This is a genomic window from Rhodanobacter umsongensis (assembly GCF_042654965.1).
Classification (GTDB): Bacteria; Pseudomonadota; Gammaproteobacteria; order Xanthomonadales; family Rhodanobacteraceae; genus Rhodanobacter; species Rhodanobacter umsongensis.
Map to the genome: position 1 here is coordinate 115,344 of NZ_JBHSMK010000003.1, position 57,671 is coordinate 173,014.

Below are 57,671 nucleotides of genomic sequence, written 5' to 3' on the forward strand. Positions count from 1 at the left end.
AGGTCACCGCGCAGGAGCCGGCGCGCAAGAAGAACCTGCGCTACACCGTCGCCAGCGACACCGCGCCGCTGCCGGCGGTGGCGATCACCTGGCTGATCCCGCCCGCCTCGGACAGCGCCGACAGCATCGCGCTGAAGGTAGCCGCCGCGCTGCTGTCGCAAGGCGATTCCTCGCGGTTGTATCAGTCGCTGGTCTATCGCCATCAGGTCGCCCAGCAGGCGGGCGCCGACGCCGACGGCCGCGTCGGGCCGGGCCTGTTCACCGCCTATGCGATTCTCGCCAGCGGCCATCGGCCGGCCGAAGCGGAGAAGCTGCTGCACGAGGAAATCATCTGGCTGGCGACGCAGCCGATTCCGGTGGCGGAACTGGACAAGGTAAAGACCCAGCTGCTGACCGGGGAGCTGAAGCAGCGCCAGACCGCGCAGGGTCTCGCGTTCGCGCTCGGCCAGGCAAGCCTGGTCGACGGTAATCCGGAGCGCGTCAACACCGATCTGGTCGCCCTGCAGAAGGTCACCGAACGGGATATTCACCGGGCCATGCAGAAGTACATCACCGGCGCGCACAGCGCCACCATCGACTACCTGCCGCAGGCCGGCAGGACGGCGCCGGCGGCCGACATGGGAGCAGCGAAATGAGGCGTCGGATGAAGGCATTGCGTTTGGCCGTCTTTACGGCTGCCATGGTGGCCGCCAGCACCGTGCTGGCGGCGACTTCCTCCCCTGACTTCCCGGCTGCGCCGCCGGCGCCCGGCCCGGCGCCACAGCTGACCGTGCCGACACCGTCCGCGCTGACCCTGGCCAATGGCCTGCAGGTGATCAGCGTGCGCCGCGCGGGCCTGCCCCTGGTCACCGCGCACCTGGTGGTGCGCAGCGGTGGCGAGATGGATCCACCGCAGCTGGCTGGGCTGGCCGACCTCACCGCGAACCTGCTGGGCAAGGGCGCCGCCGGCAAGACGGCGCCGCAGATCGCCGCGGCGGCGGAGACGCTGGGCGGCTCGCTGGACGCCGCCGCGGGCTGGGACGAAAGCGCGGTGGGCATCACCGTGACCACGCCGAAACTGCCGCAGGCGCTGGGCCTGCTGGCCGAGGTCGTGCGCCAGCCGGATTTCAGCGCGGCCGAACTGAAGCGGGCACAGGCGCAGGCGATCGACGACCTGCATCTGGCGCTGAGCCGCCCCACCGCGCTGGCTTCGCTGGCGGCCAGCCGCGGCGTCTTCGGCAAGGGTGCATACGGCCACTCGCGCGGCGGCACGCCGGCGTCGATCGCGCGGATCAGCCGCGCCGACGTGCAGCGGCTGCACGCCGGGCTGTACCGGCCGGACAACGCGATCCTGGTCCTCGCCGGCGACATCACGCCGGCGCAGGCGCAGCAGCTGGCCCAGGCCAGCTTTGGCAACTGGGCCCGGCCGCCTGCACCGCTGCCGGCCAAGCCGGCCGGCAGGGCTGCCAGCGCGTTGCCGCCGATCGTGTTGATCGACCAGCAAGGCGCCGGTCAGGCCGGCGTCGTTGCGGCGCATGCCGCGCCGCCGCGCAACAATGATGACTACTACATCGGCACGGTCGCCAACGCGGTGCTCGGTGGTTCGTACTCGGCGCGTCTGAATGAGGAGATCCGCATCAAGCGTGGCCTCTCCTACGGCGCCAGCAGCCGGTTGCAGCCGTTGCGCGACGCCGGCCTGTGGCTGGCCTCGGCGCAGACCAAGAACCCGTCGGCGGCGCAGGTGGTCGAGCTGATGCTGGGCGAGTTCAAGCGGCTGGGCGGCACGCGGGTTTCCGCCGACGAGCTGGCCGCGCGCAAGGCCACCCTGATCGGCAGCTACGGCCGCAGCCTGGAAACCACCGCGGGGCTGGCCGAACAGGTCGGCGAGCTGGCCGTGTACGGCGTGCCGCTGGACGAGATCGGCCGGTACGTCGCGCAGGTGCAGGCGGTGACGCCAAGGCAGATCGAGAAGTACGCAGGCAAGCACCTGGATGCCGGCGCCGGCACGGTGGTGGTGGTCGGCGACGCCGCGCAGTTCGCCGCCGACATCCGCAAGACGCATCCGCAGGCCGCGCTGCTGGAATCGACCGCGCTGGATCTGGACAGCCCGACGCTGCAGTCGGCCGGCGGGCGAAAATAACGTCTTCGACCGTGCTTTCACCCGACCCCGGCCAACATGCCGGGGTCTTCGTATCACCAGGCGCAACAATCTGTTGCCGGAATCGACCCGAAAAGGGCTCCTCGCGGCGGCGGTTATTTCATAAACTACGCAGTACAAGAATAACCGCACCCTGCGAGGCTTCCCTCATGTCTTTCCGCTCCTTTTCCCGCAGTGCCATCGTGCTGACGCTGATGGCAGCCAGTTTGCCGGCTGCCGCCGCGCGGTTCGAGGTGCAGGCCGGCCGCAGCTACATGGACAGCCACGGCGCGAACGCCGCCTTCGTCGAAGCGGTGTTCGCGCCGCGCCAGCTCGGCCATACCCGCTTCACCTGGTCGCCGGATGTCTCGCTCGGCTGGATCGATGGCCGCCACCGGGCGGGCTACGACGACGGCCGCTACGGCGTGCGCCATGCCGTCGCGCTGGCCGCCGGTGGCGTGCGCCTGCACCTCGGCGAGCCCGGTGCGTGGTACCAGCCGCTGTACTTCAGCGAACAGGTCGCCGCCATCGACCACACCACCCATGCGCTTTCCAGCCACTACCAGTTCGTCAGCACGCTGGGCTGGCAGGCGAAGCACTTCAGCGTGGCGATCCGGCACATTTCCAATGGCGGGCTGCACCGTCCGAATACCGGCGAGACCATGGCGCTGGTCGGCTTCGCCTTCGAGATCTGACGCATGCGCAACCGCGGACAAGACAACGGCCCCGTCGGGGCCGTTGTCTTGTCCGATGCCTGCCGGCCGCTTCAATGGCCGCCGGCGGCAGGCCCGGCCTTGGCGGTGAACGGCGGTCGCGCCAGCCAGATCACGAACACCAGGGCGATGAAGATCCAGCCCAGCGCGTGGAACACCTCGTTGAAGGAGATCTGGTAACCCTGCTGGGTGATCATGTCGTTGATCACGCTGGCACCGGCCTGGGTATCGCCGTGGCCGATCTGGCCGAGGGCAGTCTGCGCGGTCGGGCTGTACGCGGTGATGCGCTCGGCCAGCTGCTCGTGATGGCTCACTGCCCGGCGCTCCCACAGCAACGTGGTCAGCGAGGCCGAGAAACTGCCGCCCAGCGTACGCAGGAAGGTGGCCAGGCCGGAGCCGGCGGCGATCTCGTTCTGCTGCAAGTCCGACAGCAGGATGGTCAGGATCGGCATGAAGAAAAGGGCCACGCCTAGTCCCTGCCACAGCTGCACCATCGCCACGTGGTAGAAGTCGATGCCGATGAAGAAGTCCGAACGCATGAAGCAGGTCAGGCCCATGACCACGAACGCCGCCGCCGCCAGCAATCGCAGATCCATGCGAGGCCCGTACTTGCCGACGACGAAGGTCAGCAGCACCGGGATGATGCCCAGCGGTGCGCTGGCGTAGCCGGCCCAGATCGAGGTGTAGCCGAGGTTGCGCTGCAACCACAGCGGCACCATCAGTGCGATCGCGAAGAACGCCGCGTAGCCAAGGACCAGCGCAATCGTGCCAACGGTGAAGTTGCGGTGGCGGAACAGCTTGAGGTTGACGATTGGGTCCTTGTCGGTCAGTTCCCAGATCAGGAAGATCGCGATGCCGATCGCCGAGACGATGCTGGTGACGATGATGAAGGTGGAGTTGAACCAGTCCTCGTCGTTGCCCTTGTCCAGCACGATCTGCAGCGCCCCCACGCCGATGATCAAGGTGATCAGGCCGACGTAGTCGATCTTCGGCCGCTCGGTCTTCTCCACTTTCCCGCGCAGCTGGTTCGCCACCACCATGCTGGCGAAGATGCCGATCGGCACGTTGATGAAGAAGATCCACGGCCATGAATAGTTGTCGGTGATCCAGCCGCCGAGGATCGGGCCGGCGATCGGTGCCACCACCGTCACCATCGCCAGCAACGCCAGCGCCATGCCGCGTTTGGCCGGCGGGTAGATGCCGATCAGCAGGCTCTGCGTGATCGGGTACATCGGCCCGGCCACCGCGCCCTGCAGCGCGCGGAACAGGATCAGCATGCCCATGCTCTGCGAGATGCCGCACAGGAACGACGTCATCGCGAACAGCAGCGTGCAGGCGGTGAACAGCTTCACTTCGCCGAAGCGGCGCGTGAGGAAGCCGGTCAGCGGCAGCGAGATCGCCATGCTCACCGCGAACGAGGTGATTACCCAGGTGCTCTGGTTGTTGCTGACGCCGAGGTTGCCGGCGATCGTCGGCAACGACACGTTGGCGATCGTGGTGTCCAGCACCTGCATGAAGGTGGCCAGTGACAGACCGATCGTGCTCAGTGCCAGATTGGGCGGACGGAATGGGGTGGTCATCGGTGCCGATCGTCTAGTCTGGAATGGGTAGGAGCCCGCTCGCGGGCGATGCTTTTTCTCCGAAACCTCAAAGCAACAGCATCGCCCGCGAGAGGGGCTCCTGCAGGGGGCGCTATTTGCTGCCAGCCATATTGGCGTGGACGATCTCGGCGATCGCCGCGTCGGCCTTGGCCAACTGCTGCTTGTACACGTCGGTGCTGAAGGCGGCCTGGGTGGGCGATTTCTGCGCCAGGGTCGCGCCGCTCTGGTCGTGCAGGTTCACGTCGACAGTCAGCGACATGCCCAGCCGCAGCGGGTGCTTGTCCAGCTGGGTCGGATCGTCGAACACGATCCGCACCGGAATGCGCTGCACGATCTTGATCCAGTTGCCGGTGGCGTTCTGCGCCGGCAGCAGCGAGAACGCGCTACCGGTGCCGACGCCCAGGCTCTGCACCTTGCCCTTGTAGGCCACCTTGCCGCCGTAGACGTCGGACTCGATCGTCACCGGCTGGCCGATGCGCATGTCGGTGAGCTGGGTTTCCTTGAAGTTGGCATCCACCCACACGCCATGCAACGGCACCACCGCCATCAGCGCGGCGCCCGGCTGCACGCGCTGGCCGACCTGCACCGAGCGTTTGGCCACATAGCCGTCCACCGGCGCGACCAGGGTGGCGCGCGCGTCATCCAGGAAGGCGGCGCGCAACTGTGCCGCCGCGGCCTGCACGTCGGGATGCGAGGCGACCACCGTATCGTCGACCAGCACCTTGCTGGTCTGGTATTGCTGCTGCGCGGTGATCAGCGCGCTCTCGGCCGTGGTCAGGGCATCGCTGGCGTGCGCCAGCTCTTCGGCCGAGATCGCCCCCGACTTCGCCAGCGTCACGCGCCGGTTGTAATCGGCGCGCGCCTTGTCCACCGCGGTCTTGCGCGCGGCCACGTCAGCCTGTGCCCCATTGACGCTGGAATACAGGCCGCGCACCTTGCGCACGGTGTTGGCGAGGCGGGCCTTGGCCCCGGCCAGTGCCACCTCGGCGTCGCTGGGATCGAGCTGCACCAGTACGTCGCCGGCGTGCACCAGGTCGCCGTCATCGGCGCCGATGCTGACCACGGTGCCCGGCACCTGCGGGGTGATCTGCACCACGTTGCCGTTGACGTAGGCGTCGTCGGTGCCCTCGTACCAGCGGCCGTCGAGGAAGTACCACAGCGCCCAGCCGATGGCGGCGAGCAGCACCACGACGGCAAGCACACGCAGCATGAAGCCGCGCGGGTTCTTCCTGGGTGCGGCGGTGCTCGATGGCGCGCCGGCCGCAGTCTCGGTAGTGGCGGGAGTCTGGCTGGACATGGGACGACCTCAGGAACGCGAAGAGTGGGAAGACGGGGAGGGCGTGGGCACCCCGGCCTGCGGCCGGAAACCGCCGCCGAGGGCCTGGATCAATTGCACCGAAAGATCGACCTGTTGCGCCTGCAGCGCGGCCATGCCGCGATTGGCGGCCAGCAACTGCTGGCGCACGACCAGCGCCTCGAGATAGCTGCCGATGCCGGCCTGGTAACGCTGCAACGCCAGCTGCCAGGCCTGCTGGGCCGCGTCCTGGGCGCGCTGCTGCGCGGTGAGCTGTTCCTGCACCGATTGCAGCGCGGACAGCTCGTCGGCGACCTGGTTCAGCGCACCGACCAGGGTCTGGTTGTACTGCGCCACGGCGAGGTCGTACTGCGCATCCTTGCCGGACAGGTTGGCGCGCAGCTTGCCGCCGTCGAAAATCGGCAGGCTGAGCGACGGTCCGAACTGGTAGAACCGCCCCGCCAGGCTGAGCGGGTTGCCGCCGCCCATGCTGATCACGCCGGCCATCGCGCCGATGCTGATGTTCGGCAGGAAGTCGGTCTTCGCCGCCGCGATGTCCCTGCTCGCCGCCTCGACGCGCCAACGTGCGGCGACCAGGTCGGCACGGTGGCCAAGCAGCTCCAGCGGCAGATTGGTCGGCACCGCCAGCGCGGCCGGTCGCAGCGGCTGCGGGCGGGCGATCTCCAGTCCGCGATCCGGCCCCTTGCCCAGCAGCACCGACAGCGACGAGCGCGCGGCATCGACGGCGCGCCTGGACAGTGCGGTGTCCTGCTCGGCGCTGGCCACTTCGGCGTCGCTCTGCCTGAGCTGGATCTGGTTGTCGATGCCGGCGGCGACGCGCTGGCGGGTCAGCTCGAGCGACTGAGTCGCACGCTTCAGCTCGCCTGCGGCCAGATCCTGCTGGGTGAACGCGTAGCCAAGTTGCGCATAGGCGCGGGCAACGTCGCCGGAAAGTGCGATGCGTGCGGCGCGGGCATCGACCTCGGCGGCGCGCGCCTGGCCCACCGCAGCTTCCCAGGCGGCGCGCTTGCCGCCCCAAAGGTCCAGATCCCACTTGAAGCTCGCATAGCCGTACTTGGCCACGGCAAAATGCGCCTTGTCGCCAAGCAGCGCGGCCGGCGGACGGGCACCGGCGACCGCGGCGCCGCCATTTAAGCTGGGGCCGCGCGCGGCATCGGCGATGCCCGCCTCGGCCTGCGCTGCGCGGGCACGGGCATCGGCTACGCCGAGGCCCGGGTTGTTCTGCAGTGCTTCGGTGATCAGGGTATTGAGTTGCGCGTCACCCAGCCCGGTCCACCAGTCGGTGGTCGGCCACGCGGCGGCGGACAGGTTGGCCAGGCTGCGATCAGCCTTCAGCGAGGATGGATCGATCGGCGTGCCGTCCGGGTGCACGCCGCCGCTGCTGACGCAGCCGGCCAGCGCGAAGGTCAGTGCCGTGGCAGCCGCAAGTAGATGCAGACGCATGGGATGAAGTCCAGGGGGAAGGGGTCAGTTCTTGTCGCGCAGCGCGTGCAGCACGCGCTCGAGGTAATCGTGCAATTGCTCCCGTTCGGCCTCGTCCAGCGAGCGCTGCGCGGCGGCCAGCACGCGTTCGTTGCAGTCGGTCAGCTGCTGCCACATGGCGTCGCCGGCGGCGGTCAATTCGATGCGCAGGGCGCGGCGATCCTGCTCATGCGGGCAGCGGCGCAGGTAGCCCTTGCGCTCCAGCTGGTCGAGCTGGCGGGTCATCGCGCCACCATCCAGTTCCACCGAACGGGCCAGCTCGCTGGCCGACATCGGACCGAGCCGGGCCAACCGTTTGAGGATCAGGAACTGGGTAAAACGCAGGTCCACATTCTGCGCCGCCAGCTCTGCCTCCATCGCGCGCACCACCTCGGCGCGCACCAGGCCGAGCAGGATGCCGAGGTTTTCTTTGGGGGTGGCGAAGGCCATCGAATCGGTATTCATGGCCGCGCATTCTATTGCCTCAAGTATATTTGTCAAGGCAAATATGTGCCGATATACCTTTGTCTCGGCAAATGGTGTCAGGCGGCGCGCATCCGATGGGCCTGCAGTTCGTCGTGCACCAGCGCCTGCAGCGCCGGATCGCGGATCACGAAGAGGTCGAACACGCCCAGCGCCAGCAGGGTCGGCAATTGCGCCAGCAGGCGTGGCTCGGCTTCGAGCCGCATCGATTCCGGAGTGGCCGGGTCCAGCATCAACTGGGCGTTCACCACGAAATCGGTGAGCGCGTCGGTGCGCGACGCATGGACAGGGGTGGGGATGGGGAGCAACGACATGTCGATCTCCTGTAGGGATTGATGCAAGGACGTCAGCGCACGGCGCGCTGTGACAGACAGTTGCGGTACGGCCGCTGGGAGATGCGCCGCGGATGGCCTGGACCGCATGGCTGGCGTCACGGTCACGGGCGGACGCATGACTTGGGGGACAGGCAACAATAGGTGGGTCCCGCTAGCATGGGAAGGCAGTCCCCACTGCTGGTACTCCCACTACCACCCGGCCATGTCCATGAGCACCTCCATGCAACGCACCGAGCTGAAGGCCTTTCTGCGCGCGCGCCGCGCCGCGCTCGCGCCAGAGGCGGCGGGCCTGCCGCGCGGACCGCGCCGGCTGACGCCGGGCCTGCGTCGCGAAGAAGTCGCGGCGCTGGCCCGGGTCGGCGTCACCTGGTACACGTGGCTGGAGCAGGGCCGCGCGATCAACGTGTCGGCCGCGGCGCTGACCCGGATCGCGCGTGCGCTGGCGCTGTCGCCGACCGACGAGGCCTACCTGTTCGCCTTGATGGGGCTGACCCGCACCGACGTACCGGAGCAGCACTTCAATCTGCCGCCGGTGATGCACGAGGTGCTGCGGCTGTACCAGGCCCCGGCCTTCGTGCTGGACACGGTGTTCAACGTGCTGGCCTGGAACCGCATGGCCGAACGCCTGTACGACTTCGGCGATTTCGGTGGGCCGTTCGCCGACAACCACCTGTGGAATGCCTTCATGAACCCGGCGCGGCGGCAGCTCTATCCGGATTTCGAGAACGGCGCGCTGAACCTGCTCGGCATATTCCGCATGAACCAGGCGGCGCATCCGGAAGACCCGCGCTTCCAGCTGCTGATCGAGGCGCTGAACACGGCCAGCCCCGAGTTCGTGGAGCTGTGGCAGCGCTGCCATACCGCGCCATTGAGTGCGGTCACGGTGCCGTTCTTCCACCCCGAATTCGGCGACCTCAGCATCCATTCGATGCGCCTGCCGATCCGCGACAGCGACCATGTCGACCGCGCCACCGCGTTCTTCTTCGCACCGGCGAACGCCGCCACCGCCGCAAGCTTCGCGCGCGTCGCCCGTCGCCTTGCCGCGGAGCGGTCGGCGCAGTCGGCATGACGCAGCCGGTGGACGCAGGGGCGATAATCAGCGTTCGAACGTGCAGAACCGAAACCACGGACTCCCGCGCAGGTGCCTTGTACGGGGTGGTCAAGCGGCGCTTCGGCGCTGATGGCTGCGTTCCTTCCTCGATCGGCGGAGAACCATGACGATGCAACACCCCGAGGTGCAGGCGTTCTTCGACGAGGTCAGCCACACCTTCAGCTATGTGGCATGGGATCCGGCCACCAGCAAGGCGGCGGTGCTGGACAGCGTGCTCGATTATGACGCCGCCTCCGGGCGCACCCGTCACAGCTCGGCCGATGCGCTGATCGCGTTCGTGCGCGCGCGGGGCCTTGGCGTGGATTGGGTGATCGACACCCACGTGCACGCCGACCACCTGTCGGCGGCGCCGTACGTGCAGGCGCAAGTCGGCGGCCGGCTCGGTATCGGCGAACACATCCGCGAGGTGCAGGATACGTTCGGCCGGCTGTTCAACGCCGGTGAGGACTTCCGCCGCGACGGCAGCCAGTTCGACCACCTGTTCCAGGACGGCGAGCGCTACATGATCGGCGGCATCGAAGCCGTGGCGATGCACACGCCCGGCCACACGCCGGCGTGCATGACCCATCTCATCGGCGACGCGGCCTTCGTCGGCGATACCTTGTTCATGCCTGACTACGGCACCGCGCGTTGCGACTTTCCCGGCGGCGATGCGCGCATGTTGTACCGCTCGATCCAGCGCATCTTTGCATTGCCCGAGCAAACCCGGATATTCCTCTGCCACGACTACAAGACGGCGGATCGCCACGAATTCCTGCACGAAACCTCGGTCGCTGCCGAGCGCCGCGACAACATCCACCTGCGCGGCGGCGTCGGCGAGGACGAGTTCGTGCGCATGCGCAACGCGCGCGATGCCACCCTGGCGATGCCGGCGCTGATCCTGCCGGCGGTGCAGGTGAACATGCGCGCGGGCCAGTTGCCGCCAGCCGAGGACAACGGCGTGCGCTACCTGAAGATTCCGCTGGATGCATTTTGAGGGGGCCGCTTCGCCGCGACCGCGTCACGGCCTGCCGCCGGCGGAGTGATCGATGATCTACGTGCTGCTCAGCGTGGTGTGCAGCGTGCTGCTATCGGTGCTGCTGAAGCTGGCGCGCCGTTTCGAGATCGACGTGGGCCAGGCGATCGCCTGGAACTACGTGGCGACCAGTGCGCTGACCGCCTTGCTGCTGCAGCCCACGCCGGCGGGCCTGAGCGAACCTGGCGTGCCATGGCTGGCGCTGGCCGCGCTGGGCATCCTGCTGCCGACGATCTTCCTGGCGCTGGCCGCGTCGGTGCGCCATGCCGGCATCGTGCGCAGCGATGCGGCGCAACGATTGTCGCTGCTGCTGTCGCTGTTGGCCGCGTTCGCCCTGTTCGGCGAGCAGCTCAGCGCATTCAAGGCGGTCGGCATCACGCTCGGCCTGCTCGCCCTGCCGTGCATGGTCTGGCGCAGCGGACAGCCAACGGCGGCCCGCGGCGCGGCCGGCTGGCTGTACCCGCTGCTGGTGTTCGGCGGCTTTGGCATGATCGACATCCTGTTCAAGCGCGTGGCGCTGGCCGGCGTGCCGCTGGGCGCCTCGCTGCAGGCGATGTTCGCGCTGGCCCTGCTGGTGGCGTTCGCACTGCAGCTGTGGCGGCGCCTGCAGGGGCGAACCCGCTTCACCGCGCGCAGCGCGCTGGGCGGCGTGCTGCTGGGCCTGGTCAACTTCGGCAACATCCTGTTCTACCTGCGCGCCCATCGCGCGCTGCCGCAGCATCCGGCGCTGGTGTTCGCCAGCATGAACCTCGGCGTGGTGGCGCTGGGCGCGCTGGTCGGCATGCTGCTGTTCCGCGAGCGGCTGAGTCGACTGAATCTTGGCGGCGTGCTGCTGGCGCTGCTGGCGATCGCGGTGATTGGCTGGAAGTAAGGGCGAAAGCACTGTTCAGCGAAGTCCACCCTTGAAAGACTGCCTACTGGTCGCTGGAAACTCCGAACACCGTTGTCTCGAGGCCGGAGATCGAAATCTATAGCAGCAGGCAGCACGCGCTGCCGCAACCCGTGCGGCTTTTGCCAGCCGTACCCTGATCGAAGTATTACTGCCTCGCTGGCGTTTGAATGAGCGAAGATCCCGCCGGATCGCTTCCGACTTTCGGCAATGTGACGAACTGTCCGTAGACGCATCGTCTACGAAATATTCGAATCGAGGGCTATGCCGAAGTCACTACTTCCTCTTGGCAGGGCTATAAAGCAACGCAGGGATGCTCTTGGCTTATCGCAAGAATCGCTCGCCGAGCAATGTGGCTTTGACCGCACGTACATCAGCATGCTTGAGAGAGGGCGGCGTAATCCGTCGTTTCTGAATCTCCTGAGATTGGCTGATGGACTGAAGACTTCGGTGGCCCAACTCACCGAGGTTTACGATGGCCCTTCCACCGATTAACGAAGCGCACGCGCTGCAGATCCAGGCTGGAGCAACGGGACGCCATAGCGGCCATGCTTTCGAGAACGCCCTGGTCGGGGCCATCAACGGCTTCCGGTATCCGATCCAGGTCGTCGGTTCGGCGGTTCCCCACCTGTCGACCGGTGATCCTGCGCTTTCGTTGCTGAAATACATCGCGAACCGATTGCACCTCACATCCATTCAGCGAGCGTCTGCGGTTTCCACAGGCTCCCTCGCTACCTCGGAGATGGGCAAGCGATGGCTCGTCGTGAATGGTGTGACAGTGTCGCGCTGCAAGAGCGATCTGATCGTCACGTTGCACCCGGTGCATGGAGCTCCGATCACCGTGGGGGTATCGATCAAGCAGTGCAACAACCGCGCACCTACCAATGCCCAGCTCTACTTCACTACCGCGCGGGGCTTCGTGAACCTTCTGAGGAACAACCAGGTACCCATTTCCGACCAGGCGCTCCATGCCCTGCGCCAGTTCTGCGGTGACGACGGGTTCAGGCCGTCGAACAATGCCTTGCTGAGCGCGGTAAGAAAGGTAGACCCACGGCGGTACTTCTGGGAAGAAACCGATGACGTCGGGCTAAAGGAATGGAGCCGCATCTTCACGACGCACCAGGACAAAATCACCAGATTGTTGCTGCAGAAAGCCTACATGGACGATCCATTCGTTCCCGACTTTCTCCTGCACAAAACGAAGTCGGCGCCCTCATGGAATACCACCGAGACGGCCATCTATTCCATGGAAGAACTCATTGTGTTGAGCAGGCGCTACCAAGGCTTCGCGACCCGATCGTACTCGGTGCGGAAAGGGTCATATCGAGACCCTGCGGGCGTCGAGCATCTGGCGCCGCGGTTCGGCATCGTCCAGATGCAGCGCGGTGGCCAGACACAGCATCCCGAACAGCTCCAATTCAATCTTGAGGCGGGGTATTTCTACAAGATCCAGGGACGCTCCGAATAGACCAGGACGTAGTCAAAGCATGCGCCGGACATGCATGGCGATGGCCCGTGCAAGCAGTGGCGGAACGGCGTTGCCGATGCCGGTGCGAATGCAGCCCAGGGTTCCGCCAAACCGATAGGTGTCCGGAAAAGACTGGAGTCTTGCCGCCTCGCGAATGGTAAGCGCCCTGGTGGCGACGGGGTGCACATTCCGGCATCCGGAGATCATGCCGAAGGTCGTTTGTACCGTCGCGGCCGGTTCGTTCCAGACTTGCCGCTTGTAAGTGGTGTTGTAGCCGGAGGGCGGGCGCATCTGCGGGTCGCTGTTGTCGTGCGCGCTCGATCCCTCGGGCACATCCCACAGCCACTCGATGACATGCGAGGGATGGCTGACCGCCTCGTGCAGCGAGTCGCTGGATCTGCCGCCGGATTCAAGGTACGCCAGATCGGAACAGGCATCGGCAAATGTCCGCCATGCCAGCTTGCCGGGAAACAGGCCTCCGCCAGAACCATGCGTGGCCGCAGGCATCGACGGATGGCCGGGCAGATCATTGCGCACGGCGACGAACAGCACGCGTTCGCGATGTTGCGGAACGCCGTAGTCCTTGGCATTCACCTCGAAGAAATCCACCTTGTAGCCGTGTCTGCCGAACTCGGCGCGGATGTCGTCGCGCACCAATCCCCCGGCGGCGTTCCTCATCGAGGTAAGCACGCGGACATTCTCCAGCACGGCCATCTTCGGTCGGAACATGTCGACGAACCGCAGGTAGTGCCTGAACAGCTGGTTCCTGGGGTCGTCCACCTTCCGCTTGCCGGAGAGGCTGAAACCCTGGCAGGGAGGGCCGCCGATGATCACGTCTATGGGGCCGATCTCCGCCGCTCGTGCGGCGAGATCCCCATCACTTATCGCGGTGATGTCCGCGCCGATCTCCACGCCATCGGAAAAATTCTGCCTGTAGATGGCACGCAGCGGTTCTTCACGTTCTACGAAGCCCTTTATCGAGAACCCGGCGGCGGAGAACCCAAGGCTGAAGCCGCCGCATCCTGAAAACAAGCTCAAGGCGGACAGGTCGGCCGTCTTGGGTGCGCAATGCGCGGCATGCAGCTCGCGCAATAAAGCGACATAGCCCGGGTTGCCGCGGGTCGGCTTCGCCTTGGCGACGCGCGCGGCCAGCATGGGCGGTTCGCTGTAGCAGCGCTCGCGGTAGCGCTTGGTGCGCGTGGATACCGCCATCACCTGATCGCTATCGCGTATCGCGTCGAGCGTCACCGCCAGGTCCGGTGCCGCCAGCGCGACCTTGCCCAGTTCGAAGGCCGACAGCAGATGCTGGGAGACGCCGGAAATCTCCGCCAGCTTCGCCTGGGAGAGGCCGAGTCGTTCACGCCGTTGGCGGAGCTGTGCACCCGTAGTCATGCGGTCGATTGTCACTGGTGTCTGGATCGAGTCAAGGCGGATCCCGGCGCCAACCCGCGAATCCGCTACCTGGCGAGTAGGTGCGCAATACGGAGCCGATCAGCGTTTCGATGGCGTTTTATGTCGCGGCGCGGTCGAGCCGCGCACCACCAGTTCCGGGCTGAAGCCTTCGTTGATGCTGCTCACCGGCTCGCCATTGGCGACGCGCTGCAGGTCGCCGATCAGTCGCTGCGCGGCGTGCTGGGCGATCTCCTCGGTGGCCTGGCGCGCAGTGGTCAGCGCAGGCCAGGACTGCTTGGAGAACGGGCTGTCCTCGAAGCCGGCGATCGACAATTCGTACGGCACGTTGATGCCGTCCGAATGCGCGGCGGCCAGCACGCCGGCGGCGATCTCGTCGTTCGAGCCGAAGATCGCGCTGGGCCGGTCCTTCAACGCCAGCAGCTTGCGGGCGCCGCGGAAGCCGTCGTCGAAGGTGTAGTCGCCGGGAACGATCAGCTTGCGATCAAGGGCGATGCCGTAGTCCTTCAGCGCGTCCTCATAACCCTGATACCGCTCCAGACTGGAGCGGTGCTCGCGTCCGCCCCACAGGAACCCGATGCGCTGGTGGCCGAGCTGGATCAGGTGTTCGGTGATCGCGTAGGCGGCGTCGCGGTCGTCCACGTAGACGCACGGCGAACCGTCCTGCGGATCCTTGCGCGCCGAGATGATCCGGATGAACGGGATCTTCGCCTCGCTCAGCGCGCGGATCAGCGCCGGCTGTTCGGACATCGGCGGCGCCAGCACCAGCCCGGCCACGCGCGAGCGGCGCACCAGTTCGCGCAGTTCGTCGGCCAGTGTCGGCGAGGACGAATCGCACGGGTGGATCTGCAGGCCGAAGCCGCTGCTGCGGCACGCCGCCAGCACGCCACGCTGCAGGTTGATGATGTAGTGCGCGTTGGGATTGTCGTAGACCAGGCCGATCGCATAGGCGCGGGTGCTGCGCAGGCTGCGTGCGGAAGGGTCGGGCTGGTAGCCGAGCGCATCGATCTCGCGCTGCACCTTCGCGCGCGTGCGCGCATGCACCGACGGCTCGTTGTTGATCACGCGCGATACCGTCTTCAGCGAAACGCCGGCCCGTTCTGCAACATCTTTGATGGTGGCGCTGCGCAACCGCTGAACCTCGGGCATCGTGATCGTGGCACCGCGCGGAAACGCGCGGCGGGTTGCGCATCGTAACTTATGGGGTGCTCGCCGCGGCGCGGCCGCGTGGGACCTGGCCGGTGCGGTGGCCGGCCAGGCCGTAGTAAAGGATGTACAGGTAGCACGGCACCGTCACGCACAGGAAGGCCAGCTGGAAGTCGACCGCCTGCTTCAGGTGCACGAACACCTGCGGGATCAGCGCGCCGCCCACGATGCCCATGATCAGCAGCGCCGACGCGGCCTCCGTATGCCGGCCCAGACCCTTGATCGCCAGCGGGAAGATGGCCGGCCACATCATCGCGTTGGCGAACCCGAGCGCAGCCACGAAGGCCACCGACGCATAGCCATGCGTGACGAACGCGCCGCCGGCGAACAGTACGCCGAGCACCGCCGACACGGCCAGGTAGTGCTGCTGCGAGATGAAACGCGGGATCACCAGCAGGCCCGCCACGTAGCCCAGCAGCATCCCCAGCATGGTGTACGAAGTGAAATGCCTGGTCGCTTCCAGCGGCAGGCCGAAACCCTGGCCGTAGATGCCGATGGCATCGCCCGCCATCACCTCCACGCCCACGTACACGAACAGGCACAGCACGCCCAGCCACAGGTGCGGAAACGTGAAGATGCTGCGGCCGGTGTGACCGATCGCGTGCTCGTCATTCGCCCCGGCCGGCTTGATTTCCGGCAGCGACGAGCGCACGACCCAGATCGCCAGCAGCACGAGCAGGGCGGCCATCACCATGTAAGGCCAGTACACGCGTGCGGCGAAGCTGTTGAGCAGCACGTCGCGCGCCGCCGCGGTAGGCGCCGCCTTCACCTGCTGATCGAGCGTGTCGATGCCGTTCAACACCAGTGCGCCGAACACGAACGGCGCCAGTGCGCCGGCCACCTTGTTGCAGATGCCCATGAAAGCGATGCGCTGCGCCGCGCTGTCGATCGGTCCGAGAATGCTGATGTAGGGATTCGAGGCGGTCTGCAGCAGCGACAGGCCGGCGCCGATCACGAACAGGCCGACCAGCGCCCCATGGTAGATGCGGATATTGATGAACTCGCCGAACACGACCGCGCCGACCGCCATCACGAACAGGCCCAGCGCCATGCCCTTCTTCATGCCGGTGCGCCGCAGCACCATCGACGATGGCAGCGCCAGCACGAAGTACGACACATAGAACGCGACCGGTATCAGAAACGCGCTGACGTCATCGAGATTGAAGGCCAGCTTGACGAAGATCGTCAGCGGCCCGTTGAGCCAGGTGACGAAGCCGAAGATGAAGAACAGCAGGCCGATGATCAGCATCGGGCCAAGGTTGGTGCGTTCGGACGGCGCTGCCGCCAGCGTGGTTGCCATGGTCTCTTCTCCCCGGAGTCCGACCGTACCGCACCGGCCGAATGACCGGGACAGACAGGAATGTCTCTTTATTCGCCGGAAAGTGCAACCGTTGTCATTTCCCTTCCCAGAAAGCCGTGATGAGGCTGACTGCCGCAGCCGTCCGGATGGCCAAACAAGGCCCCCGTTTGCGCACTGCGGCAAGCGCCACGGCCACCGCGCAAATGGGCGCGAGAGCCAAACTACAGGCTGTTCAATGCGAGATGTCCGGCCATTTGTCGGTTTGTCCTGGCAACTATGTTGCAACGCCATATCCGACTCCCCGGAAGCCGTTCCATTCGATTTGACAACGATGTCATTTTGAACGCAGACTCCGCCGGAATCAGGCCGCCCGGCCAGCAGCGAATGCTGCCGCGCGGCACGGGTGATGCCGGCCACGGGAGAACGGAGTGGGGGAAGCCGCCAACCAGCGTCATGCAGCGGAGCCGTCGACGATGGCTCTGGCCGCGGCGTCGATGTCGACCGGGTCGACCGGGCCGGGGCGGGATCAGCCGTTCCTGGCGGCCGACGTGGGCGGCACGCATGCGCGCATCGGGCTGGTCGTCGGCAGCACTGCCGGCAGGCGTCCGGTCAGCGTACTGCACTACCACCGCTACGGCTGCGCGGACTGGTCCAGCCTCACCGCGATGCTGCAGGATTTCGTCGGTCAACTGGAGCACACGCCGCATGCGGCGATGCGCGGCCAGTTGCGCCATTGCGCGGTGGCCTGCGCCGGCTACGTGCTGGACGACGCGATCATCAACGAGAACCTGCCCTGGCCGGTGTCGATCCGCGATATTCGCGACGGCCTCGGCATCCAGCGGCTGGCGGTGATCAACGATTTCGAAGCGGTGGCCTACGCGACCCAGTTCATCGACACCGGCGAGACCCGCCCGGTCATCGAGGCCACCGCGCCGGCTGCGCCCGGGCCGGTGCTGGTGATGGGGCCGGGCACCGGGCTGGGTTCGGCGGTGTTGCTGCCCGGCCAGCCGCGCGCGCAGGTGCTGGCTACCGAAGCCGGGCAGATTTCGCTGGCGCCGGGCAACGAGCGCGAGATCGAGATCCTGCGGCTGTTCCGCCGCGATCGCCCGCACGTGTCGTTCGAGGATGCGTTGTCCGGGCCCGGCCTGCTGAAGCTCTATCGCGCGCTGTGCGAATTGCGCGGCGGCCCGGCGCGACTGCTGACGCCGGCCGAAATCACCGGCGCCGCACTGGCCGCCAGCGAGGTGGCGGCCGTCGAGGCGCTACACGTGTTCTGCGGTTTGCTCGGCAGCTTCGTCGGCGATCTGGTGCTGCTGTACGGCGCCCGCGGCGGCGTCTATCTGGCCGGCGGCATCCTGCCGCGGATCCAGCCGTTCCTGCTGGCCAGCAGCTTCGCCGAGCGCTACTTCAACAAGGGCGTGATGCGCGCCTATCTGCAACAGGTTCCGGTACGACTGATCGAGCACGGCCAGCTTGGTGTCATTGGCGCCGCAGGCTGGTTTCTGGATGAGCGGCAGGGAGAGTGAGATGACCGCCATCCAGTGACACGGCGCCAAGCCAGCCACAACACAAGTCCACGGCCGTCGCCATGACGGTCCTGATTCGAGCCAGCCTCTGAGGGGAGGACATCATGAACTACCGCAAGACACTATTAGCCGCCAGCATCATCACCAGCCTGTGCGTTTCCGGCGCGCTGTATGCGCAGGACACGACGCAGTCCGGTTCGACCGGCCAGGCCGGCCAGCCGGCCAGGAAAGATGTCAAGCAGCTGGGCACGGTCATGGTCACCGGCATCCGCGACAGCGAGGCGGAATCGCTAGCGCTGAAGAAGGATGCCGCCTCGCACATCGAGGTCGTCACCGCCGAAGACATCGGCAAGCTGCCGGCCAAGAACGTGGCCGACACGCTGCAGCGGTTGCCGGGCGTCAACATCAGCTCCGCCAGCGCCAGCGAGGGCGGTTTCGACGAAAGCGACCGCGTGAGCCTGCGCGGCACCAATCCCAGCATGACCCAGACCCTGGTCAACGGGCATACCGTGGGCACCGGCGACTGGTTCGTGCTGAGCCAGGTCACCACGGTCGGCCGCAGCGTCAGCTACAGCCTGTTGCCGGCGGAGATCGTCAGCGAAGTCGTGGTGCACAAGACCTCCGAGGCCAAGATCCAGGAAGGCGGCGCGGCCGGTTCGGTGGACATCATCACGCGCAAGCCGCTGGAGTTTGCCAAGAACATCACCGCCGAAGGTTCGGTGGGCGGCGTCTACGCGGATCTGCCGGGCAACACCAAGCCGCAGTTCAGCGGCCTGTTCAACTGGAAGAACGACGCCAACAACTTCGGCGTGATGGTGCAGGCCTTCTACGAGAAGCGCAGCCTGCAGCGCAATGGCCAGGAGCTGGTGGGCGGCTACGTGCCGATTGCCGCCACCGATGCAGTGGCGGTGGCGCACCCCGACCTGGCCGGCGTCTATTACCCGCAGGAAATCGGCGCCACGCTGTTCACGCAGACGCGCACACGCAAGGGCGGTGCGGTCGATGTGGAGTTCAAGCCCACCGACAACCTGACCCTGAACCTCAACGCCTTCTATACCAAGCTCAAGGCCGACAACTACAACCGCAACTACATGTTGTGGACCAGCCAGTTCATCAACCAGGGCGGGCTGCAGCCGGGCTACACCGTGAAGAACGGCGTGCTCACCAACGCCTCGTTCGGCCAGGTGGCCGGCAACACCAATCCATCCATCGTCTACGACCAGATCTCGCGTCCGGGCGCGGCCTCCAGCTCCGGCTACGTGAGCCTCGACGCCGACTGGCGTGTCACCGACCAGCTCTCCTTCAGAGGCCAGGTCGGCACCACCGAGGGCAAGGGTTCCAGCCCGGAACAGAACGTGCTCGAACTCGGCGCCAACGCCGGTGCCCCCGCCAGCTGGAACATCAACGGCAGCGGCAAGCCCACCGACTGGTCCGTGGGCGGGTCGAACAGCACGCCTTCGGGCATTCTGCCGTCGTTCGGCTGGATCTTCGGCGGCCAGGGCATCAAGACGAAGGACAAGGAAAACTGGGGCCAGCTCGATGGCGAGCTGGACTTCGATGGCGGTTCGCTCTCGTCGCTGGAGTTCGGTGTGCGCTACGCCGACCACACGCGCGAAAATCCGTTCGAGGTTGCCCAGGGCCCGTCCGGCGACTGGACCAACCTGGCCAACTATCCGGCGACTTACGGCAACTACCCGGGCGATTTCGGAAGCAGCCTGGGAGGCTCGTTCCCTGGCAACATCTGGTACTACTCGCCGGCCCAGCTGGCCGCGTTCGATGCGCGATTCACCAACCGCGATCCGGTGAGCCGCTTCTATTTCAACGACGTCTACAAGGTCAACGAGAAGGACAGCGCCGCGTACATGCAGCTGAACTTCGCCGGTGAAGGCTGGAGCGGCAACCTGGGCGTGCGCTACGTCCAGACCAAGCAGAACATCGGCTACACCAGCACCAATCCCGATCCGGGTGCGACCACCTCCACCGGTCCGATCGTGGGCTCGGCCTTCGGCAACTACTACTGGAACACGTACAAGAACAAGTACTCCAAGTTCCTGCCCAGCGGCAACCTGAAGTTCGACATCACCGATCAGCTGGTGGCCCGCATCGCCGCCTCGCAGACGATGACCCGGCCGGACTATTCCGCGCTGGCCGGCTTCGTGTCCCTCAACGATCTGACGCTGGCCGGCAGCGGCGGCAACCCGAAGCTCAAGCCGCTGATCTCCAGCAACTTCGACGCGGCGCTGGAATGGTACTTCGCCCCACGCGGTCTGCTGTCCGCCGGCGTGTACAAGATGACCCTGAAGGACTACGTCAACTTCAGCAACGAGTTCCAGACCTACAAGAACATCCAGGCCAGCACCAATGCCGGCACGGACGTCTTCAGTACCTATACGGTGAGCGTGCCATCCAACACCAATGGCCAGGTGAAGGGCGTGGAGCTCAACTACATCCAGCCGATCGGCAAGAACTTCGGCGTGTCCGCGAACTACACCTACGCCAGCGGCAGCGCGACCGGCGACAAGCCGCTGCAGGGCACCTCGAAGACGACCGCCAACGCGTCCGCCTTCTTCGAGAACGACCGCTTCAACGCGCGCGTGAGCTATACCTACCGCTCGTCGTTCTATGCCGGCGTGGCCCGTGCGGACACGTTCTACCAGGCGGGCGTAGGCAACCTCGCGGCATCGTTCGGCTACAACATCAACGAGTGGATGGCGGTGTCGTTCGACGCGATGAACCTCAACAACCCTAAGCTGAAGTACTACACAAAGACCGACGCGATCGGCAAGCAGCCGTACTACTTCTACGACAACGGTCGCCAGTACTACGTCAACCTCCGCTTCAAGTTCTGACCCGTTTCATCCCGACGCAGCCATGGACGGCTGCGCACTCTCCCCTTCCGGGCCCGAGCAACCGTTTTCGGGCCCGATTTTTTTGAAGGCGCCATGATCTTGCCGCGTGGCATCCTGCGACGCTTGCGACGGAGATTGCCGATGACACGCCGTTTGTTCTGCCTGTTCTGCGGATGCCTGTTTGCCGGTGTCGCCCTGGCCGCGGTGCCGGCTAGCGGCCAACACGCTGCCGCGGAAAATGCGATTTCGCTGATCCCGTTGCCGGCCCAGCTCACGGTTGCCGGCGGCATGTTCAATGTCGACGCGCGCATGACCATCGTGGTCGCCGACCATGCCGCGTCGACCCGGCGCACGGCGCGCTACCTGGCCGGGCTGATCGCCCGCACCCGCGGCCTGCATTTGCCGGTGAAGAAAGGCCCCGCAACGGTGCCTGCGATCGTGTTGCTGCGTGATCCGCGCGCGCCGGTGGCGAACCGTGAAGGCTATGCGCTGGATGTCACGCCGCAAGGCATCCGCGTCAGCGCACGCAATGATGCCGGCCTGTTCTATGGCGCGGTGACCCTGTGGCAACTGCTTACGCCGGATGCGCAACGCGGCGCGGTACGGGTGCCGGCCGTGCATATCCGCGACCAGCCGCGCTTTACATGGCGCGGCCTGATGCTGGATTCCGCGCGGCACTTCCAGAGCGTGGCGGAGATCGAGCGGCTGCTGGACCAGCTGGCCGAGCACAAGCTCAACGTATTCCACTGGCACCTCACCGACGACCAGGGCTGGCGCATCCAGATCAAACGCTACCCCGAGCTCACCCGCATCGGCGCGTGGCGCACGCCGCCAGATGCCGGGCACGACGGCGAGCCGGCGCGTTACGGTGGTTTCTATACGCAGGACGAGATCCGCCACGTTGTCGCCTACGCCACCGCGCGGCACATCACCGTCGTGCCGGAGATCGACATGCCCGGCCATGCGCAGGCCGTGGTGGCGGCGTACCCGCAGTTCGGCGTCACCGGCCGGCGTCCGCCGGTGTCGGTCGACTGGGGCGTCAACCCGTACCTGTACAACATCGACGACGCCACATTCCGGTTCATCACCAACGTACTCGACGAGGTGATGGCGCTGTTCCCGTCGAAGTACATCCACGTCGGCGGCGACGAGGCGGTCAAGGACCAGTGGCAGGCTTCCCCCGCGGTGCAGGCGAAGATCCATGCGCTCAGCCTGAAGGACGAGGACGCGTTGCAGGGCTGGCTGATCGATCGCGTCGGCCGCTACCTCGACGCGCACGGTCGCCGGCTGATCGGCTGGGACGAGGTCCTCGACGGCGGCGTGCCGGCCGATGCCACGGTGATGTCGTGGCGCGGCACCAAAGGCGCGATCAAGGCGGCGCAGGCCGGCCACGACGTGGTGCTGTCGCCCGCACCGGACCTGTATCTCGACCAGCTGCAGAGCGACCGCGCCGACGAGACCGCCGGACGCATCCCGGTGCGCGACCTGGCCAGCGTGTACGCGTTCGAGCCAGTGCCGAAGGAACTCGACGCGGCGCAGGCGCAGCACGTGCTGGGCGCGCAGGCGAATGCATGGACCGAGCACATGCCGACGATGAAGCATGTCGAGCACGCGGCGTTCCCGCGCCTCGCGGCGCTGAGCGAGGTCGACTGGTCGCCGGTGGCGGCGCGCGACTGGAGCAGCTTCACCCGCCGGCTGCCGGCGCAGTTCGCACGCTACCGCGCGCAGGGCATCGGCTATGCCGACAGCGCATTCGCGCCGGACATCACGCTGGATCGCAACGCCGCGCTGGCGAGCGGCACGGCGCAGATCAGCCTGTCCACCCAGGCCGGCGCCGGCATCCTGCGCTACACGCGGGACGGCAGCGCACCGGACCAGCACGCAGCGGTCTATGCAGCGCCGTTCGCGGTGAAGCTGCCGGCGACCGTGCAGGCCATGACCTTCGCGGCGGACGGCAGCGTGCTGTCCTCACCGCGCCAACGCGTGCTGTCGCAGGCCAGCCTGCTGAGCCTGCGCGGCAACGAGATGCCGAACTGTCCCGGCAGCGATTTCCGCCTGCGCGTGCAGCCGCTGCCCGACGCCACCTCGCTGGCGCCGGTGTACAGCATCAACGTGTTCAACACCTGCCAGCTGTATCCAGCCACGCCGATGGATGGGCGGGCGTCGATCCACGTCGACGCAGTACGCCTGCCGCGCAACTACGCGCTGGCGCACGAGGCGAAGCTGGTGGTGTCGCGGCCGCATGCCACGCCGTTCGGCGAACTGGTAGTGCACCTGGATCAATGCGGCGGACCGGTACTGGCCAGCATGCCGCTGCCCGATCCGAAGCATGGCGCGCAACGCTTCGTGCTGGATGCGACGTTGCCGGTGCAGCACGGCGAGCACGCGCTGTGCCTGATCTACACCGCGCCGACCGACGGGCCGCTGTACGCGCTGGATCGGGTTGCACTGATGCCGGCTGGAACGAAGCAGTGAACGCATTGCCACGCCGGCTTGCCTCGCTCGACGCGCTGCTCGGCTGCACCGTGGCGCCGATGCTGCTGCTCAACGATCCGGGCGACTGGGATCACGTCTACGCGCCGCGGGAGCATTCGGCGGGAACGGCTGCACGCCGACCGACCTGGTGTTTCCGTTCTTCCTGTTCGTGGTTGGCGTGTCGGTGGCGCTGGCGATCCTGCCGCGGCGGGACAGGGCGCTGCTGATCGGCGCCGTGCTCTCGTTGTCGCTGGGTGCGCTGTGATCGCTGTGGCTGCCGTTCAACAAGAACCTGTGGACGCCATCGGTCGTCGTGTGGACGGCGGGATGGGTCGCGCTGGCGCGCGCCCCACAGCCCGCCGGTCGCGCCCGCCAGCAGGTAACCGATGCCGAAACCCAGTGGAAACAACGGCAGCAGCGGCAAGCATCCCATCGGTCGATTCTTCAGCGCGCCGCCGCCAGTGCATCCGGCAGCGATGGTGTATGGCGCAGCAGGGCATGCTTCGCCAGCTGGGTATCGGCGGTGGACAGCTCGATCAGCGCGATGGGCTTGCCGCCGATCAGCGCGGCGATCGTCACGCCGTCGCGGTACAGCACGCGCGAGCCGGCCAGCGCGGGCACCTTGTCGCCGACCAGCACGGTGCCGACCAGGTTCAGCGGATCGCAGCCGCTGAGGCAGACCAGTTCGCCGTCGTCCGCGCGTGAGCGCACCGCGCGCAGCGGTGCGATCGCCTCGGGCAGGGCGAACTGCTCGCCGACCAGACCTTCGACGAAACGTCCGCCGCGGATTTCGCCGCGCGCCTCCAGCCGGTGGTATACGCGCAGCAGCTCGCGCCACGACGGCAGCCACGGCGCCTCGCGTTCCAGCAGCTTCCAGAACACCACGCCGTAACGGCGCAGCAGGGTGCGGGCGATGTGCTCGATCGCCTCGGGTTCGGGCTTGTCCCTGGCTGTCGCCGTGCCGCGTGCCAACGCCCAGCGCCCCGCATCCTCGATGCCGCCGAACTGGTGCCGGCGCAGCCGTCGATGCCGCCCGCCGTCGCGCTTCGCCGCTGGCAGCAGCAGGGCGCGCAGGCCGACGAAGCTGTCGGCGCTGACCCGACCGGCGGCCACCAGCTCGCCCAGCGCATCCTCCAGTTCAGTGCGCAGAAGGTGGGCGGTATCCAGCAGTTCGTCGAAGAACAGCGCGCCGTGTTCGCGCAGCGCGTCGGCCACCGCCTGCGCGCGCGACGACAACACGATTTCCTGCGTAGTGTCGCCGGAAGCAACGGACGTCCAGACGGCCATGTCGCGTCGCGGCAGCAGCACGATCGGCGTGCTGCGCACCGGGCCGCCGCCGCCGCTGCCGGTGCGCAGGCGCGCCCAGCTGATTCGGCCGGCGCGGCACAATTCATCCAGCCAGCTGATCGAATAGTCCTCGATGCGCGCCGGCAGAAGTTCCGATTCCCAGGCGCCGGCCGCCGCCTCGTAGCCTTCCAGTTGTGCCAGCGTGGCGACCAGCGCGTCGGGTCCGCTCAGCCGGGTCGCCGCCGACACATGCTGCCAGTCGAACAGGAAGCGCATCAGCGCGCGCCGGCTGACCGGCTCGATCTCGCGGCGCAGGCGACCGATGGTGTAGCGGTGGATGCGCGCCAGCAGGTGCCGCTCGCACCACTCGGTGTCCCTGGCATCGGCGGTGAAGCGGCCCTGCATCACGTAGCCTTCGGACTGCAGCCGCAGCAGCGCCTGCTCGACGTCACCGGCGTCGACGTGGATGGATTGCGCCAGTCCGTTCACGGTGACCGGGCCGAGTCCGCCGAGGCGGTGGCGTACCAGTTCCAGCAAGGCGTCCTCGCACGTCCAGGACTGCGCGGCGTATTCGGCGGGCGCGGCGATCGGCGGTTGCATGGGGGCGGCAGGATGCAGTGCCTGCCACAGCGGCAATTGCTCGGCGGACGTCCAGACGTTGCTGAGCCGGGTGGCGCGTCTCGCCTTCGCCAGCGCCTGCAGCCGCTCGTTCCAGCCGGGGTTGGTGGCGACCTCATCGTCGGTGACGAAACCCAGCAGGGTCAGTGCCTCGTGCATCTCGTCGGCATCGCGCACCTGCGGCCAGGCCTCTTCGCGTACCGCGGCGATCGCGTCGGGGTCGAGCCGGCCCAGATCGTCGGCGCCGTCGGCATTCCAGCGACGGGTCTGCACGGCCTGGGTGCGGCGTTCCTCCAGCGGCGCGTCGTCGAGGAAGGCGTACGGCGCCGCGTTCAGCACTTCGGCGGCGAGCGGGCTGGGCGCGGTGAGGTCGCGCGCCACGACGGCAATCTCGCCGCCTTCGAGCTTGCGCAGGATCGCCAGCAGCCCGTCCACGTCCATCGCCTCGCGCAGGCAGTCATGCAGGGTCTGGTTGACCAGCGGGTGATCCGGCACCTCGCGCTCGCCCACGATGTTCTCCAGGCAGGCGACCTGGTCGGGGAAGACCGCGGCGAGCAGGTCCTCGCTCTTCATCCGCTGCAATGGTGGCGGCGTCCTCTTGCCGCCGGTGAAGCGCGGCAGCGCCAGTGCGGTCACCGCGTTCCAGCGCCAGCGCGCCGGGAACAGCGGCGCATCGAGCAGGGCCTGCGTCAGCACGTGCTCGGCGGTGTTCGAGTGCAGGTAGTGCGCCACTTCCTCCAGCGGAAAGCTGTGGCTGGTCGACAGCGACAGCACGATCGCGTCCTCGGTCGCCGCCGCCTGCAGTTCGAAGTTGAACTGGCGGCAGAAGCGCTTGCGCAGCGCCAGCCCCCAGGCGCGGTTGACGCGGCTGCCCCACGGCGTGTGGATCACCAGCTGGGTGCCGCCGGATTCATCGAAGAAGCGCTCCAGCACCAGCGTGTGCTGGCTCGGCAGCACGCCGAGCGCGGCCTTCGCGCGGGCGAGGTAATCGGCCAGTTGCTGCGCGGCGGCTTCATCGAGGCCGAGCTGTTCGCGCAGCCAGGTCATGGCGGCCGGGACGCCGCCGGCGTCGAGTTGTGCGGAGATTTCCTCGCGCAGGCGCGACACGCCGAGCGACAGCTCGTCGCTGCGCCCCGGCGCCTCGCCCAGCCAGAACGGGATGCTAGGTGGCGCGCCGTGCGCGTCCTCCACCCGCAACCGGTCGCGCTCGACGCGCTGGATGCGGTAGCTGGTGTTGCCGAGCTGGAAGATGTCGCCGGCCATGCTCTCGACCGCGAAATCCTCGTTCACCGTGCCCACGATGATCGCCTGCGGTTCCAGTACCACCTTGTAGTCGGCGGTGTCGGGAATGGTGCCGCCGGAAGTCAGCGCGGTGAGCCGCGCGCTGCGCCGCGGGCGCAGCTGCCGGTTCACCGCGTCGCGATGGATGTAGGCCGCGCGCGGCCCCTGGCGGGTGGTGAAGCCTTCGGCAAGCATGCGCACCACTGCGTCGAAATCGGCGCGTGCGAGATCGCGGTACGGGTACGCGCGGCGCACCAGTGCGTACAGCGCATCCTCGTCCCATTCGGCGCAGGCGACCTCGGCGACGATCTGCTGCGCCAGCACGTCGAGCGGCTGCGGCGGCATGACCAGCGCGTCGAGTTCGCCGCGGCGCACGCAGTCGAGCAGGGCGGTGCATTCGATCAGGTCGTCGCGGGTCGCCGGGAACAGCCGCGCCTTCGGCGTGCCGTCGATGCTGTGGCCGGAGCGGCCGGCGCGCTGCAGGAACGCGGCGATCGAGCGCGGCGAGCCGAGCTGGCAGACCAGGTCGACCTCGCCGATGTCGATGCCCAGCTCCAGCGACGCGGTGGCCACCAGCACCTTGAGTTCGCCGCGCTTGAGTCGCTGCTCCGCATCCAGCCGCAGTTCCTTCGCCAGGCTGCCGTGATGCGCCGCCACGTGCTCCTTGCCCAGCCGTTCGGACAGGTGCCGCGCGGCGCGTTCGGCCATGCGCCGCGTGTTGACGAAGACCAGCGTGGTGCGATGCGCCTGCACCAGCTGGGCGAGGCGGTCGTAGACCAGCTCCCAGCTGTCGTTCGACATTACCGCTTCGAGCGGTACCGGCGGCACTTCGATGGCGAGGTCGCGCGGGCGGCTGTGGCCGACGTCGATGATGGTTGCCTTGGTTCCCCCGCTGCTTGCGCCCAAGGGACTTCCTTCGGTCGCCGAGGGGGGCGTCAGGCCAGCAAGCGCGGCGTTCTCGCCGGCGCCGACCAGAAAGTCGGCGACCATTTCGATGGGTTTCTGCGTCGCCGACAAGCCGATCCGCAGCAGCGATCGCTGGCACAGCGACTCCAGCCGCTCCAGCGACAGCGCCAGGTGCGAGCCGCGCTTGCTGCCGGCGATGGCGTGGATCTCGTCGACGATCACCGTGCGCGTTCCCGACAGCATCGCGCGACCGGAGGCCGAGCCGAGCAGCACGTACAGCGACTCCGGCGTGGTCACCAGGATGTGCGGCGGCTGTTTGCGCAGCAGGTTGCGCTCGACCTGCGGGGTGTCGCCGGTGCGCACGGCGGTGCGGATCGCCACATCGGGCAGGCCGAGCTTTTCGAGCTCGGCGCGGATGCCTTCCAGCGGCGCTTCCAGGTTGATGTGGATGTCGTTCGACAAGGCCTTCAGCGGCGACACGTAGACCACGCTGGTGGCGTCGGCCAGTACGCCGCCGTGCGCCACGCCTTCGCGCACCAGCGCGTCGATCGCGGCGAGGAAAGCGGTGAGCGTCTTGCCCGAGCCGGTCGGCGCGGCCACCAGCGTGTGCCGGCCGGCGCGGATCGACGGCCACGCGGCTGCCTGCGCCGCGGTGGGCGCAGGGAAACTGGCGCGGAACCAGTTCGCGACGGCTGGATGGAAGTCTTGCAGTGGCATGGATTCGGGCCCGCTGGGGCAGGGGGCGGGGGTAGATCCTAGATGGGGGCGGATCCGGCCACCGCAAAGGGCGCCGCTCCGTCGCTTCCGCCGCCGCTGCCTGTGTATGACAATACGGATACGTATCGTTGCCTGTCCATTGGGGATAACCATGTCCGTTGCCTGCCCGTCACGTTCCGCCGTGCTTGCCTTGTCGATCGCGCTCGCCCTTGCCCTGCCGATGTCCGCCGCAGTGGCGCAGGAAGCGGCCGCACCGGTCAAGCAGGCCACCAAGACCACCGAGCTGCAGACGGTGAACGTCACCGCCTCGAAACGGGTAGAGAACATGCAGAAGGTGCCGATGGCGCTGACCGTGCTGACGCCGGACAAGCTGGAGGCGTTCGGCCAGGCCGGCGACGGCGTGCTGCAACTGGCTTCGCGCGCGCCCAGCGTGTATGCCGAGACCTCGTACGGGCGCATCTTCCCGCGCTTCTATATCCGCGGCCTGGGCAACAGCGACTTTGACCTCAACGCCTCGCAGCCGGTGTCGATGGTGTACGACGACATCGTGCAGGAGAATCCCATCCTCAAAGGTTTCCCGCTGTTCGATCTGGAGCAGGTCGAAGTGCTGCGTGGCCCGCAGGGCACACTGTTCGGGCGCAACTCGCCGGCGGGCGTGATCAAGTTCGAATCGCGCCGCCCCAGCCAGGAAACCAGCGGCTATGCCCGCGTTTCGTACGGTTCACTCGGCACCGCGAACGCCGAGGCTGCGCTGGGCGGCGCGCTGGGCCAGCACTGGTCCGGCCGCATCTCGGCGCTGGCGCAGCACCGCGACAACTGGATCGACAACACCTATACCGGCAAGAAGGATGCGCTGGGCGGCTACAACGATCGCGCCGTGCGCCTGCAGGCGCTGTACGAGAACGGCGGCTTCAACGCGCTGGTCAGCGCGCATGCGCGCTGGCTGGATGGCACCGCCGAGGTCAACCGGGCCAATGCGATCTCGCTGGGCGGCGATGTCTTCGTGCCGGGCTTCGATCGCGACAAGGTGGCGCAGGACGGACTCAACAAGCAGCACCTGTTCGCCTGGGGCAGCAACCTGCATCTGAACTGGAACGTGGGCGATTACACCTTCACCTCGATCACCGGCCTGGAACGCGCCACCACCTTCAGCCACGGCGACGTCGACGGCGGCTACGGCGCGAGCTTCCATCCGCCGATGGGCCCGGGCTTCATTCCGTTTCCGTCGGAGACCGCGGACGCGCTGCCGCACGATCGCCAGATCACCCAGGAATTCCGCCTCGCCAGCAACCAGCATGACAAGCTCAACTGGCAGGTCGGCACCTACTATTTCGACGAAGACATCGCGATCAGCAATTTCGACTACGCCACGTTCGACAACCACGCGCTGGACGGCTACGCCGTGCAGACCCAGCGCACCAAGGCGTGGGCGGTGTTCGGTTCGGCCAATTACCAGCTCGCCGACGACTTCGAACTGCGCGCCGGTGCGCGCTGGTCGCACGACTCGCGCGACTTCGCGGTGGACCGGTTGTTGTCGCCATTCGGCGCCGGCCCGCTGAAGCTCGCCGCGCAACCGCATGATTCGCGCTGGAGCGGCGACCTCACCGGTACCTGGGCACTGAATCCGAACGTCAACGTCTACGCACGCATCGCCAACGGCTTCCGCGCGCCCAGCGTGCAGGGCCGCGTGCTGTTCGCCGACTTCATCTCGCAGGCCAGGCCGGAGACGATCACCAGCTACGAGCTGGGCGTCAAGACCACCGGCATGGACAACCACGTGCGCTTCAACGCGGACGTCTATAGCTACAACATGCACAACCAGCAGCTCACCGCGGTGGGCGGCGACATCAACGTCACGCGCCTGCTCAATGCCAGCAAGACCCAGGGCTACGGTGCCGAGTTCGACCTGGAGGCGTACCTCACGCCCAACTTCGTGCTCACCGCCGGCGGCAGCTACAACCACACCGAGCTGAAGGACCCGAACCTGGCGGTGGCCGTATGCGGTTCCGGCTGCACCATCCTCGACCCGCTCAGTGCCAACGGCAATGCGCTGGTCTATGGCAATACCCTGCCGAATGCGCCGCTGTGGATCGGCACGCTCACCGCGCGCTACGGCATTCCCTACGGCGACAGTGGCGAGTTCTTCGTCTACACCGACTGGAACTACCGCAGCGAGGTGAACTTCTTCCTGTACGACTCGGCCGAGTTCAAGGGCAAGCCGCTGCTCGAAGGCGGCCTGCGGCTGGGCTACAACTGGGACTACGGTCGCCGCGAAGTCGCCCTGTACGCGCGCAACGTCACCGACAAGCGGGCGATCACCGGTGCCATCGATTTCAACAATCGCACCGCCTTCGTCAACGATCCGCGCGTCGTCGGCGTGGAGTTTCGCGTCGAGCTATAAGGGCCTGCAGACTCACCGCGCCATCATCCGGCGCGCTGAGGCAGAATCGTCTCTTTGCCCGCAAGCGAGCGCGATGTGGATCACCCCGGTCAGCCTGTCGAAACCCACCTGATGTTGACGATGGCCGATGGCCAGCCGCTGTTCCTGCGCGACTGGCCGTTGCCGCAGGCGCGCGGCGCGCTGCTGATCGTGCACGGGCTGGGCGAGCACAGCGGCCGCTATCAGCGGCTGGCGCAATGGTTCAACCAGCGCGGCTATGCGGTGCGCAGCTACGACCAGCGCGGTCACGGGCAGACGCCGGGCCAGCGCGGTGCGCTGCGCCACGGCGATGACTTGCTGGAGGATCTGGCCAGCGTCTACAACGACTACAGCAGCGGGCTGCCGCATGCACCACTGTTGCTCGGCCACAGCATGGGCGGTCTGGTGGCGGCGCGCGCCGTGCTGGATGGTCGGATCACGCCGCCGGCACTGCTGCTGTCGTCGCCGGCGCTGCGCAGCTGGGAGCCGCCATGGCGGGTCAAGCTGGCGCAGGTGCTGAACCGCGTCGCGCCGAACCTGCCGCTGCGCAACGGACTGGATTCCGGCAAGCTCTCGCATGATCCGAACGTGGCGGCCGGCTATCGCAGCGACCCGTTGCGGCATGGCTGGATCACCCCGCGGCTGGCCGACTTCATCTTCCGCGCGGGCGCGAGCTGTATCGCCGATGCCGCCCGTCTGGCGCAGCCGACCTTGCTGCTGGTTGCCGACGGCGACGAGCTGGTCGATCCGTCCGGCAGCCGTGCGTTCGCCCGCAAGGCTGCGGTGAGCGGGCAGCTGACCACGCGCTTCTTCTCGACGCTTTATCACGAGCTGTTCAACGAGGCCGAGCCGGGGCGCAGCCAGGTGCTGATGCAACTGGCGGACTGGCTGGGCCGGCAGCTGCGCGACTGATCTGCCGTCGCCTGACGCCCCGCCGGAATCCCCGCGCCCGATCGGCGCCTCCAAGCCGCCATGATTTGCGGCCATACTCTGCTGCACACCTGGGGGGAGCGTCACATGCTGGATCGATCGTTCGAGTGCTGTTCGCGCCGCGCGTTGTCGCGCGCGCTGTTTCCCTTGCTGCTCGGTCTGCTGGTGAGCGCTTGCGGCGGCAGCCACGATGGCAACAAGCCGGCGTTGCAGGGCGCGCCGGCCGGCAGCACGTCGGCGCAGCAGGCACCGGCGAATGGCAAGACGGCCTTCGCGCTGGTCTCGGCCAGTTCGCGGACCAGCGACTCGCGTACCGCGCTGACCCTGCGCTTCAACGCCGCGCTGGCCTCGGCGCAGGCGTTCGACACGCTGATTGCAGTAACCGGCCCGAACGGCGAAGTGGTCAGTGGCAGCTGGAGCCTCGACAGCGACAGCAAGACGCTGAGCTTCCCGTTCGTGCAATCCGACACGCATTACGCCGTGCAGTTGCAGGCCGGCGTACTGGCGGCCGACGGGCGCACGCTGGGGCACACGGTCAAGCACGACATCTATTCCGGCAACCTGCCGGCCGCGATCGGCTTTGCCTCGCACGGCAGCGTGCTGCCGGCGCGCGGCACCCGCGGCCTGCCGCTGGTGTCGATGAACGTGCACGATGCCGACGTCGAGTTCTTCCGCGTGCACGACGACGCGCTGTCGGACCTGTTCTGCGCTTACCCACGCAACGGCCACCGCGATACCTACGAGCTCGATCACGACGTCAGCAGCTACAACGACTGTGGCCAGGGCGACGATCGCCGCAGCCGGATACCGCTGACCCAGCTGGGCGATTCGGTCTACGCCAACCACTACACGCTGGGCGGCGACGCGAACGAGCGCACCGTGACCTACCTGCCGGTGCAGGACATCCAGCAACTGGCCGAACCGGGCGTGTACGTGGCCGTGGTCAAGGCCGGCGGCACGTTCAAGAACGGCTACGACACCGCGACCTTCTTCGTCAGCGACCTCGGCCTGCACCTGCGCGTGTATCGCGACAACGCACTGCTGCATGTGGCCTCGCTGCGCGACGGCTCGCCGGTCAACGCGGTGAATGTGGAGATCCGCGACGCGCAGGGGCGCAGCAAGCTCAAGGCCACCACCGATGGCGAAGGCAACGCGCTGATCGCGTACAAGGTCAGGCCCTCCGACGTGCTGGTCGCGCGCCACGGCAAGGACGTCTCGGTGCTGCCGTTCAACCGGCCGGCGCTGGACATCTCCAATTTCGACATAAGCGGCCGCAGGCAGGCGCCGTTCGAGGTGTACGCCTGGTCCGGCCGCGACCTGTACCGGCCCGGCGAAACGCTGCGCGCCTCGGCGCTTCTGCGCGACTACGACGGCAAGCCGATGAAGGCGCAGTCGCTGTTCGTGCGGGTCAAGCAGCCCGATGGACGCACCCTGGTGGAAAAGCAGCTGCAGCCGCAGCAGCTCAACTACTTCGAGCTGAGCCAGGCGATTCCGGCCGATGCGCCGACCGGCCTGTGGCAGCTGGAATTCCGTCTGGATCCAGCGGCCAAGGACACGGTGCAGGCCTTTCCATTCCACGTCGAGGAGTTCCTGCCGGAGCGGCTCAAGGTCGAGTTGTCCAGCGCGCAGCAACGGCTTGCCCCGGACGAGCCGCTCAGGCTGAAGGTTGCCTCCAGCTATCTGTACGGCGCGCCGGCGGACGGCAATCGTTTCACCGCGAAGCTGCTGGTGGCGCCCGAGGTGCACCCGCTGGCGAACATGGCCGATACGTTCTTCGGCGATCCCACGGTCGAGCTGCCGAAGAGCGCCGACGACGTGGTCGACGCCAAGCTCGATGCGCAGGGCGTGCTGGAGCAGGACGTGGCCTTGCCCGATGACGTCAAGCCGGTAGCTCCGCTGGCGGTGACGCTTTCGGGCAGCGTGTACGAAAGTGGCGGTCGCGCCGTCACCCGCCTGCTCAAGCGCACCTATTGGCCGGCGGGCACCCTGGTCGGCGTGCGCCCGTTGTTCGACCCCAAGCAGGGCGCCGAGAGCGAGGCGCCGGCCGGCTTCGAAATCGTGCGCGCCGACGCCGACGGCAAGCGGGTTGCCGGGGCGCATCTGAAGGTGCGGCTGCAACGCGAACTGCGCGATTTCTACTGGCTCTACGAGCGCGACGGCGGCTGGAAATCCGACGCCAACCAGCGCCTGCAGCTGATCGAGGAAAAGGACGTCGACGTGACCGCCGGCCAGTCGACCCACGTCGAATTCCCGGTCGAGTGGGGCAGCTATCGGGTCGAGGTGTACGACCCGCAGACCAAACTGACCACGGTATTCCCGTTCTTCGCCGGCTACAGCTGGGACGACGAAAACCTGGGCAAGGAGGCGCGCCCGGACAAGGTCAAGCTGGCGCTGGACAAGGGCCGCTACCACGCCGGCGACACCCTGAAGGTCACCGTGACGCCGCCGCACGACGGCCCCGGTGTGCTGCTGGTCGAATCGGATCATCTGCTCTACACCAGGAACATCGACGCGAAAGCCGGCGCCACCTTCGAGATCCCGGTGACCAAGGACTGGGAGCGTCACGATGTATACGTGGCGGCGATGGTGTTTCGCGGCGGCGAAGCCAGCGAACACACCACGCCGGCGCGCGCGATGGGCATCGAATACGTGGCGATGGATCGCAGCGACCGGCGCATCCCGCTCAAGCTCGCCGCGCCAACCATGATGCGGCCGGGCCATCCACTCGACGTCAGCGTGCAGGCGCCGAGCCTGGCCGGCCAGAAAGCTTTCGTCACGCTGTCGGCGGTCGACCAGGGTGTGCTCAACATCACCGACTACCCGGTGCCCGACGCGTGGGCCTGGATGTTCGCCAAACGCGCGCTCGGTGTCGATGCGTATGACCTGTACAGCCGCATCATCGAGGCAATGGATGGCGGACAGGCCAAGCTGCGCTATGGCGGCGACCTCAGCGGCAAGGCACTGCCGAAGGCCACCCGGCTCAACCCGAAGGTGCAGATCGTCGATCTGTTCGCCGCGCCGGTCGCGTTCGACGCGCAGGGCAAGGCGATGCTGCATGTCGACGTGCCCGACTTCAACGGCAGCCTGCGCCTGGCGGCACTGGCCTATACCGACAGCCGCTACGGCAATGCCGACAGTGCGGTCACCGTGCGGGCGCCGCTGGTGGTCGAGCCCAGCACGCCGCGCGTCATGGCCGCAGGCGACAAGGCGGCGATCAGCCTGGACCTGAAAAACCTATCCGGCAAGGACGGCACCGCCAAGGTCAGCGTCAAGGGCGGTGGCCCGATCAGCATCGAGCAGGCCACCCGCAGCGTGGCGTTGAAGGACGGCGCCGGCACCACCCTGAGCATGCCGGTGACCGCCGCGGCTGGTGCAGCGGTGGCAACGGTCGACATCCATGCCGAGCTGAATGACTACAAGGTCGACCGCCACTTCGAGTTCGCGGTGCGCCCGGCGTGGCCGGAAACGGTGAGCACCACGCCGCTGGCGCTCGAAGCCGGCAAGCCCGAACGCTTCGGTGCCGCCGCGATCGCCGGCCTGCTGCCAGCCACGGTGCACGCGCGGATCACCCTGAGCACCTTGCCGCCGCTGCCGTACGCCTCGGCGCTGCGCAGCATCCTGGATTATCCGTATGGTTGCATCGAGCAGACCACCAGCAAGGGCTACGCCGCCTTGATTCTGGACGGCCAGACGGCCAAGGCGCTGGGCGCGGAGGTGATGACCGACGCGGTGCGCCAGTCCGCGGTGGACAGCGCGCTGGCGCGGATCGCCTCCTTCCAGGCCAGCAACGGCCACTTCAGTTTCTGGGGCGGTACCAGTCCGATCGAGACGTTCACCACGCCGTATGTGGTCGACTTCATGCTCGACGCGCGCGACGGCGGTTTCGCGGTGCCGCAGGAGGTCCTGCAGAAATCGCTACAGCGCCTCAACGACGACCTGCTTGCCGGCGGCCACCCGTACTACGGCTACGAGCACCACGACCACCTGCGCATCGCCGACGAGGCGTATTCGGGTTTCGTGCTGGCGCGGGTCAACCGGGCGCCGCTGGGCACGCTGCGGGCGATCTTCGACAACGACCGCAGCAAGCTGGTCGGTCCGCTGCCGCTGGTGCACCTGGGCGTCGCGCTGAAGCTGATGGGCGACAACGAGCGTGCGCAGAAGGCGATCACCGAGGCGTTTGCCTGGAGCAAGGAGCGGCCGTGGTACGTCGGCGACTACGGCTCGGACCTGCGCGATCTCGCGCTGATGGTCGCGCTCACCCACAGCTACGGCATGAACAAGCCCGAGTACGACGCGAAGCTGATCGACTGGGCGCGCAACGCCAGCGCCAACGTGCGCCAGCGCCAGCAACAGGACAAGGACTATCGCTGGTCATGGTCGTACCTCAGCACGCAGGAACAGGCGGCGATCGCCCGCGTGGCGCGCGCGTTCGATGCGAAGAGCAACGCGCCGCTGGCCGCCTCGATCACGGCCGGCGGCAAGACCGAGCCGGCGCCGGATCGGCGCGTGTGGAGTCGTGAGCTGACCGTGGCCGAACTCGACGCCGGCGTCACCGTGCAGCCGACCAGCGCGGCGGCGATCTTCGCCACCCTGGACGTCGCCGGCATCCCGCAGAAGGCGCCGCCGGCCGATTCCAGCCAGATCGACGTGCGCCGCAGCTACTTCACCACCGACGGCAAGCCGTGGAGCGGCGGGCAGCTGAAGGAAGGCGACACGCTGATCGTCGAGCTGAGCATCGAGGCGCGCATGGACATCCCCGATGCGCTGGTCACCGACCTGCTGCCCGGCGGACTGGAAGTGGAGAATCTCAACCTCGGCGGCGCGCAACAGTGGGAAGGCGTGGTGATCGACGGCATCGATCTGGACCAGCACGCCTCGGCCGCGGAGATCCAGCACGAGGAATACCGCGACGATCGCTACGCCGCCGCACTGAAGCTGGGCCGCGGCGACAAGGCGCACGTGTTCTACCTGGTGCGCGCGGTGACTCCCGGTACGTACACCGTACCGCCGCCGCTGGTGGAGGACATGTACCGGCCCGCCGTGCGCGGCATCGGCAACGTCGCGCCGGCCAGGCTGACCGTGATCGAGCCGTAATGACATCGCATCCACGCGACCGCTCCGCGTGGATGCGCATGCCGGTTCGATGATCACCATGGCGAACCCCCGATCCGATGCGCCCGTGCCGCCGCGCCGTTCGCGGTCGCGGCGCTGGTTGCGCCACAGCGTCATCGGCATCGGCGTGCTGCTGCTCGCCGCGTTGCTGCTCGACCGGTTGTTTCCCTTGCATCTGCCAGCGCCCGACACCGGCAGCACGGTGGTGCTGGCGCGCGACGGCACGCCGCTGCGCGCGTTCGCCGACAGCGACGGCGTGTGGCGCTATCCGACCAGCGCCAGGCAGGTATCGCCGCTGTATCTGGCGGCCTTGCTGCACTACGAGGATCGCTGGTTCTACCGGCATCCCGGCGTCAATCCGTATGCGCTGGCGCGCGGTTTCGCCGGCGGGTTGCGGCATGGACATATCGTGTCGGGCGGCTCGACCCTGACCATGCAGGTGGCGCGGATCATCCAGCCCATCTCGTCGGAGTTCGGCCCGCATACCTTCCGCGGCAAGTTGGTGCAGATCCTGCGCGCGCTGCAGCTGGAGGCGCATCTGGACAAGGCGCAGATCCTGGACCTGTATCTCAACCACGCACCGTTCGGTGGCCCGATCGAAGGTGTCGAGGCAGCGTCGTGGGCGTATCTGGGCAAGCCGGCCAGCCAGCTCTCGCGTGCCGAAGCGGCCTTGCTGGCGGTGCTGCCGCAATCGCCAAGCCGGTTGCGCCCGGACCGTCATCCCGAAGCCGCACGCGCTGCGCGCGACAAGGTGCTCAAGCGCATGCGCGACCTCGGCGTATGGAGCGCCGCGCAGGTGCGTGATGCGGCGATCGAGCCGGTGGTCGCGCGTTCGCTGCGCGCGCCCCTGTCCGCCGCGCTGCTGGCCGAGCGCCTGCACCAGCAACAGCCGCAGGTGCGGCGCATCGTCAGCACCATCGACGCGAACCTGCAGCGCGCCGCCGAGGAGCGCGTCATCGCGTATCTGTCGAGCCTGCCGCCGCGCACGTCGGCCGCGGTGCTGGTGGTCGACAACGCCACGCTGGAGGCACGCGCCTACGTCGGCACCGCCGAGTTCGCCGACCCGGTCAGGCTCGGCCACGTCGACATGGTGCGTGCGCCGCGTTCGCCCGGTTCCACGCTGAAGCCGTTCCTGTACGGCCTGGCGCTGGACGATGGCCTGATCACCTCCCAAAGCCTGCTGGTCGACGCACCGCAGGACTTCGGCGGCTACAAGCCGGGCAATTTCGACGAGGCGTTCAGCGGCCCGGTCGGCGTCGCCGAGGCGCTGCAGCGCTCGCTCAACGTGCCGGCGGTCGACGTGCTCGATCGGGTGGGGCCGGTCCGCTTCGTGGCGCGGCTGGCCAATGGCGGCATCGACCTGGGCCTGCCCGACGGCGCAAAGCCGAACCTGTCGATCATCCTCGGCGGTGCCGCGACGCGACTGGAGAACCTGGTCGGCGCGTACACCGCGTTCGCCAATGGCGGCATCGCGGGCACGCCGCGCTACACCCCGGAGCAATCGGCGCAGCCGCGCCGGCTGCTGTCGCCGGGCGCGGCGTGGATCATCCGCGACATCCTCGCCAGCAATCCGGCCGACGTCGAAGGTGCGCCGCTGGAAGGCGCGATCAATCGACACGGCAACGTGGCATGGAAGACCGGCACCAGTTACGGCTACCGCGATGCGTGGGCGATCGGCGTCACCGACCGCTGGACCGTCGGCGTATGGATCGGGCGCCCGGACGGCACGCCCTCGCCCGGCCAGTACGGTGCAGTGACCGCGCTGCCGCTGCTGTTCCAGATCGACGACATGCTGCCGCAACGCGGCGGACGGAGGCATGCCGCGCCGCCGGCCAGCGTGCGTGCGGCCGACATCTGCTGGCCGCTCGGCGGCGCTGCCGCCGCCACGCCGCCGACGCAATGCCGGCAACGCCGCACGGCGTGGGTGCTCGACGGCGCGCTGCCGCCCACGTTCGCCGAGCGCGACCTGGGCGCGTGGAGTGCCGGACTGCTCACCGTGCGCGTCAACGACGAGGGCCAGCGCCTGAGCGGCGCCTGTCACGCCGGTCGGGAGCGCACGCTGCAGATCGCGCGCTGGCCGGCGTTGGCCACGCCGTGGTTGAGCGTGGACGACCGCCGACATGCGGCGCTGCCGCCACTGGCTCCCGGCTGCGCCGCCGACTCGCTCGATGTCGCCAGCCCGATCCGCATCGTCGGCCTCGGCGACGGTGTCACCCTGCGCCAGGCACCGAACAGCGACCAGCCGCTGCGCGTCACGCTGCGCGCGCTCGGTGCGCAGGGCAGCGTGCAGTGGCTGCTCAACGGTCGCCTGCAAGGCAGCAGCGAAGGCGCCGCGCCGCTGTCGCTCACCCTGGCGCAAGCGGGCGATTACCGGGTGACCGCACTCACCGGCGACGGCGCGTTCGCCACCATCACGCTGCACGTGGTCGTTCCACGCCCATGAGCGTGACGCGACAGTTGAATGCAACAAGCCAGGAAAGACAGCGCTGGCGCGCCCGGCGGCGTCCTTAAGAAAGAACTAAGCGGGTGGAAGCGAGAATGCGCCATGCCTCCCGCTTTCCAACCTCGCCGCGTCGCCGCTGCAATGTCGCGCCGCTCGCCTGCTTCGCGCCGTCTCGCCACGTGGCCGGCGCTGGCCACCGCGCTCACGCTGGCGCTGTCCGGCTGCGCCACCTATGCGCCCTCGCCGCTGGGCCGCGGCGAAGGCGCCGCCAGCGTGGCGCAACTGGTCGCGCCGATGGCGAACATGCCGGTGCCGACACTGGCCACGCACCGCCTCGACCCGTCCGATGGGCTGGACGTGACCGAAGTGGCGATGCTGACGCTGGCGAACAGTCCGGCATTGAAACTCAAGCGCGATGCACTGGGCGTAGCCAGCGCACAGGCCTTCGCCGCCGGTCTGCTGCCCGATCCGCAACTGAGTCTGGGCGAGGATTTCCCCCGCCATTCCGGCGGCGGCCTGAGCACCGCCTACAGCCTCGGCCTCAGCGCGGACATCACTGCGTTCCTGACGCGCTCGTCGCGCACGGCGGTGGCGCGCAGCCAGGCCGAGCAGGTGAATCTCGATCTGCTGTGGGCCGAGTGGCAGGCAGTGGCGCAGGCGCGGCTGCTGTTCGATCAGGTGCTGAGCCTGCGCGCGCAGCAGGCCCTGCTGCAATCCGAGCAGGCGGCGCTAGCGCCGATCGGCCAATACATCGACGCAGCCTTGCGTGCGGGCAACCTCACCTACGACAGCGCCAGTGCCGGCCTGAACGCCGGCGCGGACGTGCACAAACGGCTGGCCGACAACGCCATCGCCCTGCATCAGGCCGACAGCGATCTGCATGTGCTGCTGGGCCTGGCGCCGATGGCGCCGCTCGATCTGGTCGGTGCGCCTTATCAGATTGCGCCGACACCGGCCCAGCTGCAGCAGGCGCTGGTCGACCTGCCGGCGCGGCGGCCGGACCTGCTCGCGCTGCAGGCCGGCTATCAGTCGCAGGAAGCGAAACTGCGCGCCGCCGTGCGGGCGCAGTTCCCCGCGCTGACCATCGGCTTCAGCACCGCGCGCGACACCAGTGCCGTCTACAGCAACGGATTCAACATCGGCATCACGCTGCCGCTGTTCGATCGCAACCGCGGCACTATCGCGATCGAACAGGCGACCCGCCAGCAACTCAGGGACGATTACAGCGCGCGCCTGCTGGCTACGCGCAGCGACATGCAGCGCCTGCTGGCCGACCTGGACACGCTGCAACGCCAGCACAGCGCGCTGGCCGCACATGCCGCGCAACTGGACGATGCGCGCCGCGTCGCCGAGCGGGCGTGGCAGCGGAACCTGCTGGATTGGCCGACGTATCTGGCGATACGCGGCAACGCACTCGGCGCCGATCTCGATCTGCTGGCCGTGCGGCAGCAACAGGCCACGCAGGCCATCGCGCTGCAGGCATTGCTTGGCAACACCGATCTGGTGACTACCCAGCCCGCCCCTGCCGAAGTGGCCACGCCATGAATCATTCGTTGCTGTTGCCATGCCTGTGCGGACTGTTGCTGCTGGGCGGGCTGGCCGGCTGCAGCCACCCCGCGCCGGACGCGGAAGATGCCGCCGGCGCCAGCGGCCAGGTTGCCGTGACCACGACCATGCCGGTGCAGCAGACCTTTCACGACACCGTCGAAGCCTGGGGCAGCGCCGTGGGCGATCCCCGCCGCGCGCGCGCGATCAGCCTCGCGCATGCCGGCCAGGTGGTGGCGGTGAACGTGGCGGCCGGGCAGACCGTCGAACGCGGCCAGTCGCTGCTGACGATCACGCCCGATGCGGCCGCGCGCAATGCCTGGCGGCAGGCGCAGAGCGCACTGACCCTGGCGGCAGGCGAACTCAGGCGCACCGGGCAGCTGGCCGCGCAGCGGCTGGCCACGCAATCGCAGCTGGCCAGCGCGCGCAAGGCGCTCGCCGATGCACAAGCGGCGCTCGAAGCGCAGCGCACGCTGGGCGGCAGCGCGCCGGAAGAAGCCGTCAATGCACCGGCCGACGGCGTGGTGACCTCGCTCGACGTGAGCCTGGGCGAGCGCTTCGCCGCGAACGCGCCGCTGCTGGGTTTCACCCCTGCACGGGCGCTGGTCGCCCAACTCGGCGTGCAGCCGGAGGCGGGGCCCGGCCTGCGCCCGGGCATGCCGGTGCAGCTGCACAGCGTCTACGACGCGGCGACGACTTTTGTCGGCACGCTGCGCATGATCGGCCAGGCGGTCGATCCGCAGACCCATCTGTTGAGTGCGCAGGTCGAGCTGCCGGCCGATGCCGGCGCGACGCTGGTGGCGGGTACGGCGCTGGCCGCGCAGATCCGCACGACCGACTTCACTGCCTGGGCGGTGCCGCGCGCGGCCGTGCTGCACGACGGGAAGGGCGATTACCTGTTCCAGCTCAGGCAGGGTCATGCCAAACGCATCGCCGTGAAGCTGCGCAGCCCCGATGGCGACACCGTCGGCGTCCAGGGCGCGCTCGATGCGCGGGTGCCGGTGATCGTGCTGGGCGTGTACGAGCTCGATGACGGCGACGCCGTGCAGGCGCAGCGTGCGGCACCTGCGGCATCGACGTCCGCCGCGCGCGGTGCGCCACGGTGAGCATCGCCGAGTGGATGCAGGGGCATCGCCGTTCGCTGCTGTTCCTGGTCCTCATGCTGACCATCGGCGGCATCGCCAGCGCGCTGTTCATGCCGGTGGCGCTGTTCCCCAACGTGGCGTTCCCGCGCGTGCAGTTGACGCTGGATGCGGGCGATCGGCCGGCCGACCAGATGGCGGTCGAAGTGACCACGCCGGTGGAGGCGGCCGTGCGCCGGGTGCGCGGCGTGCGCGACGTGCGCTCGACCACCAGCCGCGGCAGTGCCGATGTCGCGATCACGTTCGACTGGGGCGCGGACATGGCCGCGGCGCTGCAGGAGATCAACGCAGCGGCCGGGCAGATCCTGCCGCAGCTGCCGGCTGGCACCCAGCTCAGCACCCGCCGGATGGACCCGACCACGTTCCCGGTACTGGCCTACAGCCTGCGTTCGCACACCCTGTCGCCCAGCGCGCTGCATGACCTGGCGCAGTACCAGCTGCGTCCGTTGCTGAGCGGCATCAATGGCGTCGCCCATGTCGACGTGCAGGGCGGCGAGGTCGCCGAGTTCCATGCCGATGTCGACCCGGCCCGGCTGCGCGCGCTGAATCTGAGCCTGGACGATGTCACCAAGGCGGTCACCCAGGCCGCCACGATCCAGGCTATGGGCCGCGTGTCGGATCACTACAAGCTGTACCTGTTGCTGGCCGACAACCAGCCGGCCACGGTCGCCGCGCTGCGCGACGTCGTGGTGCGCGCGGGCCCCGCCGGCGTGGTGCGCCTGGGCGACGTGGCCGCGGTCAGTCTCGATCACGTGCCGCAGTGGATCCGGGTCAACGCGGACGGCCAGAACGCGGTGCTGCTGCAGGTGTATCAGCAGCCCGACGGCAACAGTGTGCAGATCGCCGGCGACGTGAAGCAGCGGCTGGCCGAGTACGCCCCGCAGATGCCCGCCGGCGTGCGCATCGCCAACTGGTACGACCAGACCCAGCTGGTGACCGGCGCGGCCAGCAGCGTGCGCGATGCGATCCTGATCGGCATCGTGCTGGCCGGGCTGGTGCTGTTCGTGTTCCTGCGCAACACGCGGGTGATCCTGGTGGCGCTGATCGTGGCGCCGGCGGTGCTGGCGATCACCGTGCTGCTGCTGTCGGTGCTCGGCATGAGCTTCAACATGATGACGCTGGGCGGCATGGCCGCCGCCGTCGGTTTGATCATCGACGACGTGATCGTGATGCTCGAGCACATCATGCGCCGGCTGCATCAGGGCGAAGGCGCGATGCGCGGACGCATCGCCGGCGCGGCGCGCGAGTTCACCCGCCCGCTGAGCGGATCCAGCGCCGCCACCGTGGTGATCTTCCTGCCGCTGGCGTTCCTGTCCGGCGTCACCGGCGCGTTCTTCAAGGCGCTGTCGCTGACCATGGCCAGCGCGCTGATCATCTCCTGGCTGCTGACCTGGATCGCGGTACCGCTGCTGGCCGAGCGTTTCCTCGACGCGGCCCATGCGGTCGAGCGGCCGCAGGGGCGTTTCACCCGCGGCATGATGGAGCGCTATCAAGCCGTGCTGCAGCGCTGGCTGAGACGGCCGTTGCTCGCGCTGCTGCTGGTGGTGCCGTTGCTGCTGCTGGGTGGCGTGGCGTACACGCAGGTGGGCACCGGCTTCATGCCGAAAATGGACGAGGGCGGCTTCATCCTCGACTACCTGTCCGGCCCCGGCACCTCGCTGCAGGAGACCGATCGCCTGCTCAACCAGGTCGAGGCGATCATTCGCGCCAATCCGGCCGTCGACACCTACTCGCGGCGCACCGGCCTGCAACTCGGCGGCGGTCTCACCGAGGCGAACCAGGGCGACTTCTTCGTGCGCCTGAAAAGCGGCACGCGGCCTTCGACCGAGAAGGTGATGACGCAGGTGCGCACCGCGGTCGAACAGAAGGTGCCCGGACTGGACATCGAGCTGTCGCAGCTGATGGAAGACCTGATCGGCGACCTGGTGGCGGTGCCGCAGCCGATCGAGATCCAGCTGTACAGCGACGACGCCGGCCAGCTCGGCGCCACCGCCGGCAGGGTGGCCGCCGCGATCGGCAAGATCAACGGCGTGGTCGGCGTGCGCAACGGCATCAACCCGGCCGGCGACGCGCTGACGGTGCAGGTGGATCCGGCCAGGGCCGCGCTCGAAGGGCTCGACCCGGTCAGCGTCGCCGACCAGGTGGCGGCGGCGATCGACGGCACCGTGGCCGCGCAGCTGCCGGCAGGCAGCAAGGTGATCGGCGTGCGCGTGCGTTTGCCGGAGCAGGCGCATCGGCGGCTGGAACAGATCGCCGCGCTGCCGATCCGCGCCGGCGATGGCCATCTGTTTCCGCTGTCGCGGGTGGCCGCGCTGAAGCAGGTGCAGGGCCAGCCGGAGATCACCCGCGACAATCTCAAGCGGATGGTCGCGGTCACCGGCCTGATCAGCGGGCGCAGCCTCGGCGCCACCATCGCGGACGTCAAGAAGACGCTGGCGCAACCCGGCCTGCTGCCCAAGGGCATGTTCTTCCAGCTCGGCGGGCTCTACCAGCAACAGCAGCAGGCCTTTCGCGGACTGACCATCGTGATGCTGGCGGCGATCGCGCTGGTGTTCACCCTGCTGCTGTTCCTGTACGAGAGTTTCCGCGTGGCGCTGACCATCCTGGCGATGCCGCTGCTGGCGATCCCGGCGGTGTTCGCCGGGCTGTGGCTGACCGGCATCGAGCTGAACATCTCGGCGATGATGGGCATGACGATGATCGTCGGCATCGTCACCGAGGTGGCGATCTTCTACTTCTCCGAGTTGCAGCAGGTTGAACGGGAGCAGGCCGCGGAGAACAACATGGCCCTGCACGACGCGTTGCACGAGGCCGGGCAGCACCGCACGCGGCCCATCCTGATGTCCACGCTGGCGGCGATCCTGACCTTGCTGCCGCTGGCGCTGGCATGGGGTCAGGGCTCGCAGATGCAGCAGCCGCTGGCGGTGGCGATCATCTCGGGCATGCTGGTGCAGTTGCCGCTGGTGTTGCTGGTGATGCCGGTGCTGTACTCGCGGCTGCGACGCCGCGACGCCAGGCCGACGGTCGGCTAAGCCGGACCTAAGCCGGCGCCCACATGCTGGACCGGTCACGCCTGCCATCCTCCACCACGCCAAAGGTGTCGCCATGCAACGATGGTTCTGCACCCTGCTGCCGCTCTCGCTGGTGTTGCTCGCCGGCCTGCCGCCCGCCGCCGCGGCCGCGGCGCCCGCCGCGAATCTCCGGGTGCTGTCGCACCTGCCGCTGGGGGGTGCGGGTGGCTGGGACTACCTGAGTTTCGACGCGCAGCACCGCCATCTCTTCGTCAGTCGCGGCGATCGCGTGCTGGTGATCGACGTCGACGCGAACAAGCAGCTCGGCAGCATCGCCGGCACCGCCGGCGTACACGGCATCGCCATCGCGCCGGACCTGCGGCGCGGCTTCACCAGCAACGGCAGGAGCGCATCGGTGACGGTGTTCGATCTGGACACGCTCGGAACCGTCGCGACGATCACGGGCACCGGCCAGAACCCCGACGCCATCCTCTACGACCCTGCCTCGCATCACGTACTCACGTTCAACGGCAGGAGCGGCACGGCCAGCGTGATCGACCCGGCGAAGCATACCGTGACCGCCACCATCGCCTTGCCGGGCAAGCCGGAGTACGCGGTGGCCGACGGCGCCGGCCATGTGTATGTGAACATCGAGGACAAGTCCGAACTGGTGCAGCTCGATTCGCTGCACGACAAAGTGCTCGACGTGTGGCCGCTGGCACCGTGCGAATCACCCAGCGGCCTGGCCATCGATACCGCGCATCATCGGCTGTTCTCGGTATGCGACAACCGCACGATGGCGATCACCGATGCCATCAACGGTCATCACGTGGCCACTGTCGCGATCGGCGATGGCCCGGACGGTGTGGTGTTCGACGCCGCGGATGCGATGGTCTACAGCTCCAACGGCGAGAGCGGCACGATCACGGCGGTGCACGAGGACGACCCGGACCACTTCACGGTGACGGTGACCATCCCGACCCAGGTCAGTGCCCGCACGCTCGCACTCGACCCGAAGCTGCACCGGCTGTACCTCTCCGCCGCGCGCCTGGGAACCACCCGGCAGGCCAATGGCCGTCCGACCATCGCGCCGGGCAGCTTCGGCATCCTCACCGTCGGCCGGCGCTGAACCCGCGATTCACGACGCCAGCGGGATCGCGACGCGCACCCGCAAACCGGTGCCGTGCGGCGAGTCCAGCAGCTCGATCGATGCGCCATGCAGTTGCGCGGCGCGCTGCACGATCGACAGCCCCAGGCCATAGCCGTCGCCGCGGCTGCCGGCTTCGCGATGGAAGCGCGCGAACACGGCCGCGCGGCGTTCCGCCGGAATGCCGGGGCCGTCGTCGATGACTTCCACGATGGCGTCGCGCCCGGCCTGGCCGATCGACAGCTGCACCTGCCCGCCGGCGGGCAGGTGGCGCAGCGCGTTCTCCAGCAGGTTGCGCAGCAGCGCCGCGAGCGCCGCCTCGTAACCCTGCACCATCACCGCGCGCGTCAGTGGCGCAAAGCTGAGCTCCACATCGCTTTCGGCGATCACCGGCGCCAGTTCCTCGATGACGGTCATCGCCACCGCGACCAGGTCGATGCTGCTGCGCTGACCCGATGCGGCGCCTGCCTCCAGCCGGGCCAGCGCCAGCAGCTGTTCGATCCGGCGCGCCAGACCGGCGATGCCGCGCTGGGCGTTCGCGAGGGTGGCGGCCGCCTCGGCCGGATCGATCGTGGCCATCGCGCTTTCAAGGTTGATCATGACCGAGGCCAGCGGCGTGCGCAGTTCGTGCGCCACGTCCGCGCTGAAACGGCGCTCGCGTTCGAGTGCATCCTCCAGGCGGGCGAGCTGGCCGTTGAGCGCGGCCAGCACGGGCTGCAACTCCAGCGGCGCGTCCCCCAGCACCACCGGCTCGTGGCTGCCCGGCTCCCTGGCGGACAAGGCCCGGGTCAGCGATTCGAGCGGACGCAGCCCGCGGCGCACTGCCCAGCCCACCAGCACGGCCAGCAAGGGCAGGCCGATCAGCAGCGGCAGGCTGTGTTCCAGCCAGAGGGCGCGGGTGATGTCGTGGCGGCTGTCGTAGCGCTCGCCGGTGCGAATGATCACGCCATCGGCGGCATCGGGCAGGGTAAACAGGCGCCAGCGGTAGACGCCCAGCCGCACGTCGCGGAACGCCGGGTCGCCGGTCATGGGCGGCGGCAATGCCGTCAGGTTGGTGGTCGCCAGCGTCACGTGCCCGCCGCGATCGATGATCTGGAATCCCACTTCGGATTCGAACGTGTCGCCGTGCATCTTTCGCGGGCTGACCGCACTGACCTCGATCGGCACCGGCGCGCCGTGGGCATCGCGGCCGCGCAGCGCGTTCATGCCGGCGTGCTCGACCAGCACCTGCAGCGTACGGGCGGACTGCGCCAGCCGCCCGTCGGACAGCTCGTCGACTTCGGTGATGGTTCGCCGGAAACTGAGCACGCCCAGCGGCAACAGCACCGCGATGAGCACCCCGATGATCAGCCAGCGCAACCGGGCATGCAGGCTGGCCAGCTTCATCGGGGCTCCCGCGGAATCATGTAGCCGAATCCACGCACAGTCTGGATCGTCTCGTAGCTCAGCTTGCGGCGCAGGGTATGGATCAGCACCTCCAGCGCGCTGCTGCCGACGATGTTGTCCAGCCCATACAGCGAGTTCTCCAGGCTCTCGCGGCGCACCAGCCGGCCCGCGCGCTCCATCAGGATCTGCAGCAGGGCGAATTCGCGCTTGGTCAGTTCCATCCGCTCGCCGCGGAACGTCACCTCCGACGTGCCCAGGTCGAGGCTGAGCGCGCCGGCTTCGATGCGATTGGCCGCCAGGCCCTGCGCGCGACGGGTCAGCGAGCGGATGCGCGCACCCAGCTCCTCTAGATGGAAGGGCTTGATCAGGTAGTCGTCGGCGCCGGCGTCGAGCCCGCGCACACGTGCATCCAGCCCATCGCGCGCGGTCATCACGATCACCGGTGTCGTGACATGGGTGCGGCGTGCCTCGATCAGCACATCCAGTCCATCCTTGCCGGGGAGGCCGAGGTCGAGCAGCACCAGGTCGGCGGTCTGGTCGCGCAGCGCGAGCAGCGCCTCGCGGCCATCGCGCAGCCAGCTGACCGTGTACGCAAGGCGCTCCAGCGCACGCTGGATCGCCGCACCGAGCTCGGGATCGTCTTCCACCAGGATGATGTGCATGCATGAACTCCCACGACTGCACCATGCCGATCATGGCAGCACCGCACCGACTCGCCGGAGATTATCCGGCGATCCGCTTACGAAGTGCTTAAGATCGAGGGGAGGTGGCGTGGGCAGGTGCTGCGGCGGGATCAATCCTTCGGGTTGCCGGGCGGCCTGTGCCGAGCGTGCCACTCGGCATCGATGGCGGCGATCACGGCCTCGGTGTCCTGGCCCAGCGCCGGTGCGGCGAAGGGCGCGGGTCCGGGAGTGCGCCCGAACCGGATCGACTGCGCCACGCCGCGATAGCGGCCTACCACCGGATGCTCGAACGTATCGATGATGCCCTGCGCCTGCACCTGCGGATGGTCGAACATGTCCTCGATCTGGCGGGCCGCGGCGCAGGGCACGTCGTCGCCGAAGATCGCCTCCCACTCCAGCGCGGTATGGGCGGCCAGCGCCTCGTGCAGTTTCGGCACGATCTCCGCAGAAAGCTGCGCGCGCTTGCGCACGGTGTCGTAGCGCGGGTCGTCGGCGAGCCCGGCGAGGCCGGTCTTCGCGCACAGCGCTTTCCAGAAACGCGACGTGTTGGCCGAGATGTAGATGTAGCCCGCACGCGCCGGGTGGATGCCGGTGACGCCGCCGGAACGCATGTCGCGGCCAATGTCGAGCGATTCGCCCTCCACCCAGATCATCCGCGCCGACTGCATGGTCAATGCCGCGCGCAGCAGCGACACGCCGACGAACTGGCCCAGCCCGCTGCGCTCGCGCTCGTACAGCGCCGACGACACGCCGGCGGCGAGCAGCGCGGCGGCGTAGTAGTCGACGACCGAGCCGTAGATGATCTCCGGTGCGCCGTCCCGCTTGCCCTGCAGCGTGCACATGCCGGTCATGGTCTGCAGCACCTGGTCGTAGCCGGCCTTGTCCTTCATCGGGCCGGTTTCCCCATAACCGGTGATCGCACAGTAGATCAGCCGCGGATTGGCCAGGTTGAGGCTCTCGTGGTCGATGCCCAGGCGCTTGGGCACGCCCGGCCGGAAGTTGTGCACCAGCACGTCGGCATCGCGCACCAGCTTGAGCAGGGCGGCGTGATCCTGCGCGCGCTTGAGATCGAGCACGATGCCGCGCTTGCTGCGGTTGACGCCGAGAAAGGCGCGGCTTTCGCTGGGCAGCGTCGATGGATACTGACGCAGGTTGTCGCCATCGGGCGGCTCGACCTTGATCACGTCCGCACCCTGGTCGGCCAGCAGCGAGCAGGCGTAGGGGCCGGCGATGTAGGCGCTCAGGTCGAGCACGCGCACGCCATCGAGCGGGCCGGACGAACCGTTGCGGGCTGCTTTCGACTCAGGCGGAAAGGTGTCCATGCGCTGCGCATCCACGAAGGGTCATCCTTCTTGCCGCAACCACTTTGCACCAGGCCCCGGCGAAGAAACAGGCGCGGTGGATATGTTCTGGCGCCACAAATTCTTGTGTGACGCGTGCATCGGCATCACGGTGCCGATTCCGGCGCGAGCTGCAGCCAGGTCAGCCGCCACGTGCCATCGACACGGCCGCCAGCGCCGAAATACGGCGCGAACACCAGCGGCGCGCGATAGCCCGGATCCAGCGAGATGCGCGGGATGCCGTCGTCCTGCGCGGGCAAGAGGGTCAGCCAGGCGTCCGGCGCCGTGGTGGGCAGGCGCAGGGTCTCCTCGATCTTGAAACCGTCGATCAGCCCGGTCGCATAGACCAGCGGGCCGCAGGTGATGGCGGCGTAGTCGAAGCGCAGCACCTGCTGGCGCACCGCGCTGCCGTCCGGCGCCAGCGATTCCTGCACGTTGCGGTTCACCGCCCGATGCAGCAGCGGGCGCATCGGGAACCGGGCCACGATCTCGTCGCCATCGTGCCACTCGCGCTTGATCACCGCGTAGTGGCCGGGTACTACCGCGATGCCGGCATCCTCGCCGCCGATGGCCAGGGTCGCGCCTTCGGCCCAGCTCGGAATGCGCAGCTTCAGCGCGAACCTCGCCGCGCGCTCGACCGATACGCGCAGGCGGATGTCGCCGGGATACGGATACGCGGTGCGCTGCGCGATGCGTACCGCACCGGCTTCGGGTAGCGCGAAATCCGTTTCGCCGGGCCCATAGATATGGACGGCTATATCGCGCTGGCCGCCGAGTGCGCAGGCGATGCCGGGCAACTCCTCCAGCGCCATCGCGCCGCTGGATTTGCAACAGCGCCAGTAGGTGGTGTGCACGCGGCGGCCGTTGGGAAACACGTAGTAGCACCAGTCCTCGCCGTCCGGGGCCTGCGCGCCGAGCAGGTCGTTGTAGGCGCTGCGTTCGATCTCCTCGGCGTAGATCGCCTCGCCGGTGATCGCGAGCAGCTCGCGATTCAACTGGATCCACGCCAGCGTCGAACAGGTCTCCACATAGCCATACGGGCTGAACACGCCGGCCGGATTGAACACCTCGCGCGAGCGATGCGCCACGCCGCCCCAGGGGCCGCCGCCGAGCGTGAGATGGTGCTCGCGGATGCTGCGCCAGGCGTGCTCCACCGCGCGGCGGTAGTCCGCGTTGCCGGTGGCGCGATGCAGCTTGGCCAGGCCGACCAGGTTCCAGGCCAGCTGGTAGGCCTTGCCGGTGGCGATCGCGGAGACGTCCGTGCCGGCCAGCGCGCGGGTGAGCAGGGCCAGTTCCGGGTGGCCGTCCGCCTGCTGCAGCACGCGTTGCGCCAGTCCGAGGTAACGCGGTTCGCCGGTGGCGAAGTACAGCTCGGCGGCCGGGTCCATCAGCACCGTCGCGGACAGGCCGTGGTGGTTGCCCAGCTCGGTGATGTCGATGCCGCCCTCAAACAGGGTGCGCCAGCACAGGTCGCCGATCCCGCGCGCCGCGTCGAGGTAGCGCGGCGCGGGGAAGTGCCGGTGCACTTCGAGCAGGCCGAGGATCAGGTAGGCGTGCGTCCAGATGTCCCAGGTGCGCACGCTGGGCGCGCCGTCCCAGCTGGCCGGCTTCGGCGGCTGCGGGCACATGAAGCGGCGGTCCGGCGCGTAGGTGCCGAGATAGCCGTCGTCCTCCTGGATCGACACCAGGTAGTCGGCGACGCGCAGCACGTTCGTGCGCAGCGCCGCATCGCCGCTGCGCGCGACCGCCTTCGCCGCGGCCACCAGCCACTTGCCGGCGTGCTCGCCGTACCAGTCGCCCTCGCGGTTTTCGTTGCGCCGCTCGGGCGCGAACAGCGCGATCGCCGGGCTGTGTTCGTCGACGATGAAATGCGCGAGCCGGCCGCGGAGGTTGGCGGCCAGCGCCTCACCGAGCAGGCCGCCGAGCTGCACGCGGGTCGGCGCTGCTTCGCTCATGCCGCATCCACCACGCAGCGGAAGCCGACGCAGCCGGAGCGGTCCTTGCACGGCGCCATCAGCAGGTACTTGCCGTGCTGGTCGAGCCGGTAGGCCTGCGGGAAGTACCAGTGCGAGGTCTGCGGCTGGTAGCTGCTGCCGCCGCGCAGGATCGCGGCGCGGGTGTGCTCGTCGGCGTACTCGTCGGTCCATTGCCAGACGTTGCCGACCAGATCCAGCACGCCGAACGGACTGGCGGCGGCAAGATGCACGTCGACGTCGTCCGGTGCGAGCAGCGTGCGGCTGCGGTTGATGGCGGGCACCATGGTTTCGTCCCACGTGTCGCCCCACGGATAGCGCCGGCCGTCGCCGCCCTGCGCGGCGTACTGCCATTCCCATTCGTGCGGCAGGCGCTTGCCGGCCCATGCCGCGTAGGCGCGCGCATCCTCGATGGCGACCCAGGTCACCGGCTTGTCGTCCCAGCCCGGCGGCGGTGCGTTATCGCGCCAGTGGCGCAGGAAGTTGTGCGGATCGCGCGGGCGCCAGCCGCTGGCGTCGAGGAAGGCGCGGAACTGCGCGTTGGTCACCGGCGTGCGGTCGATGAAGAATGCCGGCATCTGCAGCCGATGGCGATGGCCGCGGCGCGCACTGTCCTCCCACGGGTACTGCACGTCGTTGCCTTCCCAGGTCTGCCCCTCGATCTCGACGCCGCCGACCACGAAGTCGAAGCTGCCGGCGGGAATCGCCAGCATGCCGGGCGGTGCTTCAAAGGCAGGCCGCGTGGGCTCGATCGGCAGCAGTTGCTGCGGCAGCGAACGCCACTGGTTCGACAGCGACCCGAGCGGTACGGCGGAGCATTCGCGCATGCGCGCGAGGAAGGCGTCGAGACCGTCGATCGCAGCGCCGGGCGCCAGCGCCAGCAGCGCGCCGAAGCCGCGGCCCTCCAGCGCGAAGTCGAACACCGCGCGGTCGCCGTCCAGCCGCGGCTGCAGCGGCACGCCGTGCCAGGCGTCGTAGTACTGCGCCCCGTCGCGATGCGGCAGCGCGATCTGCTCGCCGGCCACCGTGTATTCGTGGCGGTTGACCAGGGTCCACAGCGTGTAGCCGTCGGCCGGAAAGCGGCTGGCGAACACGCCGGCCTGCAGCGTGCGCTCGTACGGGCGCCAGTCCATGCTGACCAGCGCGGGCGCGAACTGGCGCTCGATCGCGGCGATGCGGCGCAGCGTTTCCGCGTCGCGCGGGGTGAGCTGGTTCCAGATGCCCCAGACGTTTTCCCAGGCGTTGTAGCCGATGCCGTTGAAGAAGATGTATTGCAGGTCGTGGTTGCGGTCGCGGCCCCAGCGGTTCTCGTAGTTGATCATGTGGCGCGGCTCCAGCCACTTCCACTTGGCCACCGGCGGGATCACCTCGTTCGGCGCCTTCTTGCCCCAGCTCTGCACGTTCCAGATCAGCTGTTCCTCGGCGCTGATGGTGGATTCCGGCTGCAGCACGACCGGGCAGCCGAGCGCGTCGCAGGCGTCGAAGAACGCGCGCGGCACGCCGTTGTAGGTGTCGCCGTTGATGCCGTCGGCGCCGACCGCCTTGACCAGTTCGGCGATCGCCTGCCAGTCGTTCTGCTCCGGCTCGCGCGTGCCGTGGTCCCACGGCATGGTGGGCAGGAACACGCGCACGCCGCGGCGGTGGAAATCGTCCACCGCACTCTTCAGGCCGGCGAGGCCGCCGGGCAGGTCATGCGCCAGGTCAGTCTTGTTGCGGTCGTCAATGCCGATGTTGGGATAGACGAACCAGATCAGCACACTGTCGATACCGCCGAAGCGCGCCTCGAGATCGTCCAGGTAGCGGTCGACGGTGTAGCGGCCGGCGAGCGGATCGAAGAAGTAGCGATCCTCCACCATCATCTGCGCGTGCACGAAGTTGCGCTGTGCCCACTGCAGTTCGGGACGGCGGTAGTTGGCGTCGTCGTAGCCGATCCGGGCGAGATGTTCGCGGCGCCAGTCGGTGAGCTCGGCGACCCAGTCGTCGGCGCTGCCGTCGACGTCCATCTTCCAGTGGCCGATCTCGGCGAACGGCCAGCCCGGCGCCTTGCCCGGGGTGGGCAGGTAGCGGCCGGTGGTGACGTGCGAGAACTTGTATTCGTGCGTCACGCGCGGGGGGGCGCTGGGGGAATCGGGATCGGTGCTCATCGGTTGCTCGGTAAAGCCGGGTGGGGCGAGGTCATTGCAGCGCCTGGTAGACCAGATCGTAGAAGTTGCGGCTGATCCGCGGCAGGTCCTTGCCGCCATCCTCGCGCGGCAGGTATTGCAGCATCAGGATCGCCACCAGATGCTCGTGCGGGTCGATGGTGTAGTAGGTGGAGGCCGCGCCGGTCCAGCCGAACTGCCCCGGCGAGCCGAGCTGGCCGCGTTTCGCCGCATCGATCACCACGTAGCCGCCGATGCCGAAACCCTCGGCGTCGCTGAACTGGGTGACCGGCGGATCGAGCATGGTGAGGTGGTTGCGCAGCATCAGCTCCACCGTTTTCCTGCCCAGCAGGGTGTGGCCGTCCAGCGTACCGCCGTCGAGCAGCATCTGCGCGAAGCGCGCGTAGTCGCCGGCGGTGGAATACAGGCCGCCGGCACCGCTGGCGTAGGCATTCAGCGGTGCGCCGGGTTGCCGTGCGCTGGGTCCGTCGGCGATGCGCAGGCGGCCGTCCTTGCCCATCGTGGTGAGGTCGACCACGCGCGCACGCTGCGCCGCCGGCACGCTGAAGCCGGTGTCGCGCATCGCCAGCGGGTCGAAGATGCGCTGCTGCAGGAAGCTTTCGAACGACTGCCCGGAGACCACCTCGACCACCCGCGCCAGCAATTCCAGCGAGGCGCCGTCGTAGCCGAAGCGGGTGCCGGGATCGGCGGCCAGCGGCACGTGGCTCATGCGTTCGGCGAAGCCGCGCAGGTCGGCCGCGCCGTGCGGGTCGATGCGCTCCATCAGCGTGACCGCCAGCCCGTCGCCCTCGAGGCCGGCCGGATAACCCGCGGTGTGGGTGAGCAGCGCGTGCAAGGTGACCGGCTTGTCGGCCGGCCGCAGCTTCGGTGCGTCGATGCTGCCGCCGATCAGCACCTGCGGCGCGGCGAAGCCGGGCAGGTAGCGCGACAGCGGGTCCTCCAGCGTGAGCTTGCCTTCCTCCACCAGCATCATCACCGCGACCGAGGTCACCGTCTTGGTCATCGAGTAGATGCGGAAGATCGCGTCCCTGCGCATCGGCTCGCGCCGCGCGAGGTCGCGATGGCCGTAGGCCTGCCAGTCCACGAGGCGGCCGTTGCGCGCCACCAGGGTGACGCCGCCGAGGTAGCCGTCGTCGCCGGTGGCGTGGCGCATGTAGTCGTGCAGCCGCTGCAGGCGCGCCGAGGAGACGCCCTGCGCCTCGGGGCGGGAATCCGGCAGCGGCGTCGACGCCGCGGCGGCTTGCGGCAGCGCCGCGCACAGCAACACCGCCGCCAGCAGCCTGGACCAGGCGGTGTTCCTGCGGACAGGGGTGCTGCGTACTTCGATCATCGGGGGTCCTCGCCGCGGTCGCGCCGCCATCGGGGAGGCGAGGCGGCGCGACCGGCATACGTCACGTCGGGATCAGAACGTGATCGTATACGTCAGCGAAGTCATGCGGCCACGACCGGCCCAGTAGTTCTGGTAGCCGGCGAGTTGCGACCAGCTCAGCACGTACTGCTTGTCGAACAGGTTCTCCACGCCGAGCGACAGCTTGCCGTAGCGCGCCATGTCGTAGTTCACGCCCAGGTCGAACAGCGTGTAGCCGTGGGTCTGCTCGTTGTAGCTGTAGGCCCTGCCGTCATAGGCGCGCGTGTCGCTGCCGGTGAGGTGGCGGCCGAACAGCGAGGTGAAGCCCAGCGTGGCGTCCGCATTGGGCAGGAACTTCCAGGTCAGCGCGGCGGCGAACTTGTCCGGGTTGATGTCGAGCACGCCCATCGGCTTGTTGAGGCCGCCGGCCGGATACCTGCCTGCCGCGTCGGCGGACCAGAACGAGGTCTTGCCGGTGATGTGCGAGTACAGGCCGGTGACTTTCCACTGCTCGTCGAAGCGCCATTCGGCGGTGGCTTCGGTGCCCTCGATGCGTACCGGCGCGCGCGACAGGATGAAGTCGTTGGTTGCCGGATTGATCGTCAGCGAAGCGCCGAACGGCGACTTGGAGATGTAGTGGGTGGCACCGAACGAGGCGTGCTCGCCGCGCCAGTTGAAGCCGATTTCGTTGTTCTTGTAGATGATCGCACCCAGGTCGCTGATGCGGTCGACGGACTGCCCCGGCACGTTGATGTTGCGCAGGGGGATGCCGATGTTGGGCAGGGTGAAACCTTCGCTGTACGCCGCGTAGACCGACCATTCGTTGCCGATGCGCCAGATCGCGCCGAGGTTCTTCAGGTTCTCGGTGTACTTCACGCCGCCGCCCTGCACGAACACGCGGTTGTTGTAATAAGTCGAGGTGTAGCTGTCGACGGTGAGCTTGTCGTTCTCGCGCCGCAGCCCGCCGCTCAGGGTCACCGGGCCGATGTCCCACGACAGCTGCGCGTAGGGCGCGGTGCTCTTGTAGTTCATCGGCGGCACCCACAGCCGGTTGGTCAGCGCCAGCCGCTGCTGGGCCTGGTCCTTGCCGAAGTCGATACCGGTGTGCAGCTCCAGGCCGGTCACGTTGAACAGGTCCGAGCGCGTCCAGGAGGTGCGGATGCCCTTCTTGTGCGAGTCGATCTCCGACTGCTCCCACAGCGTGCCCAGCGGTGCGAACAGCGGGTCCTGCTTGGCCGGGTCGAGCTCGGGCAGGTAACGCATCGCCTGGTCGGCCTTGTAGACGTTGATGTCCAGCGAGCCGCCGAAGAAGTCGCTGTGGCTGTATTCGAGGCTGTACTGCTTGAAGTCGTTGAACGCGGACTTGGAGCCGTAGATGTGCCCCTTCTCGGAGGTGTTGGTGCGCGGCACGTCGCACGGCGGATCGTCGTCCGGGCCGCGGCAGCCGAGCACCTGGATGTAGTTGCCCTTGCCCTCGATCTTGAAGCGGCTGTAGGTCGCCTGCAGGCGCTGGGTGCTGCCTTCGCCGAAGTTGAAGCCGCCCTTGAGGAACAGGTTCTTCGAAGTGGAATCGGCCAGCGAGCCGCTGGTGTTCATGCCGATGCGGCGGCCGTTGCCGTCGTAGGAGATGCCGCGGTCGATGTACGAGGCGGCCATCAGCAGGTCGTAGGCATCCTGCTTGGCGGCGAAGGTGAGGCCGGTCTTCCAGCCTTCGCTGCCGCCGCGCCCCTGGGTCTGGTAGCGCGTGGTGATCGTGGTCTCGGTGCCTTGCTTGGTCGGCACCTTCGAGATGTAGTTGATGATGCCGCCGGCGGCGCCGATGCCTTCGGAGGCGGACGGACCGTTGATCACCTCGACGCGGCCGATGATGCCCATGTCGGTAAAGGTGCCGTTGCGGGTGCCCTCCCGCAGCGGCGAGCCCTGCGGGATGCCGTCGAACAGGCGCAGCGGGATGCGTCCGCGCAGCGTTTCGCCGGTATTGCTCATCGCCTGCGAGGATTCGGCGTAGCCGGGCACGGTGCGCGCCAGTACCGCGGTGGCATCTTCGGTCACCAGCAGGGTGTGCTGGATTTCTTCCTTCGAGATCACGGTGATCGCGCCGGGAATTTCATCGACCGACTTCGGGCTGCGCGTACCGGTGACGATGACCTGGCCCAGGTTGACGGCCTTGTCCTTCTTGGCGTCCTGCGAGGTACCCGTGTCGCTGGCGGGCGCGGCGTCCTGCGCGTGCGCGCTGCCGGCAATGGCATAGACGAGCAGGATGCTGCTGATCGCTGCAGAAAGTGGCTTGATCATGGTATGTCTCGCGGTTGTGCTTGGTGGCGGTGGGCTGGCCGACGTGGCGCGCCCGGTGCATAGCGGTGTGACGCATCGGAAGCCATGCCATCGGCTCCGTCCGGATGGCGCCGTTCCCCCGGCGCCGCGAAAGCCTTGGTCCCCTTTCGAGCGAGCCTATGCGCTTCGCCGCGCGGGTAGAACCGTCGCGGACTATGTTCAGAGACTAGTTTTTGTTGCTTACGGCGCACGCGGAAATCTGCGGCGACGCAGCATCGCGGCGCAGGCGGATGCCGTGCGCGGACTCAGCCCGGACGTTCCAGCATCGCCTTGCGGCTTTCCTGCAGCAGCACGGTGACCAGCCGCACGCGCACGCTCGAGCGCGACCAGACGATGCCGATGCGGCGCGGCACCGAGGCCGTGGGTAGCGGGATGCGCGCCAGCTGCAGTCCCTCCGGCCAGGGGCGCGCCCAGTCGGGCACCAGCGATACGCCGAGCCCGCGATCGACCATCACGGCGATCGCGTTGAGCGCGTTCAGTTCGAAGCGTTCGCGCGGCACGATGCCGTGGGCGCGCAGGTACTCGTCGGCCTGGCGGCCGCCCCACTGGTTGCGGTCGTAGCGGATCAGCGGCTGCGTTGCCAGCAGCACGTGCGGATCCTCGCCGGCCATGCT

36 protein-coding genes and 1 pseudogene (2 of these 37 cut by a window edge) are annotated in these 57,671 nt (G+C 68.1%); 20 read left to right on the forward strand and 17 right to left on the reverse strand.

From position 1 onward, the window contains the following. The 3 genes from ACFPME_RS05835 to ACFPME_RS05845 all read left to right on the forward strand — a co-directional run. A protein-coding gene (locus ACFPME_RS05835) for a M16 family metallopeptidase (protein WP_377303052.1) crosses the window boundary here: on the forward strand, positions 1-635 show its 3' portion. It extends 742 nt beyond the left edge of the window; 635 of the gene's 1,377 nt are visible here — the last part of the coding sequence; its start codon lies off the left edge, out of view; the stop codon is at positions 633-635. Between the two features lie 8 nt (positions 636-643). Beyond that, on the forward strand, positions 644-2,119 hold the full coding sequence (locus tag ACFPME_RS05840; protein WP_377303054.1) for a M16 family metallopeptidase: 1,476 nt from the start codon (positions 644-646) through the stop codon (positions 2,117-2,119). A 167-nt stretch (positions 2,120-2,286) separates the two neighbouring features. Continuing rightward, complete coding sequence (locus ACFPME_RS05845; RefSeq protein ID WP_377303056.1) at positions 2,287-2,811, forward strand: acyloxyacyl hydrolase; 525 nt, start codon at positions 2,287-2,289, stop codon at positions 2,809-2,811. 71 nt (positions 2,812-2,882) lie between these two features. Here ACFPME_RS05845 and ACFPME_RS05850 read toward each other — a convergent pair whose 3' ends face one another. From ACFPME_RS05850 to ACFPME_RS05870, 5 genes are all read right to left on the reverse strand, one after another. Continuing rightward, positions 2,883-4,409, reverse strand: a complete 1,527-nt coding sequence (locus ACFPME_RS05850; RefSeq protein WP_377303058.1) for a DHA2 family efflux MFS transporter permease subunit — start codon at positions 4,407-4,409, stop codon at positions 2,883-2,885. A gap of 112 nt (positions 4,410-4,521) precedes the next feature. Next, positions 4,522-5,727, reverse strand: a complete 1,206-nt coding sequence (locus ACFPME_RS05855; protein WP_377303060.1) for an HlyD family efflux transporter periplasmic adaptor subunit — start codon at positions 5,725-5,727, stop codon at positions 4,522-4,524. Positions 5,728-5,736: 9 nt separating this feature from the next. Then, a complete protein-coding gene (locus tag ACFPME_RS05860; RefSeq protein WP_377303062.1) occupies positions 5,737-7,188 on the reverse strand; it encodes an efflux transporter outer membrane subunit in 1,452 nt (483 codons plus the stop codon). 24 nt (positions 7,189-7,212) lie between these two features. Then, the gene (locus ACFPME_RS05865; RefSeq protein WP_377303065.1) at positions 7,213-7,671 is read right to left on the reverse strand and encodes a MarR family winged helix-turn-helix transcriptional regulator; all 459 of its coding nucleotides are present in this window, start codon (positions 7,669-7,671) and stop codon (positions 7,213-7,215) included. A gap of 77 nt (positions 7,672-7,748) precedes the next feature. Further along, positions 7,749-8,003, reverse strand: a complete 255-nt coding sequence (locus ACFPME_RS05870) for a hypothetical protein (protein ID WP_377303067.1) — start codon at positions 8,001-8,003, stop codon at positions 7,749-7,751. Positions 8,004-8,232: 229 nt separating this feature from the next. Here ACFPME_RS05870 and ACFPME_RS05875 point away from each other — a divergent pair, with 229 nt between their 5' ends. From ACFPME_RS05875 to ACFPME_RS05895, 5 genes are all read left to right on the forward strand, one after another. Further along, positions 8,233-9,093: a helix-turn-helix transcriptional regulator gene (locus ACFPME_RS05875; RefSeq protein ID WP_377303069.1), complete on the forward strand. Its 861-nt coding sequence runs from the start codon at positions 8,233-8,235 to the stop codon at positions 9,091-9,093. A gap of 151 nt (positions 9,094-9,244) precedes the next feature. Then, positions 9,245-10,111 (forward strand): MBL fold metallo-hydrolase, encoded by an 867-nt coding sequence (locus ACFPME_RS05880; protein ID WP_377303647.1) that lies wholly within the window; start codon positions 9,245-9,247, stop codon positions 10,109-10,111. A 52-nt stretch (positions 10,112-10,163) separates the two neighbouring features. Continuing rightward, a complete protein-coding gene (locus ACFPME_RS05885) occupies positions 10,164-11,021 on the forward strand; it encodes an EamA family transporter (RefSeq protein ID WP_377303071.1) in 858 nt (285 codons plus the stop codon). Positions 11,022-11,303: 282 nt separating this feature from the next. Beyond that, positions 11,304-11,534 (forward strand): helix-turn-helix domain-containing protein, encoded by a 231-nt coding sequence (locus ACFPME_RS05890; RefSeq protein WP_377303073.1) that lies wholly within the window; start codon positions 11,304-11,306, stop codon positions 11,532-11,534. Further along, positions 11,515-12,507, forward strand: a complete 993-nt coding sequence (locus ACFPME_RS05895) for a hypothetical protein (RefSeq protein WP_377303075.1) — start codon at positions 11,515-11,517, stop codon at positions 12,505-12,507. Before ACFPME_RS05890 ends, ACFPME_RS05895 begins: the two co-directional genes overlap by 20 nt. Before the next feature lie 12 nt (positions 12,508-12,519). Here ACFPME_RS05895 and dcm read toward each other — a convergent pair whose 3' ends face one another. From dcm to ACFPME_RS05910, 3 genes are all read right to left on the reverse strand, one after another. Beyond that, positions 12,520-13,914 (reverse strand): DNA cytosine methyltransferase, encoded by a 1,395-nt coding sequence (gene dcm, locus ACFPME_RS05900; RefSeq protein ID WP_377303077.1) that lies wholly within the window; start codon positions 13,912-13,914, stop codon positions 12,520-12,522. An 84-nt stretch (positions 13,915-13,998) separates the two neighbouring features. After that, on the reverse strand, positions 13,999-15,048 hold the full coding sequence (locus ACFPME_RS05905; RefSeq protein WP_377303649.1) for a LacI family DNA-binding transcriptional regulator: 1,050 nt from the start codon (positions 15,046-15,048) through the stop codon (positions 13,999-14,001). A gap of 67 nt (positions 15,049-15,115) precedes the next feature. Continuing rightward, positions 15,116-16,423 carry a sugar MFS transporter gene (locus ACFPME_RS05910; protein WP_377303079.1) on the reverse strand — a complete coding sequence of 436 codons (1,308 nt, stop codon included), beginning with the start codon at positions 16,421-16,423 and terminating at the stop codon, positions 15,116-15,118. A gap of 473 nt (positions 16,424-16,896) precedes the next feature. Between ACFPME_RS05910 and glk the strand changes: the two genes are divergently transcribed. The 4 genes and pseudogenes from glk to ACFPME_RS05930 form a co-directional block, all read left to right on the forward strand. Then, positions 16,897-17,949: a glucokinase gene (gene glk / locus ACFPME_RS05915; RefSeq protein WP_377303081.1), complete on the forward strand. Its 1,053-nt coding sequence runs from the start codon at positions 16,897-16,899 to the stop codon at positions 17,947-17,949. A 104-nt stretch (positions 17,950-18,053) separates the two neighbouring features. Further along, the gene (locus tag ACFPME_RS05920; RefSeq protein ID WP_377303083.1) at positions 18,054-20,798 is read left to right on the forward strand and encodes a TonB-dependent receptor; all 2,745 of its coding nucleotides are present in this window, start codon (positions 18,054-18,056) and stop codon (positions 20,796-20,798) included. Positions 20,799-20,939: 141 nt separating this feature from the next. Then, entirely contained in the window at positions 20,940-23,273 is a 2,334-nt protein-coding gene (locus ACFPME_RS05925; RefSeq protein ID WP_377303085.1) for a beta-N-acetylhexosaminidase, read from the forward strand. A gap of 59 nt (positions 23,274-23,332) precedes the next feature. Beyond that, positions 23,333-23,493 (forward strand): annotated as a pseudogene (locus ACFPME_RS05930) (DUF5009 domain-containing protein); the annotation flags it as partial. A gap of 224 nt (positions 23,494-23,717) precedes the next feature. Here the strand turns inward: ACFPME_RS05930 and ACFPME_RS05935 are convergent. Further along, a complete protein-coding gene (locus ACFPME_RS05935; protein WP_377303087.1) occupies positions 23,718-28,082 on the reverse strand; it encodes a DEAD/DEAH box helicase in 4,365 nt (1,454 codons plus the stop codon). Between the two features lie 151 nt (positions 28,083-28,233). On the opposite strand from ACFPME_RS05935, the gene ACFPME_RS05940 reads away from it, so the two are divergent. The 8 genes from ACFPME_RS05940 to ACFPME_RS05975 all read left to right on the forward strand — a co-directional run bounded on the left by ACFPME_RS05940 (position 28,234) and on the right by ACFPME_RS05975 (position 45,813). Next, positions 28,234-30,483 (forward strand): TonB-dependent receptor, encoded by a 2,250-nt coding sequence (locus tag ACFPME_RS05940; protein WP_377303089.1) that lies wholly within the window; start codon positions 28,234-28,236, stop codon positions 30,481-30,483. A 111-nt stretch (positions 30,484-30,594) separates the two neighbouring features. Then, the gene (locus ACFPME_RS05945) at positions 30,595-31,413 is read left to right on the forward strand and encodes an alpha/beta hydrolase (protein ID WP_377303091.1); all 819 of its coding nucleotides are present in this window, start codon (positions 30,595-30,597) and stop codon (positions 31,411-31,413) included. Between the two features lie 105 nt (positions 31,414-31,518). After that, entirely contained in the window at positions 31,519-36,525 is a 5,007-nt protein-coding gene (locus tag ACFPME_RS05950; RefSeq protein WP_377303093.1) for an alpha-2-macroglobulin family protein, read from the forward strand. A gap of 58 nt (positions 36,526-36,583) precedes the next feature. Next, positions 36,584-38,986: a penicillin-binding protein 1C gene (gene pbpC, locus ACFPME_RS05955; protein ID WP_377303095.1), complete on the forward strand. Its 2,403-nt coding sequence runs from the start codon at positions 36,584-36,586 to the stop codon at positions 38,984-38,986. A gap of 102 nt (positions 38,987-39,088) precedes the next feature. Continuing rightward, a complete protein-coding gene (locus tag ACFPME_RS05960) occupies positions 39,089-40,531 on the forward strand; it encodes a TolC family protein (RefSeq protein WP_377303097.1) in 1,443 nt (480 codons plus the stop codon). After that, positions 40,528-41,637: an efflux RND transporter periplasmic adaptor subunit gene (locus ACFPME_RS05965; RefSeq protein ID WP_377303099.1), complete on the forward strand. Its 1,110-nt coding sequence runs from the start codon at positions 40,528-40,530 to the stop codon at positions 41,635-41,637. The genes ACFPME_RS05960 and ACFPME_RS05965 overlap by 4 nt, the downstream gene beginning before the upstream one ends. Then, on the forward strand, positions 41,634-44,705 hold the full coding sequence (locus ACFPME_RS05970; protein ID WP_377303101.1) for an efflux RND transporter permease subunit: 3,072 nt from the start codon (positions 41,634-41,636) through the stop codon (positions 44,703-44,705). Before ACFPME_RS05965 ends, ACFPME_RS05970 begins: the two co-directional genes overlap by 4 nt. 73 nt (positions 44,706-44,778) lie before the next feature. Continuing rightward, a complete protein-coding gene (locus ACFPME_RS05975; protein ID WP_377303105.1) occupies positions 44,779-45,813 on the forward strand; it encodes a YncE family protein in 1,035 nt (344 codons plus the stop codon). 9 nt (positions 45,814-45,822) lie between these two features. On the opposite strand, the gene ACFPME_RS05980 is transcribed toward ACFPME_RS05975, so the two are convergent. The 8 genes from ACFPME_RS05980 to ACFPME_RS06015 all read right to left on the reverse strand — a co-directional run. Beyond that, positions 45,823-47,217 (reverse strand): sensor histidine kinase, encoded by a 1,395-nt coding sequence (locus tag ACFPME_RS05980; protein ID WP_377303107.1) that lies wholly within the window; start codon positions 47,215-47,217, stop codon positions 45,823-45,825. After that, positions 47,214-47,879: a response regulator gene (locus tag ACFPME_RS05985; RefSeq protein WP_377303109.1), complete on the reverse strand. Its 666-nt coding sequence runs from the start codon at positions 47,877-47,879 to the stop codon at positions 47,214-47,216. The genes ACFPME_RS05980 and ACFPME_RS05985 overlap by 4 nt, the downstream gene beginning before the upstream one ends. Before the next feature lie 131 nt (positions 47,880-48,010). Then, positions 48,011-49,237, reverse strand: a complete 1,227-nt coding sequence (locus tag ACFPME_RS05990; RefSeq protein WP_377303111.1) for a CaiB/BaiF CoA transferase family protein — start codon at positions 49,235-49,237, stop codon at positions 48,011-48,013. 110 nt (positions 49,238-49,347) lie between these two features. Continuing rightward, entirely contained in the window at positions 49,348-51,195 is a 1,848-nt protein-coding gene (locus ACFPME_RS05995) for a glycoside hydrolase family 127 protein (RefSeq protein WP_377303113.1), read from the reverse strand. Beyond that, positions 51,192-53,357, reverse strand: a complete 2,166-nt coding sequence (locus tag ACFPME_RS06000) for a formylglycine-generating enzyme family protein (RefSeq protein WP_377303115.1) — start codon at positions 53,355-53,357, stop codon at positions 51,192-51,194. Before ACFPME_RS06000 ends, ACFPME_RS05995 begins: the two co-directional genes overlap by 4 nt. A 31-nt stretch (positions 53,358-53,388) precedes the next feature. Continuing rightward, positions 53,389-54,705: a serine hydrolase domain-containing protein gene (locus ACFPME_RS06005; protein ID WP_377303117.1), complete on the reverse strand. Its 1,317-nt coding sequence runs from the start codon at positions 54,703-54,705 to the stop codon at positions 53,389-53,391. Positions 54,706-54,777: 72 nt separating this feature from the next. Then, on the reverse strand, positions 54,778-57,018 hold the full coding sequence (locus tag ACFPME_RS06010) for a TonB-dependent receptor (protein ID WP_377303119.1): 2,241 nt from the start codon (positions 57,016-57,018) through the stop codon (positions 54,778-54,780). A 284-nt stretch (positions 57,019-57,302) separates the two neighbouring features. Then, positions 57,303-57,671, reverse strand: the end of a protein-coding gene (locus ACFPME_RS06015) for a LysR family transcriptional regulator (protein ID WP_377303121.1). The gene runs 513 nt beyond the window's last position; only the last 369 of its 882 coding nucleotides appear in the window; its start codon lies off the right edge, out of view — the gene reads right to left on this strand; the stop codon is at positions 57,303-57,305.

What these genes read in the sequence shown, in the direction of transcription:
- ACFPME_RS05840 (WP_377303054.1), top strand. Translation starts at nt 644, where the DNA reads ATGAAGGCATTGCGTTTGGCCGTCTTTACGGCTGCCATGGTGGCCGCC.
- ACFPME_RS05845 (WP_377303056.1), top strand. Translation starts at nt 2,287, where the DNA reads ATGTCTTTCCGCTCCTTTTCCCGCAGTGCCATCGTGCTGACGCTGATG.
- ACFPME_RS05850 (WP_377303058.1), bottom strand. Translation starts at nt 4,409, where the DNA reads ATGACCACCCCATTCCGTCCGCCCAATCTGGCACTGAGCACGATCGGT.
- ACFPME_RS05855 (WP_377303060.1), bottom strand. Translation starts at nt 5,727, where the DNA reads ATGTCCAGCCAGACTCCCGCCACTACCGAGACTGCGGCCGGCGCGCCA.
- ACFPME_RS05860 (WP_377303062.1), bottom strand. Translation starts at nt 7,188, where the DNA reads ATGCGTCTGCATCTACTTGCGGCTGCCACGGCACTGACCTTCGCGCTG.
- ACFPME_RS05865 (WP_377303065.1), bottom strand. Translation starts at nt 7,671, where the DNA reads ATGAATACCGATTCGATGGCCTTCGCCACCCCCAAAGAAAACCTCGGC.
- ACFPME_RS05870 (WP_377303067.1), bottom strand. Translation starts at nt 8,003, where the DNA reads ATGTCGTTGCTCCCCATCCCCACCCCTGTCCATGCGTCGCGCACCGAC.
- ACFPME_RS05875 (WP_377303069.1), top strand. Translation starts at nt 8,233, where the DNA reads ATGAGCACCTCCATGCAACGCACCGAGCTGAAGGCCTTTCTGCGCGCG.
- ACFPME_RS05880 (WP_377303647.1), top strand. Translation starts at nt 9,245, where the DNA reads ATGCAACACCCCGAGGTGCAGGCGTTCTTCGACGAGGTCAGCCACACC.
- ACFPME_RS05885 (WP_377303071.1), top strand. Translation starts at nt 10,164, where the DNA reads ATGATCTACGTGCTGCTCAGCGTGGTGTGCAGCGTGCTGCTATCGGTG.
- ACFPME_RS05890 (WP_377303073.1), top strand. Translation starts at nt 11,304, where the DNA reads ATGCCGAAGTCACTACTTCCTCTTGGCAGGGCTATAAAGCAACGCAGG.
- ACFPME_RS05895 (WP_377303075.1), top strand. Translation starts at nt 11,515, where the DNA reads ATGGCCCTTCCACCGATTAACGAAGCGCACGCGCTGCAGATCCAGGCT.
- ACFPME_RS05910 (WP_377303079.1), bottom strand. Translation starts at nt 16,423, where the DNA reads ATGGCAACCACGCTGGCGGCAGCGCCGTCCGAACGCACCAACCTTGGC.
- glk (WP_377303081.1), top strand. Translation starts at nt 16,897, where the DNA reads ATGGCTCTGGCCGCGGCGTCGATGTCGACCGGGTCGACCGGGCCGGGG.
- ACFPME_RS05920 (WP_377303083.1), top strand. Translation starts at nt 18,054, where the DNA reads ATGAACTACCGCAAGACACTATTAGCCGCCAGCATCATCACCAGCCTG.
- ACFPME_RS05925 (WP_377303085.1), top strand. Translation starts at nt 20,940, where the DNA reads ATGACACGCCGTTTGTTCTGCCTGTTCTGCGGATGCCTGTTTGCCGGT.
- ACFPME_RS05935 (WP_377303087.1), bottom strand. Translation starts at nt 28,082, where the DNA reads ATGCCACTGCAAGACTTCCATCCAGCCGTCGCGAACTGGTTCCGCGCC.
- ACFPME_RS05940 (WP_377303089.1), top strand. Translation starts at nt 28,234, where the DNA reads ATGTCCGTTGCCTGCCCGTCACGTTCCGCCGTGCTTGCCTTGTCGATC.
- ACFPME_RS05945 (WP_377303091.1), top strand. Translation starts at nt 30,595, where the DNA reads ATGTTGACGATGGCCGATGGCCAGCCGCTGTTCCTGCGCGACTGGCCG.
- ACFPME_RS05950 (WP_377303093.1), top strand. Translation starts at nt 31,519, where the DNA reads ATGCTGGATCGATCGTTCGAGTGCTGTTCGCGCCGCGCGTTGTCGCGC.
- pbpC (WP_377303095.1), top strand. Translation starts at nt 36,584, where the DNA reads ATGGCGAACCCCCGATCCGATGCGCCCGTGCCGCCGCGCCGTTCGCGG.
- ACFPME_RS05960 (WP_377303097.1), top strand. Translation starts at nt 39,089, where the DNA reads ATGCCTCCCGCTTTCCAACCTCGCCGCGTCGCCGCTGCAATGTCGCGC.
- ACFPME_RS05965 (WP_377303099.1), top strand. Translation starts at nt 40,528, where the DNA reads ATGAATCATTCGTTGCTGTTGCCATGCCTGTGCGGACTGTTGCTGCTG.
- ACFPME_RS05975 (WP_377303105.1), top strand. Translation starts at nt 44,779, where the DNA reads ATGCAACGATGGTTCTGCACCCTGCTGCCGCTCTCGCTGGTGTTGCTC.
- ACFPME_RS05980 (WP_377303107.1), bottom strand. Translation starts at nt 47,217, where the DNA reads ATGAAGCTGGCCAGCCTGCATGCCCGGTTGCGCTGGCTGATCATCGGG.
- ACFPME_RS05985 (WP_377303109.1), bottom strand. Translation starts at nt 47,879, where the DNA reads ATGCACATCATCCTGGTGGAAGACGATCCCGAGCTCGGTGCGGCGATC.
- ACFPME_RS05995 (WP_377303113.1), bottom strand. Translation starts at nt 51,195, where the DNA reads ATGAGCGAAGCAGCGCCGACCCGCGTGCAGCTCGGCGGCCTGCTCGGT.
- ACFPME_RS06000 (WP_377303115.1), bottom strand. Translation starts at nt 53,357, where the DNA reads ATGAGCACCGATCCCGATTCCCCCAGCGCCCCCCCGCGCGTGACGCAC.
- ACFPME_RS06005 (WP_377303117.1), bottom strand. Translation starts at nt 54,705, where the DNA reads ATGATCGAAGTACGCAGCACCCCTGTCCGCAGGAACACCGCCTGGTCC.
- ACFPME_RS06010 (WP_377303119.1), bottom strand. Translation starts at nt 57,018, where the DNA reads ATGATCAAGCCACTTTCTGCAGCGATCAGCAGCATCCTGCTCGTCTAT.